Raw genomic sequence first — 47,128 nt, 5'->3', positions numbered from 1 at the left:
GCACCTGGTCCGCGCCGGCGTGCGAGAGCACCAGGTAACTGCCGGGCGCCAGCCGGTCGGTGTACTGCCGGATCAGCTTCAGCGGGTCGTCCCCGTCGGGGACGAAGTGCAGGACGGCGGCGAGCAGCAGAGCGGCGACCGGCCGGTCGAAGTCGATCAGTCCAGGGTCTCCGGGGCTGTCAGGATTCCGCTCGGCCTCGTAGAGGTCGCCCTGGAAGACGGCGGCCCGCGGCTCCTCGGCCAGGATGGCCCGGCCGTGGGCGACCGCGACGGGTCGATGTCCACGTAGACCACGGTGCTGTCCGGTGGGCGGCCAGGGCGACGTCGTGGACGTTGCCCTCGGCCGGGATGCCGCGATGTCCAGAAACTGACGGTACGCCCAGGTCGGACAGCTCCCGCACCGAGCGGCGCAGGAAGGCGCGGTTGGCCCGCAGGGTGCGGAACAGTCGGGGTTGCCGCCGAGACCCGCTCGCGAGTTCGCGGTCGACCGGAAGTTGTGGTGCCCCCGATCCAGTGTCGTAGACCCGGGCGATGCTCGGGGCGTCGATGTCCACCTCGGCGGTGCCCGTGTGGGACGTGCCATGGTAGTCTACTCCTGGTGCGTGAGTGCGGCCGTAGGGGTGCGGGCCGTCAGGCGAGATGGAGCGGGAGCTCCTCCAGGCCGCGCATCGAATTCAGCGCTCTTGCTGGTGGCGCAGCTCTCGCCGGTCCCCTTTTGGCCCAGTCCGCAGGCGCTGGTGGAGCGCTCGAGAGAGCGGCCTGATCACGATCTGCCCCTGCAGCCGGGCCAGCGGGGCGCCCCAGGCAGTGGTGGATGCCGTGGCCGAAGGCCAGGCCGGCGGTGTTCGGCCGGTCGAGGTCGAAGCGGTCCGGGTCCTGGTGACGGGCCGGGGTCGCGGCCGGCCGCGGCCAGTGAAATGGTGACGAACTCGCCTTCCGGGATGAGCACGTCACCGACCTTCACCGGCTCGGTGGTGAATCGCCAGGTGGCGTTGGAGACCGGCCCGTCGTGGCGCAGGAACTCCTCGACCGCGGCGGGCCAGAGCGAGGCGTCGGCGGCCAGCCGGGCCGCGGCGCGCGGGGTGGGTGGAGCAGGGTCAGGGTGCCGTTGCCGATCAGGTTGACGGTGGTCTCGTGCCCGGCGACGAGCAGCAGGAAGGCCATCGGGACCAGCTCCTCGGCCGCCAGCCGCTCGCCCTCCTCCTCGGCGTGCACCAGATCGCTCAGCAGGTCGTCGGCGGGCGCCGCGCGCTTGGCCGCGATCAGCGCCCGGAGGGTAGCCGATCATCGCCACGTTGGCGTCCCGGACCTCCTCGGTGCGCCGGGCGCCGGAGACCAGCAGGTTGGACCAGCGGCGGAACTCGGCCCGGTCGTCCGGCGCACCCCGAGCAGCCAGCAGATCACCGTTGAACGGCACCGGGAAGGCCAGCGCCTCCATCAACTCGACCCGGTCCTGCCCGGCGAGGCCGTCCAGCAGCTCGTCCACCAGGGCGGTGATCCGGGGCCGCAGCGACTCGACCCGGCGGGCGGTGAAGGCCCGGCCCACCAGGCGGCGCAGCCGGGTGTGGTCCGGCGGGTCGCTGTCCAGCATGTGCGCGCTCAACTCCTGCGGGAACTGGCTGCGTTCGCCCGCCTCCCGGAGGAACGCCTCCGCGCGGCCGGGTCCGCGAAGTTCTTCGGGACCAGCTGAAGCCGACCCGCATGTCCCTTGCTCAGCGCGCGGGTCGGCGAGCAGTGCGCGGGCGTCCTCGTAGCGGCGTGACCAGCCAGGTGCGCAGTCCGTTGGGGGTGAGCACCGGGACGGCCCCCGCCGCCTCAGCGCAGTTCGGCGAGGACGGCGTACGGGTCCTGGTGGGAAGGCGCGGGCGTGAGAGGTCGAGCGGCGCCGCCGGGGTGGCCGGGTGGGTCATGCGCTGGCTCCTGTCGGGTCCGGGCTCGCGGCTGGCCGCGCCGTACGCTGGGCGAGCTCTCGGTAGATCTCGAACGGGCCCGCTCGCGGGGCGGTGTCGCGGAAGGGGCGCAGCGGGGCGGTCTGGTCACGGTGCCGGGCTCCGCCCTCCCAGCGCTCGAAGGCCTCCCAGTCGGCCAGCGGCTGACCACCACGAAGCAGTCCGGGCGGCGGGGCGCGCCGAGCAGCCGGTTGCCGAGCAGGCCGGGGGTGCCGGCCATCCGGCGGCTGGACTCGTGGTACGCCGTCAGCACGGCCGCCGGGTCGTCGCTCAGGGTGGTACAGGCACCACCTCGACGGCTGCCGGCCGTCACGCGGCGCGCCGCCGGCCGCGCGCCGGCCAGCGCGGCGACCACGTGCATGGTGGTCATCGAGCCGGCGCTGCGGTACGGGTGCAGCTTCTGCCGGTGCGTCAGGTGCCGGTCGCTGGTCTCGAACTCGCGGAACCTGGGCTCGTCGGTCCAGTCGCTGACGATCCAGTAGACGCCGCTCTCCTCGGCGCTGCGGGACAGCCACTGGCCGAGGTTGGCCGGGTGGTCGGTGACCGAGTCGCCCACCTCGCGCCAGACCCGCTCGAAGTCGCCCTCCATGCCGGGGTTGATCTGCATCCGCAGCATCACCCGGAACACCTGCTCGCCATCAGATGCCCCCGTCCACGTTGAGGGTCTCGCCGGTGGACGTACCCGGACAGGTCGCTGAGCAGGAAGAGCACGGGGGCGGCCAGTTCGGCCACCGTGCCGAGCCGGGCCAGCGAGGGTCTTCTGCGCAGTAGGTGGCCGCAGCGTCCCTCGGCACGGTCGGCGGCATGGCCTCGAAGGCCTCGGTTCTCGATCACGCCGGGCGCCACCACGTTGACCCGGATGCCGCGCGGGCCGAGCTCCTTGGCGAGCGAGCGGGTCAGCCCGGTCATGGCCGCCTTGGCGGCGGTTGTAGGGGGCCCGCAGCGGGATGCCGGCGGCCGCGCCCCGGGAGCCGATGTTGACCACCGAGGAGCCGGCCCCGAGCAGCGGCAGGGTCTGCTGGATCACCCGGTAGGCGGCGGTCAGGTTGGTGTCGATGACCCGGGACCCACTCGTCGGCGGGCAGCTCGGCGAACGGGACGTGGCTGATCACGCCGGCGTTGTTGACCACCCCGTCGAGGCGGCCGTAGTGCTGCCTGGCGAGCGCGGCCAGCCGGTCCACCCTCCTCGATCCGGGCCAGGTCGGCGCGGATCACGTGGTGCTCGCCCGGGGTCTCCTTGAGCTCCCGGACCAGGCTGTCCACCGCCTCGCCCTCCTGGCGGTGGCAGGTGAGCACGTCGGCGCCGGCCCGGGCGGCGGCCAGCACGATGCCGCGGCCGATGCCGCGGGTGCCGCCGGTGACCAGGATCTTCTTGCCGTGCAGTGCGAATTCCATCGGGATCTCCTCCTGAGGCCTGCCGGACGGATCGGGTCCGGCGGGCCGGGGTCGGGTGGGGCGGGGGCGTTGGGTGGGGTCAGACGCAGCCGTCGGCGTGGATGTCCTGGCCGGTGATGTACGAGGCGTGCTCGCTGCCGAGGAAGAGCACCAGCCGGGCGATGTCCTCGACGGTGCCGAGCCGGCCGAGCGCGGTGAAGGAGGCGAACAGCCGGCGCTGCCGCTCGGCCTCCTCGGCGGGGAGCTCGTCCAGTGCCTCGGTGGCGATCCGGCCGGGGGAGACGGTGTTGACCCGGATGCCCTGCGGTCCGAGCTCGCGGGCCAGCGAGCGGGTCAGCCCGACCAGGCCGGCCTTGACGGCGGTGTAGTGGGCGCCGCCGGCCATCCCGATCCCGGTCACCGTGGAGCCGAGGTTGACGATCGAGGAGCCGGGACCGAGCAGCGGCAGCGCGCGCCGGGTGACCAGGTGAGTGGCCGTCAGGTTGCCCTGGACGGTGGCCGCCCACTCGGCGGGGTCGAGGTCCCGGTAGGGCACCGGCCGGAACGCGCCGGCGTTGTTGACCACCACGTCCAGCCCGCCGAGGCCGGCGTCGCACTCGTCCAGCAGCCGCTCGACGTCCCGCTCGTCGGAGGCGTCGGCGCGCAGCACCCGGTGCTTGCCCGGGGTGGCGGCCAGTTCCCTTTCGAGCGAGCCGACGGCCTCGTCCCGGCGCCGGTGGCAGGTCACCACGTCGGCGCCCGCCCGGGCGGCGGCCAGCACGATGCCGCGGCCGATGCCCCGGGTGCCGCCGGTGACCAGGAACCGGCGGCCGGACAGCTGCGAGCCGGCCCGGGCGGCGGCCTCCACCTTGGCCTTGATCAGCCGCAGTTGGACCAGGGTGTTGCGGTTCAGCCGGTCGGTCATCCCGGCGTCGTCCAGCGGGGCGCCGGGCTTCATCGCGAAGTCCTGCAGCCAGCGCATCCGGACGCCGTCGGCCTGCTGGACGTACTCCCAGCGGATGTCCATGTGCTGGAACGGGCCGGTCTCGATCCGGCGGGCCCGCACGGTGCGGGTGCGCGGGTCCGGGGTCCGCTCGGAGACCCAGCTCCAGACCGTGCCGTTCTCGTCCGGGTGGAGCGCGAGCCGGAACCGCACGGTGTCCCCGTCCAGCTCCAGGATCTCGGCGCTCGCGTACTCGCTGAACAGCCGCGGCCACCCGGCCACGTCGTTGGTCATCTCCCAGACCAGCTCCATCGGGGCGTCGATGGTGATCGCGTTGTCGGTGTGCCCGGCCATCAGCGCACCGCCCCGGCGAGCCGTGCGTTGACGTAGTCGACCACCTGACGGGGCGTCTCCTTCTGCTCCACCTCGCCGTCCGGGATGCGGAAGCCGTACTCCCGCTCCACCCGGCCGGCCAGCTCCAGCAGGGCCAGCGAGTCGTAGCCCAGCTCGCTGAACGGCACGTCCGTCAGGTCCCTCCCGTCCGCAGCGCTCCGCTCGTCCGTGCCGGCACCCTCGCGCAGGATCCGCAGCAGGTCCTCCACCGTGAACTGGGCCATCAGCGGCCGCCTTTCGTCGTCTCGGGTCATGTCGTGGGATGCGGGCCGTCACCGGCGCCGACCAGCAGCGCGGAGGTGAAGCCGCCGTGGCCGCGGGCCAGCACCAGGGCGGTGCGCGGTGCGGTCGGCCGGGGGCGGTCCAGCACCAGGTCGATCTCGTGGCCGGGGGCCGGGCGGAGCGGGCCCGCGGTGTGCGGGACCAGTCCGTGGCGCAGTGCCAGCAGGGCGGTGGCGGTGTCCAGCGCCGCGCCGCCGGCGTAGAGCCGGCCGGTCAGGGTCTTCGGCGCCGTCACCGGCACCCCGCCGGGGCCGAACACCTCGGTGATCGCCCGGGATTCGGCCAGGTCCTGCTCCGGCCGGCCGGAGGCGTCGGCGAACACCACGTCCACCGCCTCGGCGGCCAGCCCGGCGTCGGCCAGCGCGCGCCGGATCACGGCGGCCAGCACCGGCGGACGGGCGGAGCCCGGCGGCGGGTCGAACCCGGCCGCGTAGCCCAGCAGTTCGCCGTAGTGCGGGGCGCCGCGCCCGGCCGCCCCGGCGGCGCTCTCCACCACCAGGAAGGCGCCGCCCTCCCCGGGGACGAAGCCCGTCGCGGCCCGGTCGAAGGGCAGGTAGGCGCGGGCCGGGTCGTCCTCGGTGGAGAGCCCGCCGGCCGACAGCTGGGCCACCAGTCCGTACGGGCAGAGCGAGGCGTCCGTGCCGCCGCTGAGCACCAGCCGCGAGCCGGAGGAGAGCAGCCGCCGGGCCTGCCCGAGCGCGTCCAGGCCGCCGGCCTGCTCGCAGCAGAGCACCCCGCAGGGGCCGCGCATGCCGTGCCGGATGGAGACCTGGCCGGTGGTCGCCGCGTAGAACCAGGCGATCGACTGATAGGCCGTCACCCAGGACGGGCCGCGCTGGTACAGCCGCTCCATCTCGTGCTGTCCGAACTCGGTGCCGCCGGAGGAGCTCGCGCTCACCACCGCCATCTCGTACTCGGGCAGCGCGGCCGGATCGGCGCCGGCGTCCTCCAGCGCGGCCGCCGCGGCCGCCAGCGCGAAGTGGGTGAAGCGGTCGGTCTGCGGGACCAGCCGGCCAGGCACCTGCTCCGCGGTGGCGAAGCCGGGCACCTCGCCGGCCACGCCGACCGGGTAGCCGGTGGTGTCGAAGCGGGTGATCCGGCCGAGGCCGCTCTTGCCCGCGAGCACCGACTCCCAGTGCTGCCGGGCGCCGATCCCGGTCGGGGCCACCACGCCGATCCCGGTCACCACGGCCCGGCCGGGCCGCCCGGTGCCGAGCCCCGAGGCGCTCACCGGACCACCCCCGTGCCCGGCCGGCCGAGCACCATCGCGGTCTGGAAGCCGCCGAACCCGCTGCCCACGCTGAGCACCCGGTCCATCCGGTGCTCGCGCGCGGTCACCGGCACGTAGTCCAGGTCGCACTCGGGATCGGCCACCGTGAGGTTGGCGGTCGGCGGCACCACCTGGTGGCGCAGCGCCAGCGCGCAGGCGGCGATCTCCAGGGAGCCGATGGCGCCCAGGGAGTGACCGATCATCGACTTGATCGAGCTCACCGGGACCTCGTGGGCCCGGGGCCCGAGACTGCGCTTGAAGGCGGCGGTCTCGTGCCGGTCGTTCTGCTTGGTGCCGGAGCCGTGCGCGTTGACGTAGTCGACGGCGGACGGATCGGTCCCGGCCCGGTCCAGCGCGACCCGGATCGCCTCGGCCATCTCCCGGCCGTCCGGCTTCAGCCCGGTCATGTGGAAGGCGTTGCTGCGCCCGGCGAAGCCGAGCACCTCCGCGTACACCTCGGCGCCCCGGCGACGGGCCGCCGCCTCCTCCTCGATCACCAGCACCGCCGAGCCCTCGCCCAGCACGAACCCGTCGCGCCGGCCGTCGAAGGGCCGCGAGGCGTGCTCCGGGTCGGCGTTGCTCGGGGTGGTCGCCTTGATGGCGTCGAAGCAGGCGAGGGTGATCGGCGACAGCGGGGCGTCGGTCGCTCCGGCCAGCACCACGTCGGCGCTGCCCTCCTCGATCAGCTGCACGCCGTGGCCGATCGAGTCCAGGCCCGAGGTGCAGCCGGTGGAGACCAGCGCCACCGGCCCCTCGGCGCCGACCTGCCAGGCCACCTCGGCCGCCAGCGTGCTGGGCACCATGTAGCCGTACAGGTGCGGGACGCCGTAGCTGTGGTCCACCAGCCAGTCGCGGCCCTGGTCGGAGAGGACGGTGTACTCCTCCTCCAGGCCCATCGTGCAGCCGACCGCGCTGCCGACCGAGACGGCCAGCCGGGCCGGGTCCGCGCCGGACAGGTCGAGGCCGCTGTCGGCCACCGCCTCCCGGGCCGCCACCACGGCGAACTGGGCGGCCCGGTCCATCCGCCGGACCTCCCGGGCGGTGAGCCCGGCCGCGCGCGGGTCGAAGTCGCACTCGGCGGCCACCTGGGAGCGGAAGCCGGAGGGGTCGAACAGGCTGATCCTGCGGGTGGCCGTGCGTCCCGCCGCGAGCAGGTCCCAGTAGGCCTTGCGGCCGATGCCGCCCGGCGCGACCACCCCGACGCCGGTGATGACGGCCCGTCGGGTCACCGCACGCCTCCGGCCTGCGCGCCGCCCACGTCCGCGCCGCCCACGTCCGGATTGCCGGCGGCGGCGTTCAGCGGCTGCTCGGTGTCGATGTGACCGAGCTCGGGCCGGGGGGCCAGCGGCGAGAGGTGGAAGACCGCCTCGGCCGTCTCGTCGCCGGTGTTGACCAGCCGGTGCCGGACCCCGATCGGGACCAACAGCGAGTCGCCGACGGTGAGTTGCACCGGCTGGTCGTCCAGCGTCATCTCCAGCCGGCCCCGCACCACGTGCAGGAACTCCTCGGAGTACGGGTGCAGGTGCTCGGTGACGTACTCGCCCGGGGCCAGCGTGAGCCGCCCGCCGAAGCCCGAACGGCAGCCCACCGTACGGGGGCTGAGGGTGACCCGGATGTCGCCGCCGCGCTTGGTGTTCGCCTCGACGGTGTCGACCGCCACCTTGACCGCGGGGGCGCTCATGCGCCACCGCCCAGGTTGGCGCCGTTCGGCCGGGTGATCTCGGCACCGCCGTCCGGGGTCCAGGAGTAGAACGGCACGGCCATCGCATCCCTCGGCTCGCGCCAGTTCGGGTCGAACGGGGTGATGAACTCGCCGAGCCGGGTGTTGATCTCCTGGTACCGCGGGTGGCTCCGGGCCCGGTAGAGCCTGGGCGCGATGTCCTGCTCGGCCTCGACCAGGTGGAAGTACAGGTTGTGGAAGGCGAACAGGGTCCGCCTGGACACGCCCACCAGATGGGGGAGTTCGGTGCCGTCCGAGTCGGCGAAGACCTGCGCCACGCCCTCGGCGTCGGCGAGGTCCATCCTCGCCACGATCAGCGTTCGATGCACGGTGCCTCCTTGCTCGTCGCTACCCGACCCATGCTGGTGGGCGGTGATCGAGGCGCTCTCGAAGGCTCCTGGAAGGCCGCTGGGCGGGGCCGGAGCGGGCCGGGACGCACCGCGGCCCGTCGCGCCGGGGAGGCGTGACGGGCCGGGATCGGTCGGACGGGGGAGGGGCGGGCCGGGTGGGCGGGGGTCAGCCGGCGAGGCCGGGGTGGGTCAGCAGGGCGGTGCCGGCGGGCTCGTGCCGCGGTGCCGAGGGCGGGGCCTCCTCGCCCCGGAGCAGCAGCAGGGCGTGCCGGGTGAGCCGCGGCACCGCGTACGCCGGGGCGGCCCCGGACTCCCGGTCCTCGGCGCTGACCGGCAGTTCGTCCACCAGGTGCACGTCCACCAGGTCCTCCAGCAGGGTCTCGGCGTCCTCCGCTCGCCGAGACAGCAGCTTGGCCGCGTCGTCCGCCCGCCAACACCGGCGGTTGCGCTCGGCCAGCAGGTGCAGCAACTTCCGGTGCGGCTCCGGCAGGTGACGGTAGCTCGACTCCACGGTGCCGGCCAGCGACTGGGTGCCGGCCGGCAGGCCGAGCAGCACCGACTGGTTGCTGCGCAGCCGTTCGGCCAGCCGGGCCGCCGACCAGCCGGGCCGGGCCGCGAGCCGGGCCGCGACCGCGCGGAGCACCAGCGGAAGCCCCTCGCACATCCGCAGCAGCTCGTGCGCGGCGGCCGGTTCGTCCTGCCAGTGCCGCCCGCCGGCCACCCGGTTGTACAGCCGCAGCGAGTCGTCGGTGGAGAGCGCCGACAGCACCACCTTGCGGCCCATGCCGAGGCTGTGCGCCCGGTACCGGTTGGTGGCGATCACCGCGCACCCGGAGCCGCCGGGGATCAGGGCGCGCAGCTGGGAGGCGGCCAGCACGTCGTCGACCACCACCAGCACCCTGCGGTCGGCGGTCCAGCTGCGCAGCAGCCGGCTGAGGTCGTCCAGCCCGGTCGGCAACTCGTCGCGGCGCAGGCCCAGCGAGCCCAGGGCGGCGGCCAGCACCTCGGTGAGCTGGGCCGTGCCGTGGCCCACCGCCGTCAGGTCGACGTAGAGCTGGCCGTCGGGGAAGTACCGGCGCAGCCGGTGCGCGGCGCGGATCGCGAACGCGGTCTTGCCGACGCCGGGGGCGCCGTGCACCTCCACCACCCGGGTGCCCGACTCGGCCCGCCGGGTGGCGCCTAAGTATCCCTCGAGTTCGGCGAGTTCCTCCTGCCGCCCGACGAAGTCCCCGACGTCGGCCGGGAGTTGGGCCGGGCTGAGCAGGGCGGTCCGCTGCGGGACCGGCCGCCCGGTACCGCTTCTGGGCGGGGCGGCGGGTCGGCCGCGGTCGGCCAGCACCTCCTGGTGCAGCTGCTGCAGCGCCGCCGAGGGCTCCAGCCCGAGGTCGTCCACCAGGCGGGTGCGCAGGGTGCGGAAGACGTCGAGCGCCTCCGGGCGGCGGCCGCCCCGGTGCAGGGCCCGCATCAGCTGGTCGGCGAAGGCCTCGTGGGTCGGATGGGCCCGGAAGGCCGTCGACAGCTCGTCCAGCACCGCGTGGTGGCGGCCGAGCTCCAGCTCGATCGCGAAGCGCCGCTCCATCGCGTTGCGGCGGTGCTCCTCCAGCTGGGTGGACCAGGCGGCCAGCCGCCGGCTGCCGGTCACGTCGACCAGGGCCTGGCCCTGCCAGATCCCCAGCGCCTCGGCCAGGGTGTCGGCCGCCTGCCGGCCCAGGCCGGCCCGGTGCTCGCCGCGGCCGCGCTCCACCAACTGCTCGAAGCGGTAGGCGTCGACGGCCTGTTTGTCCTCCAGCTGGAGCTCGTAGCCGCCGACCCTGGTGAGCAGGGCAGGGCGGCCGCTCGGCGGGCAGGAGGCGAACGGTGCCCCGGTCTGTCCGGTGGCCAGCCGCAGCCGCCGGCGCAGCTGGTAGATGTAGGTCTGAAGGGTGGTCAGGGCGCTCAGCGGGGGGCGGTCCTCCCAGAGCTCCTCGCACAGCTGGTCGACGCTGACCAGGGTGTTGGCGTTGAGCACCAGCAGCGCGAGCACCTGGCGCAGCTTGGGGGCGGAGGGGGTGACGTCCCCGCCGTCACGGTGTACGCGGAGCGAGCCCAGAATTCCGATCTCCAGCATGGCGAATCCTCATTTCGGCCACATTCACACCTGGCAATCCCGGTGGGGCTGAGTACAGCGGCAAATGACCATTGCCCGTCTTTTGCCTTTTCTTTTCCTGGGCGGCAGTGGCCGCCTCGTCCCAGGCGCTGGGTGGCTACGGGACCGCTGGGGGGAGCGGCGGGCAATGGTGAAGAATTCACCTGCCCTGAACCCAATCTTTCCCAGTTCGCCCGCCACCATATTCGCCCGTGCACATATATGGCAAGGACGGTCCGAATCAAGTCAGTCGGGGAATGCGATCCGGACGAATGCGGCGGCCGAGGTGTGACGCCGCCACGTCAGAGCCGCAGGTCCACCCGGTACTCGGTCAGCCAGGTGTCGAGCTGGATCATCATCTCCATGCTGGCCCGCTCGACCCAGGCGAACGCCCCGCTGGGCGCGCCGCCCGGGGCCAGCGCGGCCCTGGTCGCGGCGGTGTCCAGCAGCGGCGCGACGGCCGCCCCGCGGTCGGCCGCCAGCTCGGCGAACCGGGCCCGCAGCCGCTCCCCGTACTCGGCGTCCTGGGTGGTCGGGTAGGCGCTCTTGCGCCGGTTCAGCACCGGCTCCGGCAGCAGGTCGGCGACCGCCGCCCGCAGCAGGCTCTTCTCCTGGCCGCCCACCCGCTTGAGCTCGGCGGGCACGTTGTAGACGTACTCCACCAGGGCCCGGTCGCAGAACGGCGGCCGCAGCTGCACGCCGTGCGCCGTGCTCATCCGGTCCGCCCGGTCCAGGTGGGTCGGCGCCCAGCGGGTCAGCGCCAGGTAGCTCACCTCGCGGGCCCGGCGCTCGGCAGCGCTCTCGCCGGCCACGTGCGGGACCTCGGTCAGCGCGTCCCGGTAGTGCTGGTCGGCGTACTCCAGGAAGTCCAGCTCCTTGCGCAGCCCGAGGTCCACCAGGGAGCAGCCGAGCCCGCCGGCCGCCGCGTCGTGGCCGCGCTCGAACGAGACCCAGGGGAAGGTGCGGGAGTTGCTGTGGTCCGGGTCGTACGCCCAGAAGTAGCCGTTGAACACCTCGTCCGCGGTCTCGCCGGAGAGCACCGCCGTCACCCCCGCGCGCCGCAGCGCCGCGAAGAACAGCAGCAGCGAGACGTCCATGTCGCCCAGCGGCGACGGCACGTCCTGGCTGCGCAGCGCGGCCGCGTGCACCTCGCGGTCGGCCAGCGCGGCGGTGTCCAACAGGATCTCGGTGTGCCCGGTGCCGATGTGACGGGCCGCCAGCTCGGCGAACGGGGCGTCGGGGGTGGCCCGCATGGTCGGGTGCGGCTGGAAGTTCTCGGTGTAGCCGGTGAAGTTGACCGAGAAGGTGCGCAGCGGCCCGCCCCCGGCCTCCCGCAGGGTCCGCTGGGCCAGTGCCGTCAGCGCGCTGGAGTCGATCCCGCCGGAGAGCATCGCACCGACCGGGACGTCCGCCCGCAGGTGCCGCGCCACCGAACCGGCCAGCAGCTCCCGCACCGTGGCGACGGTGGTCGCGGTGTCGTCGGTGTGCGGCCGGGCCGGCAGCGACCAGTAGCGCTGCTCGGTGACGCCCTCCCGACGGACCGTCAGCCGGTGCCCGGGGAGCACTTCGCGCATCCCCCGGAACACGCCGGTGCCCGGCTTGCGGCTGTGCGCGAACAGCTCGCGCAGCCCGTCCGCGTCCACCACCGGGCTGACCTCCGGGTGGGCCAGCAGCGCCTTCGGCTCGGAGCCGAACAGCGCCCCGGCGGCGGTGGTCACGTAGCACAGCGGCTTGACGCCCAGCCGGTCCCTGGCCAGCAGCAGCTCCTGCCGGCGGACGTCCCAGACCGCCAGCGCGAACAGGCCCTCCAGCCGCAGGAGGAACCCCTCGCCCCACTCCAGATAGGCGTGCAGCGCCGCCTCGGCGTCCGAACGGTCCGTCAGCCGGTGCCCCCGGGACGCCAGTTCGGCGGCCAGCTCGTCCCGGTTGGTGAGCGCCCCGTCCAGGGCCAGCACCGCCACCGGACGGCCGCCGTCGGCGAACACCGCGGGCTGCGCGCCCCGTTCGAGCTCCAGCAGCGCCAGCCGCCGGTGCGCCAGTGCGGCCGGCCCCTCGGCCCACTCGCCCGCGCCGTCCGGCCCGCGGTGCGCCAGCGCCGCGGACATCGCCCGCAGGGTGCCGGCCTGCCCGGCCGCGTCCCGCCCGAAGTCCACCCAGCCCGTGATCCCGCTCATCCTGCAGTCCTCTCGTCCGGTCCGATTCGCTTGCGGTTCACGGCAGTTCGCCGTCCGGCCCGCCCCAGGTGCCGGCCTGCGGCTCCACGTCCACCAGCGCCAGGCCCTCGGCCGCCACGGCGGCCCGGAACGCGGCCAGGTCCGGGGCCGCCGTCACCGCGATGCCCAGCCGCCGCCCGGCCGCCTCGCCGTAGCGGTGGTACAGCTCCAGATAGCCGCGGGCGGTCCGCTCGGCGTCCTCCGCCAGCCGGTAGCGGACCGGGCCGCGCAGGCCCCGCCAGGTCAGCTCGCCCGCCGCGCCGCCCGCGAAGTTGTGCCGCCAGCCGCTGCCGGTGGCCACCACCAGGCCGCCGCCCAGCCGGTGTACCCCGGCCGGCACGGTGTACGGGCGGCCGCTGCGCCGCCCGGTGAAGTGCAGCAGCGCGAGGTGCAGCGCCACCGGCCCCGGGTCGGCCCGGGAGAGCAGTTCGCGCATCCGCTCGTCCGCCCCCGCCCGGTCCGGGCCCTCGGGCAGCGCCCGCCGGACGGTGCCGCCGGTCACGACAGCACCACCGCGGCCGCCGTCAGCGTGCAGCCGGCCGCCGCGCAGCAGGTGCGCACCAGGTGCCAGTCGCGCCACTGCGGCCGCGGGTCCTGCCAGCCGGGGCCCAGGTCGGCCGGCCCGGTGGCCTTGACCCGCCGGTTGATCGGCACGTTCCTGGTCTGCGACACCGCCGCCACCCCCGCCATGCACACCACCGCCGCGCCGAACAGCAGCCGCGGCGGGCCCTCGGCCCGGACCGCCAGCACCAGGTCGGCCAGGGTGGACCCGGCCACCACGAACGGCATGATCCGGTCGTAGTGGCGGCCGAGCAGCTTGTGGGTGGCCACGTAGTGCTCCGGCGTCATCGCGATCAGCGCGGGCACCACGCTGATCGCCACCGCGAACAGCACCCCCGCCACCAGACCGGTGCCCACCAGCACCGCCACGCTCAAGGTCTCCACCACGCTCCCCGCCACCCCTCTCCGTCCGTCGGCCGGTACCTGACGAAGCATCGCCAGACCGGCTGGGACAGCGCTCGAATCCGCCTGGGACGTGGTACGGCACCGCGCTCCGCGGCTCGCCCGTCCCACCAGCCCGGCCCCAGCGGCCCGGTGTTCGCTTCGCCCGGCAGGGATCCGACACAGGCAACCGAAGGGAGCGGACATGGCCGTGGAGACGACCGACGTCCTGATCGTGGGCGGCAGCATGGTGGGTCTGGCCCAGGCCCTCTTCCTGGCCCGGCAGGGCATCCGACCGGTGCTGGTGGAGCGGCACACCGAGGTCTCGGCGCACCCCCGGGCGCAGGCGGCCAGCCCGCGCACCATGGAGCTGCTGCGGGCGCTCGGCCTGGAGCAGCGGGTGCGCGAGCGCGAGACGCCCGGCGCCCAGTACGGCGACATCCTCCAGGTCACCTCGCTGACCGGGACCGAACTCGGCCGCTTCGACGGCCCGTTCCGGCACGACCCGAACGAGGTCGGCACCACCGGATGGACGCTGATCGGGCAGGACCGCCTGGAGCCGGTGCTGCTGGAGCGGGCCCGCGAGCTGGGCGCCGACCTCCGCTTCGGCACCGAGCTGGTGAGCCACCGTCAGGACGCCGACGGCGTCACCTCCGTGCTGCGCGACCTGCGCGACGGCACCGAACGGACGGTGCGCAGCCGCTACCTGGTGGCCGCCGACGGCTTCCGCGCCGAGATCCGGGAGGGCCTCGGCATCGGCGCGCACGGCCGCGGCGTGCTCGGGCAGCAGATGAGCGTCATCTTCCACGCCGACCTCGACCCGTACGTCGCCGGGCGGAGCTTCTTCCTCTGCTTCGTCAGCAACGAGCGGGTCAAGGGCGTGCTGGGGCGGATCGGCGGGCCGGAGTCGGACCGCTGGGTGCTGGCGCCGAGCCTGCCGCCGGGGGCCAGCCACCGGGAGTACTCCGCCGAGGAGTGCGTCGAACTGGTGCGGGCCGCCGTCGGGGTGCCGGAGCTGGCGGTCGAGGTGGAGTCGGCGAGCAGCTGGGAGGTGGCGGCCCAGGTCGCCGACCGGTTCCGCGACCGGCGGGTGCTGCTGGCCGGGGACTGCGTGCACGTGATGCCGCCCACCGGCGGCTTCGGCGGCAACATGGGCGTCCAGGACGCGCACAACCTGGCCTGGAAGCTGGCCCTGGTGCTGCGCGGCCAGGCCGGCCCCGAGCTGCTGGACAGCTACGAGCAGGAGCGGGCGCCGGTCGCCGAGTTCACCGTGGAGCAGGGCGTCATCCGCTACCTCCAGCGCAGCGGACTGGACGCCGAGGCGGCCGCCCGGCACCGCCCGGAGACCACCGTGCTGTTCGGCCAGGTCTACCGCTCCGGCGCGGTGCTCACCGAGGACGGCCCGGACGACGGCGCCCCGGTCGAGGACCCGGTGGTGCCCTCCGGCCGCCCCGGCACCCGGGCCGCCCACCTCCCGCTGGTCGTCGACGGCCGCACCACCCCGCTGCACGACCTGCTGACCGGCGGCTTCCTGCTGCTGACCGGCCCGGCCGGGGCCGCCTGGGAGCCCGCCGCAGCGGCCGTCCGGGCCGCCACCGGGCTGGACCTGACGGCCCGTCGGGTCGGTGCGGGGGAGCCGCCGGAGACGGTCGAGCGCTTCCTCAAGGCCTACGGCGTGGGCCCGGACGGAGCCGCGCTGATCCGGCCGGACGGCTTCATCGCCTGGCGGACCGCCGCACTCCCGGCCGACCCGGCCGAGGCCCTGGGCAGCACACTGGCCCGGCTGCTGCGCCCCTGACGGCACGACAGCACGGCAGCCCCAGCCCGGCGGCCCGCTGGCCCGCTGGCCCGCCGGCCCGGCGGCCCGCTGGCCCGCTGGCCCGGCGGCCTGGCGGCCTGGCGGCGCCGAGGCTCAGTGATCAGACAGCAGGACAGCGCGGCGGCACGACGGAAGGGGCGCCCGGCTCGGCCGGGCGCCCCTTCCTGGTGTCGTCTGCTCAGTCGCGGTCCAGCAGCGTGCGCAGCGCCGCGGCCGCCGCCTCGCCGGGAGCGGTGTCCTCGCCCGTGGAGCGCCAGGCGACGAAGCCGTCCGGCCGGACCAGTGAGGCGCCGCCGAGCGGCAGCCCGTAGCGGGCCCGGAACACCCCCTCCGGATCGGTGAACTCCCCGTCCGGGCCGATCCGGTGGACCGCGAGCGGCAGGCCGAGCCGGCCGGCCTCGGCCACCGCCCGCTCCGTCCAGTCGCCCGCCGCGCCGTCGGCCAGCAGCACGAAGCCCGCGCCGAACAGGTCCAGGCAGGAGAGCGGGCCGTCCGGTCCGCCGACCACCAGGTGCGGTGCCCGGGCCCCGGGCCGGCCGGTCGGCCGCGCCGGGTCCTCGAAGGGTTCGTCGCCGCCGTCGGGCTCGGCGGCGAACGCCCCCGCCGGGTAGCGGTAGCCGAAGGTCACCGTGGTCTCGTCCAGCAGCTCCGGCGCCACCTCCTGGAACTGCTTGCCCTCCCGCACCGCGAACCGCAGCATCGCCTGACGCACCGTCTGCTCCGCGACCGGGCGGCGCTCGGCCCGGTAGCTCTCCAGCAGCCCCGGCCCGGCCGTGCCGGCCAGCACCAGGGCGAGCTTCCAGGCCAGGTTGTACGCGTCCTGGATGCCGGTGCTGGCCCCGAACGCACCGGTCGGCGGCATCACGTGGGCGGCGTCGCCGGCCACCAGCACCCGGCCGGCGGCGAACGCGTCCGCGACCCGGGCCGAGATGTCCCAGGAGGGCAGGTGGGTGGACTCCACCTTCAGCGCCAGCTCCGGCACCCCGACCGCGGCCCGGATCACCGCCGCGCAGCGCTCCTCGGTGAAGTCCACGGCCCGCTGCCCGCGGTCGGGGAAGTAGGAGACGTTCAGCACCCAGCGCCGGTCGTTGTCGATCGGGATGAGGGTGCCCCGCACCTCCGGGTTGTTGACGTAGGCGGCGATGATCCGGCGGCCGCGCAGCGCCTCGGTCAGGTCCGCCTCGAAGAAGACCGAGACCAGGTTGGTGATGGTGCCGGGGCCGGCCGCGCCGATCCCGAGCAGTTCGCGGACGGGGCTGCGGCTGCCGTCCGCCGCGATCAGGTACGCGGCCCGCAGCTCCTCCCGGCGGCCGGTGGCCAGGTCGGTGACGGTGGCCAGCACCCCGTCCTGATCCTGTGTCACCCCGTCCAGCCGGGTGTGGAAGCGGACGTCGGCGCCGACCTCGACGGCCCGCGCCCGCAGGATCGGCTCCAGCTGGTTCTGGTCGATCAGGGTCCACTGGGTCGGGCTGATCCGGCCGATGTCCTCGGGCGTCGCGTTGGGCATCCGCACCCGCTCCGCGCCGGCCAGCGTCTCCACGTGCACCAGGTCGGTGTTGCCGGAGATCGGCGAGCGCCCGGCCCGGACCAGTTCCTCGATGCCGACCGCGCGGTACAGCTCCATGGTGCGCGGGTTGATGGCCCGGGCCTTGGGGTGGGTGGAGGTGTCGGGGTGGCGCTCGACCAGGGTGGCTCGGACACCGTGGTGGGCCAGGAACACCGCCGCCGACAGGCCGGTCAGCCCGCCGCCGACGATCAGGACGGGGAGCTGCTCCGCGTTCACGCCGCCTCCTTGCGGGCCGTCACCAGGGTGTGGGTGCCGAGCAGCGGCTCGGCCGTGTCGTCCGTGAAGCCGGCCTCCCGCAGCCAGGACCGGCAGTCGCCGACCCGGTACTCGGAGCCGTCCGGGCTGACCAGCCGCATGTGCAGACTGCTCAACAGCCGCTCCGGGTCCCGCCGTTCGTCGTCGATCATCCGGTCGTAGACCAGCACCGCACCGCCCGGCCGGACGGCGGCGAAGACCCGGCGCAGCAGCTCCCGCCGCCGCTCGTCCGAGAATCCGTGCAGGATGTGGCCGAGCACCACCACGTCGGCGGGCGGCAGCGCGTCGGTGAAGAAGTCGCCGCCGACGAAGGAGACCCGGTCGGCCAGGCCGAGCCGGCCGATGTGCTCGGTGAACAGCGGCCTGGTCCGCTCCAGGTCGAAGCAGACCGCCGCCAGGTGCGGGTGGGCCCCGGCCAGGACGGCGGCCAGGTTGCCCCGGGCCCCGCCCAGGTCCACGAAGGAGCCGTACCGGGCCCAGTCGAGCCGGCCGGCCAGCTCGGTGCCCATCCGGTCGCTGTACGCGTCGAGCCCGGCCAGGAAGCGCTTCATCTTCGCCGGATCCTGGTGCCGGTCGCCGACGAAGCCGCCCTTGTCCGGGTCCAGGTGCTGCGGCTCGCCGGTGCGCAGCGCCTCGCTGAGCCGGCCCCAGGTCCCGTACAGGGTCTCGTTGGTGAGCTCCACGAAGCCGCCCAGGTAGGAGCCGGAGCCCGGCACCAGGTAGGCCTCGGCGAGCGGGCCGTTGCGGTACCGGTCGCCGGTGCGTTCCAGCAGGCCGAGGCCGGTCAGCGCGTCGAGGAAGTCGTCCGCCATCCGCGGGTGCAGGCCGGTGCGCCCGGCCACCTGGGCGGCCGCGGCGGGCCCGGCGGCCAGCGCGTCGAACACGCCGAGCGTGACGGCGCTGTGCAGCACCTTGGCCGCGCAGTCGGCGATGGTCAGCCGGATCAGCGGGCCCGGGTCCACCCGGCCGGCCGTTTTCGGGTCCTCGGTCGTCGTCACGCACGCCTCCTGGTCTCGGTGCCGTCAGGTCCTGCCCCGACCATCGCGGGCCGCCGTCGAGGCGGGCTCGAAGCCCGCTGTAACTCCGGTAGGTCGCGGGCGGGGTGCCGGAACGCCGCCGGGCCGCCCGCCGGAGGTGTCCGGCGGGCGGCCCGTGGTGCGGGTCGACGGTGCGTCAGGAGTGCTGCTCGGCGGGCTGGTCGTGGCCGTGACCGTGGCTGCCCTCACCCTCGCCGTGGCCGCCCTCGCCGCCGCCCCAGGTGCGCAGCGGCAGGTCCTTCATCAGCAGGGCGCAGACCAGGCCGACCGCCAGGACCGGGACGGTGGCCAGGAAGACCGGGCTGAGCGCCGCGGCGTAGGCCTGCTCGACCGCCTGGCGGGTGGTGTCCGCGAGCCGGTCCAGCACCTCGTGCGAGGCGAGCGAGTCGGCGCTCACCCCGTTGAGCCCGCCGGCCGGCACCCGGGCGGTGAGCTCCTCGGTGAGCCGGTTGTAGAAGATCGCGGCGAACACCGAGATGCCCAGCGTGCTGCCCAGTTGGCGGGAGAAGGCGACGGTGGCGTGCACGGCGCCGATGTCGTCGCGCGGCGCGGTGTTCTGCGCGGCCATGGTGAGCACCTGCATGTTGAGGCCGGCCGCGACGCCGAAGACCAGCATGTAGCCGACCACCACCGCCCGCGGCGTCCCGGTGTCCATGGTGGAGAACAGCAGCGCGCCGACGATGCCGGTGGCCATGCTGGCCACGGGGTACCACTTGTAGCGGCCGCTCTTGGTGATCAGCTTGGTGGAGACCACCGAGGCGGCGACCAGGCCGGCCATCATCGGCAGCAGCACCAGGCCGGACATGGTCGGGGTGGCACCGGTGGCGACCTGGACGTACAGCGCGAGGAAGACCACCGCGCCGAGGAAGACCACCCCGGCGGCGGCGCTGACCAGCACGCTGACCGAGAAGGTCGAGTCGCGGAACAGGTGCAGCGGGATCACCGGCTCGGCGGCCCGCCGCTCGGCGGCCACGAACAGCGCGCCGAGCACCACCGCGACGGCCCCGAGGCCGAGGATCTGCGGCGAGGCCCAGTCGTACTTGCCGCCGCCCCAGCTGGCCACCAGGGTGAGCGCGACGATGGCACCGCTGAGGGTGAGGAACCCGGCGTAGTCGATCTTCGCCTGCCGGGTCTTCGGCGGCAGGTGCAGGAAGGCGGCGAGCATGCCGAGCACCAGCAGGCCCAGCGGCAGGTTGACCAGGAACACCCAGTGCCAGCTGAGCAGGTCGGTGAGCACCCCGCCGACGGCGGGGCCGGCCACCGCGGCGCCCGCGAAGACCATGCCGAACATGCCGTAGTACTTGGCGCCCTCGCGCGGGCTGAACAGCTCGCCGATGATCGCCAGCACGGAGACGAACAGGCCGCCGGCGCCCAGGCCCTGGACCACCCGGAAGGCGATCAGCTGCTCCATCGACTGGGCCGCGCCGCTGAGCAGCGAGCCCAGGATGAAGACCGCGACGGCGACCAGGAAGACGGTCTTGCGGCCGAACAGGTCGCCGAGCTTGCCGTAGACCGGCGTGGTGACGCTGCTGGTGATGATGTAGGCGGTGGTGACCCAGGCGAAGAGCTCGAGGCCGCCCAGGTCGCCGACGATCCGGGGCAGGGCGGTGGCCACCACCTGGGAGTCGAGCATGGCCAGGAAGATCGCGAGCATGCAGGCGAAGATCACCGGCTTGATCCGGGTGCCGGGCGGCGGGCCGGCGGTGGGCGGCCCTTCCTCGGGACGGGTGGTCGGAGCTGACACGGGTCTACCTTTCGAGCGGTGTGATCAGGGTGGTGCGGCGGCCTGTGCCGCCGCGGACGGTGCTCGTCCCCGACCTGCCGGCCGCGGTGCGACCGGTGTCATTTCGGATGTGTCCGACCAGGGGAGTGGGGCTGGGGGTGGCCGGTCGCGTACGGGGGCGCCGCGACCGGCCACCGGCTGAGGGGGTGTCAGGGGACCAGGACGACCTTGCCGAGCTGGGCCCGGGCCTCCATCAACTCGTGGGACTTGACGGCGTCCTCGAGCGGCAGGCGCTCGTGGACCACCGGCTTGACCAGGCCCGTGCGGATCATCTCCAGCAGGTCGCGCTGACCCGCGGCGATGGCCTCCGGCCGGTTGTAGAGCATGGCGTAGAGCGCGAAGCCCGCCACGGTCTTCATCCGGCTCAGCATCAGCGGGTTGACCGGCTGGATGTCGCCGCTGGCCGAGCCGTAGAAGACCAGCCGGCCGAACTGGGCGGTCAGCGCGACGCTCTTGGTGAGGATGTCGCCGCCGACGGTCTCCAGCACCACGTCGGCGCCGCGGCCGTCGGTGGCGGCCCGGACCTGGTCGTCCCAGTCGGCGTCGGTGTAGTTGATCGCCACGTCGGCACCGAGCGAGCGGACGAAGTCCAGCTTCGCCGCGGTGCTGGCGGTGGCGATCACCTTGCCGGCGCCCATCGCCTTGGCGATCTGCACCGCGAGGTGGCCGACCCCGCCGGAGGCGGCGTCGATCAGCACCGTCTCGCCGGGCTTGAGCTGGCCGGCCTCCTTGAGCGCGTGGTACGCGGTCTGGGCGGGGCTGGGCAGCAGGGTGGCCTCGGCGGCGTCCATGTCCTGCGGGATGGTGATCAGCCAGGCGGCGTCGGCGGTGACGTAGTCGGCGTAGGCGCTGTGGTCCACGTCCACCACCACCCGGTCGCCGACCTTGACGTTGGTGACGCCCTCGCCGAGCGCCTCGACGGTGCCGGCGACGTCGCCGCCGGGGGCGCCGGGCAGACCGGCGTGGCCGCCGATCGGGATGCCCTGGCGGCGCTGGACCTCGGCGAAGGTGACGCCGATGGCCTCGGAACGGATCAGCACGTGGCCCGGCCCGGGCTGCGGCTTCTCCGCCTCCTCGACACGCAGCACCGACGGAGCTCCGTGCTCGTAGTGGCGGACGATTCGCATGTGGTTCTCCTTTGATGACGTATGCACTTGTATGTTGGCATGCATGCGTTTGCGAGTCTACATATTTCGGTGGGCCGCGCAAGGGCGGCCGGGGTCAGACGGTGCCGAACCAGCGCGTGAGCGCCTCGCGCAGTCCGCCGCGGAGCTCCTCGGCCGAGGCGTCCCGGTCGGCGGCCCAGGCCACGTAGCCGTCGGGGCGCACCAGCAGGCCGGCCAGGCCGGGCTCCTGGTCGCACTCGGCCACCACGTGCCGCACCCGGCCGCCCCAGGAGACGCCCGCGGCCCACTCCTCGTAGACCCCGGCCAGCTCGGGCCGGGCCGCCAGGTCGAGCAGCAGGCCGGTGCCGCGCTTGAGGTACTCGGGCAGGGTGCTCTTGCCGTCGGCGGTGCGCAGCTCCAGGTCGCGGGCGAAGTCGCCGAGCAACCGGTGCTCCGGGCCCGGGAGTTGGTACCGCACGGTGACGCCGCTGAGCATCTCGGCCAGGTGCCGGTTGACCTGGTCCTTGCGCATCAGGTCGGTGAACAGCTCGCGCAGCTCGGTCACGTACGGGTCCGGGTTCATCAGCGCGATCTGGGCCCGGGTGTTGGCCAGCACCCGGCGGGCCGGCTCCTGCCGCTCCCGGTCGTAGCTGTCGAGCAGGCCCTCGGAGGCCCAGCCGTGCACGGTGGCGGCCAGCTTCCAGCCGAGGTTGAGCGCGTCCTGCAGGCCGAGGTTGAGGCCCTGGCCGCCGACCGGGAAGTGGGTGTGGGCGGCGTCGCCGGCCAGCAGGATCCGGCCCTCCCGGTAGCGGTCGGCCTGGCAGGCCGAGTCGGTGAACCAGGACAGCCAGCGGGCGTCGCGGGCGCCGAGGTCGTCGCCCCAGATCTCCCGCAGGCTGGCGGTGAGTTCGCCCAGCGTGAGCACCGAGCCCGGCTCCTTGCCCTGCTCGAAGTCGAAGGTGGCGACCCGGTGGTAGGTGTCGTCCAGCGGGACGCAGAACAGCAGGCCGCGCGCGGTCCGCTCCATGCCCATCGGCGCGTTCTCCGGGTCGGCCAGCCGGACGTCGCCGAGCCGGGCGGTGACCCGGCCGCCGGTGCCGGGGAAGCCGATGCCGGCCGCCTTGCGGACCTGGCTGCGCGCGCCGTCGCAGCCGACCAGGTACTTGGCGCGCAGGGTGTACGGGCCGTCCGGGCCGGTGACGTCCAGCTCCACGCCGTCCGCGTCCTGCCGGGCGGCGGTCACCTCGTGCCCGCGCCGGATCTCGGCGCCGACCTCGATCGCGCGCTCCTCCAACAGCCGCTCGGTGCGGGCCTGTTCGGAGAGCAGCGCGTAGCCGTGGGCGCTGTCCAGGGTGGAGAAGTCCACCCAGACGTCCAGCCCGGCGAAGTGGCCGTTGTTCCAGGAGCGGGCCCCCTCCTTGAAGCGCTTGAGCAGACCGCGCCGGTCGAGCGACTCCAGCGAGCGGGCGTGCAGCCCGAAGGCCTTGGAGTGCGGCGAGCGCTCGGGCAGCCGCTCCAGTACGAGGGCCCGGACGCGGGCGATCCGCAGTTCCGCGGCGAGCAGCAGGCCGACCGGCCCGCCGCCCACCACGAGGACGTCGTAGTCCTGATCCGATGACATGACCCCTCCTTCAGTCGTCGGGAGAGCATCTAGATGCATGCTCTCAGATATATGCTTTCTGTCATGCAGTCATTTGCGAGCATACAGATGCTCGCTTGCTGTAATCAAGTCGCTTAGGATGTGACGCATGGAGACTTCGACCGAGAGCACACGGCGGACGGCCGTCCTCGACGCCGTGGGCCCGGCGTTCTCGCGCCTGCGCCGAACGGCGGCGCTGAACGTCGAGGAGGGGGTGTCCCGCAAGGACATGACCCGGACCCTGGTGCTCAACGTGGTCCAGGACGGCCCCGAGCACGACGGCCAGGAGATCACCGTCGGCGTGGTCGCCGAGCGGCTCGCGGTCGACCCGTCGGTGGCCAGCCGGATGGTCTCCGACTGCATCACGGCCGGTTACCTGGTGCGCGCCGCCTCGCAGGCGGACGGCCGCCGCACCATCCTGCGGCTCACCGACGAGGGCGACCGGATGCTGGACCGCTTCCGCGCCCACCAGCGCTCCGCGTTCGAGCGGATCACCCGGGACTGGCCGGACGGCGAGCGGGTCGAGTTCGCCCGGCTGCTGATCAAGTACGTCGACTCCATCAGCGAGCTGCAGAACGGCAGTTGACGGACCGGGTCCGCGCACCGACCCGGCCGCGGGTCGGTGCGCGGACCTCGTTCAGCGGGCCAGCACCCGCCGCAGCACCCGCTCCAGGGCGCCGTCCGGATCGCCGTCCGGCTCCGCCCCGACGGCCCGCCAGGCGACGAAGCCGTCCGGGCGGACCAGCACCGCCCCCGCAGGCCCGATCCCGTACGCCGGGCCGAACCCGCCCTCCGGGCCGGCCGGTTCGGCACCGATCAGCTGCGCCGTCAGGCCGACGCCGAGCCGTTCCGCCACCCCGGCCGCAGCGGCGGCCCAGGCGGCCCCCCGCTCGCCCGCCAGCAGCACGAAGCCCCGCCCGAACAGGCCGAGCGTGCCCGCCGGCCCGTCCGCACCCGCCGGCACCAGGTACGGCGCCCGGGTGCCGGGCCGCCCGCCGAGAGCCCGTGGGTCGGAGGTCACCGGCAGCGGCTCCGCCCCGTCCTCGGCGACCACCGCCGCCGAGCGGTAGGACTGACCCATCGTCACCGTGAGCGCGTCCTCGACCTGCGCCCGCTGCTCCTCGGAGGCGCTGCCGGAGCGCACCGCGAGCTGCAGGGACCCCTGGGTGGCGGTGTGTTCGCCGACCGGGCGGCGCTCCGCGTCGTAGCTGTCCAGCAGCTCGGGGCCGGCCTCGCCGCGCACCACCAGGGCCAGCTTCCAGGCCAGGTCGCGCGCGTCGGCGATCCCGGTGTTGGCGCCGTAGCCGCCGGTCGGCGGGATCACGTGGGCGGCGTCCCCTGCGAGCAGCACCCGGCCGTGCCGGAAGCCCTCGGCGACCTGCTCGGCCATGTCCCAGGGGAAGCGCGAGCGGATGGTCACCTCGACCCCCGGGTCGCCGATCGCCGCGCCCACCAGCTCGCGGCAGCGCTCCTCGGTGAAGTCCGCCAGGTCCTCGCCGTCCTGCGGCGACCAGCCGACGATCAGGGTGCCCTCGGTGAGCGTGTCGTCGTGCACCAGGATGCCGGTGACCTGAGGGTTCTTCACGTGCACCACGCTGTACCGGCGTTCGCCGAGGACGGGCGCCAGATCGGCCCGGAACGCGATGCTGACGTGCCGGGAGAGCAAGCCGCGCCCGCGCCGGGGCACCTTGAGCGCCTCCCGCACGGTCGAGCGGGGCCCGTCGCAGGCCACCAGCCAGCGGCTGCGCAGGGTGGAGGTGGAGCCGTCCGAACCGAGCACGGCGGTGACCCCGTCCGGGGTCTCGTCGAAGGAGAGCAGCTCGGTGCCGAACCGCAGGTCCGCCCCGAGCTCCTCGGCCCGGGCCCGCAGCAGCGGCTCCAGCCGGTCCTGCGGGAGCAGCAGCAGGCGGTGCGGGGTCAGCCCCGCGAGCTCGTCCGCCCCCTCCAACTCCTCGCGGGCGAACAGCACTTCGCCGGCCAGCGAGACCACGCCGGCCCTGGTCCGGTGCCGCTGGAAGCCGGCCGCCGCCCGCTCGGCGGCCTCCGCCACCCCGGCCTGCGCCAGCAGCTCGACGGTCCGCGGGTAGTAGCCGACGGCGCGGGGGTGCACCGAGGTGGAGGGGTGGCGCTCCACCAGGGTGGCCCGTACGCCGTGGTGGGCCAGGAACAGCGCGGTCGACAGGCCCACCAGGCTGCCGCCGACGATCAGTACGGGTGCGTCCGTCGAACTCATCGAAGTCCCTCTCGTGGTGCGGGTGGTGTTCAGGGGGTGGGGAGGCCGGCCTCCTGGAGGGCCAGGTAGTCGACCACCTCCCAGTGCTCGGCGACCTTGCCGCGCTCGATCCGGAACTGGTCGCAGGTGCGCATCTCCAGCCGGGCGTCGGACGGTCCGCCGCCGCTCCAGGCGCCGGTGAGGGTGCCCCGCCAGGTGACGAAGACCATCACCCGGTCGCCGGAGGCCACCACGTGGTCGACGTCGGTCAGCAGGTCGGGGAAGGCGGCGATGTTGTCGGCGAAGAAGGCCTTGAACGCCTCCAGGCCGTCCGGCACCGCGTCGGTCCGCACGTTGTGGTGCTTGTAGTCCGGGTGGTAGTACCGCTCGGCCAGCTCCAGCCGGTGCTCGCTGAACACCTCCCGGTAGGCGTCAAGGACCAGCTGGGCGTTGGCCCGCTCGGCCTCGGTGTGCGGGCCGTGCAGGCCGGGCGAGGCCGGCTGGCCGGGCTCCGCCGGGCCGGTGCCCTGGGCGGCCAGCGCGGCCCGGTCCACCACGTTCCAGTGCTCGGCGACCCGGCCGTCCGCCAGCCGGTACAGCTCGGCGGTGTGCAGCAGGAAGCCGCCCGGGCTGCGCCAGGTGGCGAACAGCATCACCCGGTCCGGGCCGGCCACCAGGTGGTCGACGGTGGCGGCCAGGCCCGGGTGACGGGTGGTCAGGTCCTTCCAGTGACGGCGGAAGTTCTCGGTGCCGCCGCCGAGCAGCGCGTCGTGGTCGGTGTAGCCGGGGTGGAAGAACTCCTCGGTCCGGTCGAGCTGGTGCTCGCCGTGCAGCACCCGGTACAGCTCGCGGACGGTGCGCTCGTTCCCGGCGGGGGCGTCGGTGCGTCTCTCGGTGGTCATCGGTCCTCCGGTGGGTTCGGGTGGTCAGGCCTTGAGCGTGTACGTGGCCCAGGTGGAGTCGGTGCTGAAGCCGAGCCGGCGGTTGAGCGCCACCACCGCCTCGTTGCGGACGTCGTTGAAGACCTGGACCAGGGCCAGCCGCGGTTCGCGCGCGGCCGCGTCGAGCAGCAGGCCGGCCTTCAGCCAGGAGGCCAGTCCCCGGCGCCGGTGGCCGGGCAGGACGAGGGTCTCGCCCGCGTCGGCCATCGGGCTGTCGCGGACGAACAGCGTGCTGTAGCCCACCAGTTCGCCGCCCTGCTCGGTGACCGCGGCCACCGCGTGCAGGCGGTGGCCGGCCCGCTCGGCCTCGGCCTCCCGGGCCCGGACGTCGGCCACGCCGGGGGCGGACATCCGGGCCTGCCCGTTGACCGGGGCGTCCAGTGCGGCCCAGGCCCGGGCGTAGCCGGTCACCAGCGGATCGGGGCAGCGGCCGGTCCAGCGGACCAGCCGGTAGCCGGGCACCGGCCGTCCGGCGGCCTCCTCCAGCGCGGGCCGGGCCGGGCCGGCCGGCAGCAGCCGGCTGCGCAGCGTGGTGGCGGTGCACTCCGCGCCCAGCGCCTCGGCGAAGGCCCGCGAGGCCTCCCCGGCAGGGGCGTCCACCCGGAGCAACGAGCGCCCGCAGGAGCGGAGTTCGGCCCGGGCCGCCTCGGCCAGGGCCCGTCCGGCGCCGCGGCGCCGGAAGCCCGGGAACACCCAGAGCGAGCCGTGGCCCGGCCCGGTCGGATCGGCCAGGTCGAGGCCGAGCTTGACGCATCCGGCCGGCTCGCCGTCCGCGTAGGCGGCCAGCAGCAGGCGGTCGGCGCCGTGGCGGCGCTGGAACAGCCGGGCCAGCAACTGCTCGGACACCGGGGGGTCGTGGGGCAGTTCGAGGCCCATGGTGGCCCGGAAGCCGGGCAGCAGGGCGGTGATGGTGGCCGGATCGTCTCCGTCCAGACGGCGAATCTCCATGGCCGCCACCCTGGCGGTCGGCCCTCGAAGCGCCGTCCAGGAGTGCTGGACGGCGCCCCGCGGACCTCGGTTCAGCGCAGTTCGATGGCCTGCACCGGGCAGGCCTGGGCGGCCTCCTCGACCTCCGGCTCCTCCTCGCGGACCGCGCCGCCGGGCAGCAGCGCGACCACCCCGCCCTCGTCCTGGGTGAACACGGCGGGCGCGTGCAGCACGCACATCGCCGCCCCGATGCACCGGTCGGTGTCCAGCTCGATGGCCACCGCGGGCTACCAGGCGACCGGCAGGGCGGCCACGCCCTGGAGCACGTACGGGGCGTTCAGCGGCACCTGGTCGCCGGGCACGGCCATCCGCAGGGTCGGGATCCGCCGGAACAGCGTGGCCAGCGCGATCTCCATCTCGGCCCGGGCCAGGTTCTGCCCGATGCACTGGTGGATGCCGTAGCCGAAGGCGACGTGCCGGCCCGCCCTGCGGGTGACGTCCAGCTCGTCCGGCCGCTCCCAGGCCCGCGGGTCACGGTTCATCAGCATGGTGGACATCATCACGCCCTCGCCGGCCCGGATGGTGGTCCCGGCGATCTCGATGTCCTCGGCCGCCACCCGGGGCAGCACGTCGCCGATCGAGGTGAAGCGCATCAACTCGTCGACGGCGCCCGGCCACAGGGACTCGTCGGCCCGCAGCCGGGAGAGCTGCTCGGGGTGGTCGAGCAGGGTCAGGGTGGAGAGCGCGATCATGTTCGAGGTGGTCTCGTGCCCGGAGACCAGCAGCAGCGAGCAGATCATCGCCAGCTCGTCGCGGTCGAGCGCGCCCTCGGCCAGCTGATGGGCGATCAGCTGGTCGATCAGGCCCTCGCCCGGCTCCCGCTCCTTGCGGGCGATCAGCCCGTACAGGTAGTGCAGGATCTCGGTGAACGACTTCCGGGCCAGCTCCGCCTCGTCCTCGCCCGTGGAGGAGAGCACGTGCCGCGAGCGTTCGTCGAAGAAGGAGCGGTCCTCGTAGGGCACCCCGAGCAGGGCGCAGATCACCGCCGAGGGCAGCGTCAGCGCGTAGGAGGCCAGCAGTTCGGCCTCGGAGCCGGCGGCCAGCATGGCGTCGATCAGCTCGTCGGCGATCCGCTGGATCTCGGGCCGCAGTTCGGCGACCCGGCGGATGCCGAAGCCGGGGATCACCATCCGGCGCTGCCGGCCGTGGTCCGGGTCGTCCACCCCGACCAGCGGCGGCGCGGCGTGCTGCTGGGTCTGCGCCGCGATCCGGGGGGCCAGGAACGGGAAGGCCGGGTCCAGCACGTACGAGGAGAGCCGGTGGTCCGGGAAGAGCGCCCGGCCCTCGGCGTTCCCGGACACCAGCCAGACCTGGCGGCCGTCGTAGAGCGTCACCCGGGACAGCGGTCCGCTCTCCCGCAACTCCTCGTAGCCGACGGGCATCCGGTACGGGCAGGTGCGCTCCATCGGGTAGGCGGGGGCCTCGGTGGGCCGGGCGGGGGTCTGGGGCACGGTCTTCCTCCTGGGTGAACGGTCCGCCGGTGGGACGGGCGAACGCCATTGAGCCCCGCGGCCCTCAAGGAGTCCTGGAAGGACCCTCGAGGGCCGCGGGGCCCGGTGCGGACGGGAGCCGACGGGGCGTCAGGCGCCGCCGGTGACCCGCAGGGTCTCGCCGTTGACGTTGCCGTTGGCCGCCGAGCCGAGGAAGACCACCGCCCGGGCCACGTCCTCCGGCACCGACATCCGGCCGGAGGGCAGGGTGCGGCCCTTCTCCTCCAGGACGGCGGCCGGGACGTGCGCGCGGACCGTCTCGGTCAGGGTCTGCCCCGGCACCACCATGTTCACCAGGATCCCCTCCGGGCCCAACTCCCAGGCCAGGCTGCGCATCAGGCCGTACAGGCCGGACTTGCCCGCCCCGTAGGCGCCCGCCCCGGGCTTGCCGGTGTCGGCCAGCCCGGCGCCGATCAGCACCACCCGGCCCCACTCCCGCCCGCGCATCGCGGGCAGGGCGGCCTGCAGGGTGTGGAAGGTCGCGTCCAGCGAGTTGTGCAGCACCTCCTGCCACTGCTTGGCCGGCACGTCCTCGAACCGGGGCACCGGCTGGCCGGGCCTGGGGATGGCCTCGCTCCACACCACCGCACTGGCCACCAGGACGTCGATGCCGCCCCACTCCTCGGCGACCCGCCCGACCGCCCGCCGGATCGACTCCTCGTCCGTCAGGTCGTAGCGGACCACCAGCGCGGTGCCTCCCGCCCCGGCCACCTGGGCCGCCGTCAGCTCGGCGCCCTCCCGGTCGGTGTGATAGGTGACCGCCACCCGGGCGCCCTCCGCGCCGTAGGCCACCGCCGTCGCCCGGCCGATGCCCGAGGAGGCGCCGGTGACCAGGACGACCTTGTCCCGCAGAGCTGTGATCACGGTGCTGCCTCCGTCATGAGCCGGGCCGGACGCTCTGTCCGTGCCGGAAGAAGTCCTCGGGGTCGTAGGCCCGCTTCACCGCGCGCAGCCGGGCCGCGTTCGCGCCGAAGTGGGCCTCCTCCCAGCCAGGGACGACCCGGGAGCTGGGGAAGTTGACGTACGAGCCGCAGGCGAGCGGGGCCAGCGCCAGCTCGGCCCGGTCGGCCCAGGCGGTGAGCTCGGCGGCGGTGTCCGGGCCGGGCTCCCGGCTGGCGATCTGGTAGCCCGTCAGGAACCGTGCGGTGCGGTGCGGGTAGGCGGTCTCGCCGACCGGGATCCGGTTGGCCGCGCCGCCGAGCGCGATGCACAGGAGGTAGCGCTCCCGGTCGATGGACGGGTCCCAGGCGGCCAGCAGCGCGGCCGCCTCGGCCCGGGTGGCGGGCCGGTCGGTGAGCCGGTAGCTCTGCCGGGTGTACGGGTGCCGGTGCCCCTCCGCCTCCGGGTTGTGGCCGGTGCGGTGGCACTGCTGCACCGTCTTGGAGTCGCACAGCGCCTCGTGCATCACCCGGGAGTACCCGGCCCGCTCGCCGACCGTGCGGACCATCGGCTTGCGCCCGGCCCGCTCGGCCAACTCGTCGAGCAGCAGCTCCAGTTCGGCCGTGGAGCCGAGGTGGACGCCCCAGATCTTCAGCACCGGCTCACCGGCCGGGCCGAACATCCCGGGCAGCACCACCAGCGAGCAGCCCAGCCCGTCCGGGGCGTCGGTGCACCACTCCTGCCAGGCCGACAGCAGTCCGGCCGCGTCCCCGTACTCCCAGAGCGTCTCGAACCCGGTCAGTTCCGGCGCGTCCACCGGCCGCACCTCGAACTCGGTGACCACCCCGAAGGTGCCGCCCCCGCCGCCGCGCAGCGCCCAGAACAGGTCCGGCTCCTCGCGCGCCGAGCAGCGGACGGTCCGGCCGTCGGCCAGCACCACGGTGGCGGCCGTCATCCGGTCGCTGCCGACGCCGAACGCGCGGGTCTGCCAGCCGAGGCCGCCGCCGGTCAGGAAGCCGGCCGCGCCGACGGTCGGGAAGGTGCCGGTGACGATCTGCCGGCCGAGCCGCCCCAGCGCGTCCAGCGCCTCCAGGGACTGGGTCCCGGCCCCCAGCCGGACGGTTCCGGGGCCGAGCGAGACCCGGTTCATCCGGGAGACGTCCACCACCAGCCCCGGGCCGGTCGACCAGCCGTTGAAGCTGTGCCCGCCGCTGCGCAGGTGGACCGCGAGGCCCTGGTCCCGGGCGTGCCGCAGGCAGTGGCGGACGTCGTCGGCGCTCTCGCTGTACGCGATCCCGTACGGGGTGACGGTGTCGTACTCGGTGTTCTGCAGTTGGCGGGCGTACGGGTAGCCCGGGTCGGACGGCAGGACGAGTTCGCCCTGGAGCCGGTCGCGCAGCATGGTCCCTCCAGTGGAGCCGAGCTACTTGTCGAGGCCGAACTTGCGGGCGGTCACCCTGGCGCCGTCGTGGCCGCGCAGCAGCTCTCCCCGCGGGTCGTAGAAGTTGGCACCGCCGGTGCCCTCCCAGCTGCCGTCCCCGGTGAGCTTCCCCTCGACGTGCACGCGGGCCTCGCCGACGTGCACGCCCTCCTCGTTCACGGCCAGGATGTGGAAGTTGTAGCTGAAGGTCCCGTCGCCGGTGCTCTCCCAGTTGCCCAGCCCGATGTTCTTGGTGTTCACCTGGGTCGAGGTGACCCGCCCGTCAGCGGTGAAGGCGACCAGCCCGGGCACGGACTTCCCGCCGTCGTCCAACGCGGTGGTCCAGGTCCCCACCAGCCGTGCGTCGGTCATGAGAGCTCTCCTTCTGGTCGTCGGATCGGTTGTCGGACAGGTTGCTCCGCGGTTCTCAAGCGGGGCTCGAAGGGCCCTGAAGCCCTGGGTCAGCCGCGGCCGACGGTCCGCCAGGACCGGGCGGCGGGGTGGCCGCCGGGCCGGCGCACCGCCCAGCCGGGCACCCCGGCCCGGCCGCGGCCCGGCGCGCGGGCGGCCTGTCGCGCCAGCGCGGCCAGCACCGCCACCAGCACCGCCAGCTCCCGGGGTTCGGGCCGCCCCCTGACGATCCGCCAGCCGTCGTCCCGCTCGGCCCTGTCGTCCCGCTCGGCCGTGGCCATCAGAGCGGCGGGTTGCCGTGCTTGCGGCTGGGCAGCTCCGCGTGCTTGGCCCGCAGCATGGCCAGCGCCCGGATCAGCACCGACCGGGTCTCGGCCGGGTCGATCACGTCGTCCACCAGCCCGCGTTCGGCGGCGTAGTAGGGGTGCATCAGCTCGGTCCGGTACTCCTTGATCCGCTGCGCCCGGACCGCCTCCGGGTCCGCCGCCTCCGCGATCTCCCGGCGGAAGACCACGTTGGCCGCGCCCTCGGCGCCCATCACGGCGATCTCGTTGGTCGGCCAGGCCAGCGAGAGGTCGGCGCCGATCGAGTGGGAGTCCATCACGATGTAGGCGCCGCCGTAGGCCTTGCGCAGGATCAGCTGGATCCGCGGCACGGTGGCGTTGCAGTACGCGTACAGCAGCTTGGCGCCGTGCCGGATGATCCCGCCGTGCTCCTGGGCGACCCCGGGCAGGAAGCCGGGCACGTCCACCAGGGTCACCAGCGGGATGTTGAAGGCGTCGCAGAACTGGACGAAGCGGGCCGCCTTCTCGCTCGCCCCGATGTCCAGCACCCCGGCCAGCGCGGTCGGTTGATTGGCCACCAGACCGGTCACCTTGCCGTCCAGCCGGGCCAGCGCGCAGATGATGTTGGGCGCCCACCCGGGCTGGAGCTCCAGCACCTCCCCGTGGTCGACGAGCTCCTCGATCACCTCGCGCATGTCGTACGCCTGGTGGGGACCGGCCGGGACGAGGTCGAGCAGCGCCTCCGTCCGGCGGTCGGCCGGGTCGGTGCAGGGCTCGTCCGGCGGCAGCTCGCGGTTGTTGGAGGGCAGCAGCGAGAGCAGGTACCGGACCTCGGCCAGGCAGCTCGCCTCGTCGTCGTGGGCGAAGGTGGCCACCCCCGAGACGTCGGCGTGCACGTCGGCGCCGCCCAGCCCGTTCTGGCTGATCTTCTCGCCGGTGACGGCCTGGACCACGTCCGGGCCGGTGATGAACATCTGCGAGGTCTCGCGGACCATGAAGACGAAGTCGGTCAGCGCGGGGGAGTACGCCGCCCCGCCGGCGCACGGGCCGAGCATCACCGAGATCTGCGGGATCACCCCGGAGGCCCGGGTGTTGCGCCGGAAGATGCCGCCGTAGCCCGCCAGCGCGGACACCCCCTCCTGGATCCGGGCGCCCGCCCCGTCGTTGAGCGAGACCAGCGGGGCACCGGCCGACTCGGCCAGGTCCATCACCTTGTGGATCTTCTCGGCGTGGGCCTCGCCGAGCGCACCGCCGAAGATCCGGAAGTCGTGGGCGTAGACGAACACCGTCCGGCCGTGCACGGTGCCCCAGCCGGTCACCACCCCGTCGGTGTACGGCCGCCGGTCCTCCAGGCCGAAGCCGGTGGCCCGGTGCCGGCGCAGCGCCTCGACCTCCTGGAAGGAGCCCTCGTCCAGCAGGAGGGCGATCCGCTCGTGCGCCGTCAGCTTGCCCCGGGCGTGCTGCCGCCGGGTGGCGCGCTCGTCCGGGCCGGCGACGGCCGACTCCTTGATCCCGGCCAGCTCGACCAGCCGCTCCCGCAGGTGCGGCACCGCCTCGGTGGCGTCCGTCCGCGGCGTCACCCCCGCTCCTCGGACAGCTGCCGCTGGAGCCGCGCCTCCACGTCGGTGAGCGGGACGCCCGGGCACATCCGCTCCGGGTGCAGCGGCGGCGGCCCGGCCGGGTACTGGTCGGTGGGCGGCCAGGGCGGTGGCAGCGGAGCGAAGAACCAGACGCTGCCCAAGGCGGCCAGGGCTCTCATCGCCCAGCGCAGGAGGTCTCCGGTCGTCACATGGTGGGGCATGGGCGCTCCTCTGCCGTTCGGGCCCTCTAGGGGCTGTCTCCTTGATGGGGCCGGGTCCGCGCCGCCGGGGCACGCACCTCGCCGGCTTCTCGTCAGTCGCCGATGCTCCGCATGGACTCCCTCCTCGGCGCCGCCGAGGCACGCACCCCGACGACGCGGCCTGATCCGACCCCATCAAGGAGACAGCCCCTAATCCGGCCCTACGGTCGCCCCGGACTCTCGACCGGCGGTCGAGACCTACTCGAACCCCCCTGCCGTCCCGTCCCCGCTCCCCGTCCCCGTTTCCCGGACACGCGAAGGGCCCCCGCCGCGGAAGGTCCGTGACGGGGGCCCGGGTGTTCGGGGTGACGCGGCGTCAGCCGGCCTCGGCCGCGCGCTGCCCGCGCTTGTCGAGCGAGGCCAGGTAGGCGTTGTACGCCGCCAGCTCGGCGTCGCCGTCGCGGTCCGCCTTGCGGTCGCGGCGGCGGGCCTGGCGCTCCTCGGACTTGGCCCACTGGAGGGTGAGCGCGATCAGCACGATCGCGGTCGGGATCTCGCCGAACGCCCAGGTGATGCCGCCGGCGATCTTCTGGTCGTTCAGCAGGTCGGTGCCGGGCGGCGCCATCGCGCCGTCGAAGGTCTTCACCAGCGGGTGGGTGGCCATCATCACCGCCACGCCGAAGAAGGCGTGGAACGGCATCCCCATGAACAGCTCGATGATCCGCATCACGTACCCCGGCCGGTTCGGACCCGGGTCCACGCCCATGATCGGCCAGAAGAACAGCATGCCGACCGCGAGGAAGTGCACCATCATCCCGATGTGCCCGATCCGGTACTGCATCAGGAAGTCGAACAGCGGGGTGAAGTAGAGCGCGTACAGGCTGGCCACGAAGAGCGGGATGGTGGCCGCCGGGTGCGAGACGATCCGCACGTACCGGCTGTGCAGCACCGCGACCAGCAGCTCGCGCGGGCCGCGGCCGCTGCCCTTGGGGGCCGGGCGCAGCGAGCGCAGCGCCAGGGTGATCGGGGCGCCGAGCAGCAGCAGGATCGGCGAGAGCATGGAGAGCACCATGTGCTGGATCATGTGGGCGCTGAACAGGGCCATGCCGTAGTCGTTCAGCCCGGTGTTGGTCACCAGCAGCACGGTGCCGACGCCCAGCACCCAGGCCAGCGTGCGGCCGACCGGCCAGCGGTCGCCGCGCCGCGCCAGGCGGACCACGCCCGCGCCGTACAGGGCGAGCGCCAGCAGGCAGCCGATCAGGAACGGCCAGTCGGTGGACCAGACCAGCGCCGAGCCGGGGGTGAAGGGGCCGAGCGGCTCCATCCCGCCGTGGTGCATCCCGGAGTGGTCCATCCCGGTCATACCGTCGCCCATCGGCGGGTCCTGCTTTCCCTCGTCACTGCCGGACGGCCCGTCAGGTCCGGTTCGTCCGATTTTGCTTCGAGGGTCAGCCTAGGCGCCGCTTATCCGCCCGCCGCACCCGGGGGCGTCACGGCCTGTCGAGGTGGTCGCCCGGGACGGCCAGGTCCTCCACGGCTCCGGCGGCTACCACCGCGCCGGTGGAGCGGCGGCCCCGGCGCAGCCGGCGCTCCAGCCAGGCGGCGAAGGTGGTGAGGGCGAAGTTGAGGATCACGAAGAGGACGGCGACGACGGTGAAGCTGGCGATGGTGTTGGCCCCGTAGTTGGCGCTCATCGGGCGGACGGAGGCGAGCAGCTCGGAGAAGCCGAGCAGGGCGCCGCCGAGCGCGGTGTCCTTCACGATCACCACCAGCTGGCTGACGATGGCCGGCAGCATCGCCGTCACCGACTGCGGCAGCAGCACCGAGCGCATGACCTGGCCCTTGCGCAGCCCGATCGCCATCGCCGCCTCGCTCTGGCCCTTGGGCAGGGCGAGGATGCCGGCCCGGACGATCTCGGCCAGCACCGAGGCGTTGTAGAGGACCAGGCCGGTGACCACCGCGTACAGCGGGCGGCTGTCCGGGCTCACGTCGGTGAACTCGGAGTAGGCGGCGTTGGCGAAGAGCATCAGGATCAGCACCGGCACCGCGCGGAAGAACTCCACCACCACCCCGGCGGGCAGCCGCACCCACCGGTGGTCGGAGAGCCGGGCGATGCCGAACAGCGCGCCCAGCGGGAGGGCGATCGCCATCGCCAGCGCGGCGGCGATCAGGGTGTTCTCCAGCCCGGGCAGCAGGTAGGTCTCCCAGGCCCGGCCGTCGGCGAAGAACGGCCGCCACTTCTCCCACTCCAGCTGGTTCTTGGCGGCCAGGGAGCTGACGACCCACCAGAGGAGCCCGCCGAGCGCCAGCAGGAACGCCACCGCCAGCAGCCGGTTGTGCCGCCGGGCCCGGGGGCCCGGCACGTCGTAGAGGGGCGAGGGGGACTCGGAGGGGGACTTCACCGCTTCACCGAGACCTTTCGGCCCACCCAGCCCAGGAACAGCCCGGCGGGCAGGGTGAGGCAGACGAAGCCGAAGGCGAAGACCGCGGAGATCAGGATCAGCTGGGCCTCGTTCTCGATCATCTCCCGCATCAGCGCGGCCGCCTCGGCGACCCCGATCGCGGCGGCCACCGTGGTGTTCTTGGTGAGCGCGATCAGCACGTTGGCCAGCGGGCCGACCACCGAGCGGAAGGCCTGCGGCAGCACCACCAGCCGCAGCACCTGGGGGAAGGTCAGGCCGAGCGCGCGGGCCGCCTCGACCTGGCCGGCCGGCACCGTGTTGATCCCGGCCCGTACCGCCTCGCAGACGAAGGCCGAGGTGTAGGCGGTCAGGCCGAGCACCGCCAGCCGGAAGTTGACGGAGGTGAAGTCGTCGGCGCCGAGCGAGACGCCCAGGGTCTGGAACAGGCCCAGCGAGGTGAAGACGATGATCACGGTGAGCGGGATGTTGCGGACCACGTTCACGTACGCCGTGCCGAAGCCGCGCATCAGGGGCAGCGGGCTGACCCGCAGCGCGGCCAGCACCGTGCCCCAGACCAGGGAGCCGAGGGCGGCGTACAGCGTCAGCTGCACCGTCACCCAGAAGGCGCCGAGCAGGTCGTAGCCGTCGAGGAAGTCGAACACCGGAGCCGCCTCAGCGGACGACCACGCCGATCTGCGGCGCGGGCTCGTTCTTGTAGTTCGCCGGGCCGAAGTTCTTCTGCACGGCCTTGTCCCAGGAGCCGTCGGAGACCATCTTCTGCAGCGCGGTGTCGATCTGGCCCTTGAGCGCGCTGCCCTTCTGGACGCCGATGCCGTAGTTCTCGTTGCTCATCTTGAAGCCGCCGAGCTTGAACTTGCCCTTGAACTGGGCCTGCGAGGCGTAGCCGGCCAGGATCGAGTCGTCGGTGGTCAGCGCGTCCACCACCTTGTTCTCCAGCCCGGTCAGGCACTCCGAGTACCCGCCGTACTCCTGGAGCTGGGCCTGCGGGGCGAGCTTGGTCTTGACGTTCTGCGCCGAGGTGGAGCCGGTGACGGAGCAGAGCTTCTTGCTGTTCAGGTCGGCGGGCTGGGTGATGGAGGTGTCGTCCGCGCGCAGCAGCACGTCCTGATGGGCCAGCAGGTAGGGGCCGGCGAAGTCCACCTTCTCGGAGCGGGCCGGGGTGATGGAGTAGGAGGCGGCGATGAAGTCCACGTCCCCGCGCTGGAGCAGGCTCTCGCGGTCGGCGCTCTTGGCCTCCTTCCAGACGATGTCCTTCGGGTCGTGGCCCAGCTGCTTGGCGACGTAGGTGGCGACGTCCACGTCGAAGCCGGTGTAGGTGCCGTCCGGGGTCTTCAGGCCGATGCCGGGCTGGTCGAACTTGATGCCGACGGTGATCTTGTGACTGCCGCCGCCGGCGTCGTCCTTGGTGTCGTCCCCGCAGCCGGCCAGCGCGAGGGGGAGGAGGAGCGCGGCCGCCGCCGCGAGGGCTGTCTTGCGGTGCGTCATGGTGATCATCCCTGCCGGTCGGGGTCCGTCAGTGGTGCAGGATCTTGGAGAGGAAGTCCTTGGCCCGCTCGCTGCGCGGGTCGGTGAAGAACTGCTCGGGCTCGGCGCGCTCGACGATGCTGCCGTCGGCCATGAAGACCACGCGGTTGGCCGCGGTCCGCGCGAAGCCCATCTCGTGGGTGACCACGACCATCGTCATGCCGTCCCGGGCGAGTTGGCGCATCACCTCCAGCACCTCGTTGATCATCTCCGGGTCGAGGGCGGAGGTCGGCTCGTCGAAGAGCATCACCTTGGGGTCCATCGCCAGCGCCCGGGCGATCGCCACCCGCTGCTGCTGGCCACCGGAGAGCTGGGCCGGGTACTTCTCCGCCTGGGCCGCCACGCCCACCCGCTCCAACAGCTCCCGCGCCCGGGCCTCCGCGCTCCGCCGGTCCTTCTTGCGGACCTTCACCTGACCGAGCGTCACGTTGCCCAGCACGGTCTTGTGGGCGAAGAGGTTGAAGGACTGGAAGACCATCCCGACGTCGGCCCGCAGGGCGGCCAGCGCCCGGCCCTCGGCCGGCAGCGGCTTCCCGTCGATGGTGATGGTGCCGGAGTCGATGGTCTCCAGGCGGTTGACCGTGCGGCAGAGCGTGGACTTCCCGCCGCCGGAGGGGCCGATCACGACCACGACCTCCCCCCGGGCGATCGTCAGGTCGATGTCCCGCAGGACGTGGAGCTCGCCGAAGTGCTTGTCGACTCCGCTCAGCACGACCAGGTCGTCCGCGGCCGCAGGGGGGTGCTTCGTTCGTCATGGCCACCGCGCTCCTCGGCTTTCATGGTCCGTCCGCGCGAAGGCGCCCGCACCCGGGACGGGGTGCGGGCGCCCGACGGGCGGAGGCGGATCAGGCCAGCAGGACGGGGCGACTCAGCCGGTCGGTGGTGATGAAGGAGGGCTGGGTGGGGCCCGACTCCCCGCCCGGGGCCGCGCGCAGCCCGGGGAAGCGGGCGAACAGCGCGGGCAGCGCGACCTTGGCCTCCAGGCGGGCCAGCGGGGCGCCCAGGCAGTAGTGGACGCCGTGACCGAAGGCCAGGTGCTGCTTGTCGGCCCGGTCGATGTCGAACTCGCCCGGGCGCTCGTGCACCTCGGGGTCCCGGCCGTGCGCGCCGAACGCCAGGATCAGCAGGTCCCCGGCCCGGACGGTCTCGCCCTCCAGGTCGATGTCGGCGGTGGCGTAGCGCAGCGGCAGGTGCATCACGGGGGAGTGCAGGCGCAGGGTCTCCTCGATCACGTCGTCCCAGCGGGTCGGGTCGGCCAGCACGGCGGCCAGCTGCGCCGGGTGCGCGAGCAGGGCCTGCGCGGCGTGGCCGATCAGCGAGACGGTGGTCTCCGAGCCGGCCCCGATCAGCAGGATCAGGGTGGAGACCAACTCCTGTTCGCCGAGCCGGTCGCCGTCCTCGCCGTGCACCGCCAGCAGCACGCTGGTCAGGTCGTCGCCGGGCCCGCTCGCGCTTGGCCGTGATCAGCCGGTCCATGGCGGCGAAGAGCTCGTACCCGATCCGCTCGGCCTCCTCGGGCGTGACGGTGGTGTCCCAGCACCCGGTCGATCACCCGGAGCATGGCGGGGCGCTGCTCCTGCGGCACGCCGAACAGGTCGCAGATCACCCTGGTCGGCAGCGGGTAGGCGAACAGGGCCCGCAGGTCCGCCTCCTGACCCTGCGGCAGACCGGCCATGGCGTCCAGCAGTTCGGAGGTGATCCGCTCGACGGCGGGGCGCAGCGCGTTGATCCGGCGCGGGGTGAAGGCCTGGCCGACCAGCGAGCGCAGGCGGTGGTGGTCGGGGCCGTCGCTGGTGAACATCGAGACCAGGTCCACCCAGACCGTCAGCCACGGGACGGCGCCCGGCCGGTAGCCGGGCCAGCTCTTGCGGGCGTCCTTGGAGACGTCCGGGTGCACCAGCAGCCGGCGCACCAGCTCGCCCCGGCTGACCGACCAGGCGGTCAGGCCGCCGGGCAGCGAGACCCGGACCGCAGGGCCGGCGGCCCGCAACTCCTCGGCCTGCTCGAAGAGTCGGGCTCCGGTGGTGTCCAGTACGGTCGGTCTCACGTGATCCCCCCGGGTCAGGTCCGTCGCACGGGGCGGTGGCTGCCCCGTGAACGGAGGGTCGCCGAGCGGGCCCGGCCGGTCCAGGTGGGCGGGACGGCTCACGGAAGCGCTGGGGGCTCAGCGGACGGCGCTCGCTCCCCACCCCGGCCGCTCCGCTCGCCGACCCGGGAGGCCCGCTCCGCCCCCGCGCTCGCAGGGCCGGCGGCCGGCCGCACCCACCACCCCAAGGGTGGTGGGTGTGCGGAGGATGTGACGAAAACGTGCTGGTGGGTACTGCGGATGCCCCCGTAGACTCCCGTGCTCGTGACCGAGATCAACACCGACCAGACCTTCCCCGCCGAACCCGGAGCCGTACCGACGGCCGCCGACGCCGAACTGATCGCGGCCGCCGTCCGCGCTGCGGGCCGGGGGCTGCTCGGCCGTGAGTCGGTGGCCGAGGTCGTCGTGCTCTGCGCCGTCGCGGGGGAGCACCTGCTGGTGGTCGGTGCGCCGGGCACCGCGAAGTCCGAGGCCGTCCGCCGGATGGCCGGTCAGCTCGGCGGCCGCTACTTCGAGTACCTGCTCGGCCGGTTCACCGAACCGAACGAGCTGTTCGGGCCGGTCGACCTGCGCGGGCTGCGCGAGGGCCGGGTCGAGTACGAGACCGAGGGGATGCTCCCCGAGGCCGAGATCGCCTTCCTGGACGAGGTCTTCCTCGGATCCACCGCGGTGCTGAACACCCTGCTCGGCCTGCTCAACGAGCGGGTGTTCCGCCGTGGCCGGACGGTGCTCGCCAGCCCGCTGCGGATCTGCGTGGGCGCGGCCAACCACCTGCCGCAGGACCCGGCGCTGGCCGCCTTCGCGGACCGCTTCCTGGCCCGGGTGTTCGTCGAGCCGGTGGCCGACTCCCGGCTGGAGGAGCTGCTGGAGGCCGGACGCCGCCCCGCCGTGCCGGCTCCGCGGGACGGCGGACCGGGCCTGCTCGCCGCCGTCGACCGGCTGGCCGCCGCGGCCCGGGCCTGTGACCTCGACGAGGCCACCCCGCTGGTCGCGACGGCGCTGCGGCGGCTCCGCGCCGCCGGGGTGCCGATCAGCGACCGGCGGGCGGTGCGCTCGCAGAAGCTGGTCGCGGCCGCCGCGGTGCTGGACGGCCGGACGGTGGCCTCCGCGCGCGACCTCTGGGTGCTCCCGTTGGTCGCCCCGACCGCCGACGCCCAGGCGCTGGCCCGGGACGTCCTCGCGGACCTGGTGGAGAAGTCGGCCAACGGCAGTCTGGTGCACGCCGCCGAGGAGCTCTCCCGCAGCACGGCCGCCCGCGCGGAGCGGCTGGCCCACGCCGGTGCCGCCCTGCTCGCCGAGCACCGCGACCTGCCCGAGGGGGCGGGACTCACGGCTGCGGCTGGAGGCCGCCCTGCGGGAGATCGACGCGGGCTTCGACCCGGCTGCCCTGCCCGCCGCGCTGGCCGGGATACGCGCCGAGCTGGTCGCGGCGGTCTCGCCCTCGTGACTCCCGAGCAGTCGTCAGTACCCGCCCCGCGGACGGCGCCCGCCTCGCCCCCGCCGCCCGCCGGGCCGCCCGGGCCGTCGTCCCGTCAGGCCTTCGCGCTGCGCTGGGAGCGCCGTGAGCCGCCGCTGCCGTCCGTCGCCGTCCTCGCGCTCGGGGCCGCCGTGCCCGGCCTGGCGCTCGCGGCCCGGGAGCGGATCCGGGCCGGGGCGCGGCTCGCCGTGCTCGCCGACGACGGCCCCGGCCTGCCGGCCGCCGAGCGCTCGCTGCTGGTGCTCGGCGCCGAGGCGGACCTGCCGTGGGCGGACGGCGTGCGCTACCTCGCCCAGGACGAGGGCCTGCTGACCCCCACCACCGCCCGCCCCGCCCCGGCCGCCGCACTCTGGCGACGGGCCCTCGGTGCGGCGGAGGGGCAGCTGTGCGTCCTGGTCCCCGGCCGTGCGCTGATCGCCGACCCGCCGGTGCCGCTCGGCTCCGCCGAGGTGCTCGACCCGTACACCGTGTCGACGGGCACCGGGCCCGACGGCGGAGCGGATGGCACCCCGTGACCCGCCGCGGATGTGCCCAGCGGCACGTCGAGCCCGCCCGGAGGGCCGCCCGGTGACCGACTCCCGACTGCCCGCCGCCCTCGCCCCGTGGGCCGGCGCCCCTCTCCGCGCTCTCGCCCGAACTCGCCCTCGCCCTGGGCCCGTTGCTGCGCCGCCTGGACTCCCTGATCGCCGACCACGCGCCGGTGGCCGACCAGCACGGAGACCCCGACGGTCTCGGCGGGCTGGCCCGCGCGGGACATCCCGAGCGGCTGCTGCCGTCCGAATGGCTGCTCGCCGAGGAGTGTCACGGAGGAGTTCCTGCGCCGCCTGGTGGACGGTGAACTCCTCTACACCGCACCGGAGTTCACCACCCCTGCGGTGCGTGGCCGGATGGTCGCGCTGGTCGACGCCGGGCCCGCTCAGGCGGGTGCCGGGCGCTTGGTGCAGCTCGCCGCGCTGCTCGTCCTGCACCGCCGGGCGGCCGCGCACGGTGCCGAACTGGTCGTCCGGGTGCTCGGCGATCCTTCCGGCCGCCGGCTGACGGGCGAGCCCGCCGACCTGCTGCCCGCCTGGCTGGCCGCGCGCGCCGCTCCGAGGACCCGACGCCCGAGGACGTGGCCGAGGCGCTGGAGGCCCTGGACGCGGCCGACCGCGCGTGGCTGCTGACCTCGCCCCGGCTGGCCGAGCGGATCCCGCCGCGCCCCGGCGTGCTCACCAGCGAGCCCGCCGCCTGGACCGCCGACGGTGCGGGCCGCGTGCTGATCGGGATCGACGGCACGACGGCCGAACTTCCGCTGCCCGCAGGCCCGATCGCGGTCCGAGCGCTGCGCGGGGCCGAGTTCCGCCGGGGCCCGGCTCCGGCCGCCCCGGTGGACGTCGCCCGTCCGGCCGGGCACGCGACCCAGCCCGTCTTCACCACCGACGCCCGGACCCTGCTCGCCAGGGGAGCCCGGCCCGGCACCCTGCTCGCCGTCAACCTGCCGAACCACGGCGGAGGAACCGCGACACCGCTGCGGATGCGTCGCCACGACTTCCCCGGCCCGGTGCTCGCCGCCGGGCGGACCGGCCGCCGCCTCTTCGCCCTGTGCGTCGAGGGCGAGCGGCTCACCACCCACGTGATCGGCCGTCAGCTCGCCGACGCCGGCGGCTACTCCACCGAGCTCGCCACCTTCGGCCTCGATCCCGCCCGGCTGGACGAGCTGCTCGCCGGGCCGGTGCTGCCGGTGCTGTTCCGGAGCGGGGGACCTGGAGTTCCCGCTCGGCGGCCGGTGGTGGCGGCTCGGCCCGGACGGCGGGGCCACTGACCACGGCCCGATCGGCCATGGCAACCGCGACCGCACGCCCTTCCTCCTGTGCCGCGACCCGCGGCTCTTCGAGGGCCAGGTGCACGAGGAGGCGCGCGGCCGGTTCCACTTCCTGCACAGCGCCGGAACCCAGGCCTGGTCGCGGGACAGCCGGACCTGGACGGTGCGCGCCGCCGACGGCGCCGTCGACCACCTCGCCTTCCGCGAGCGGGCCGAGGTGATCGGGCTGGTCCCCGGGTCACGGCCCGCGTTGGTCACCGTCAGCCGCAGCGGTCACCTCGTGCGGAGCGTGCGGTCGGACGGCGTGCGGACGCTGACCCGCTTCTCCGGCGGCACCGGGGAGCCCACCGTCCACCCGACCCGGCCGCTGATCGCCGCCGAGGTCCGCCCCGGCCGGATCGTGGTCGGTGACGTGACCACCGGGCGCGTCCAGTTCCTGATCGGAGGCGTCGAATGACCGCCACCCCCGAGGCGGCGTTCCGCGCCGTCGTCACGGCCACCGGTTACGTCCTCGACGTGCCCGTGATCGGTGAGGGACGAGGCCACCGCGCGCGTGCTCGAACTCTGGACCGTCGGGGCCGACCTGCGTCGACTGCCGGACGGCCGCTGGCTGTTCACCCTGGCGGCCCCGGTGGAGGTCCGGGCCGACCGAGCTCCCGGGCTGCCCGTCCTGCGCACCGCCGCCGGCGGCTCCGTCACCCTCGGGGCGGACGCCCCTGACCTGACCGCCGGACAACTCGCCCTCGCCGCAGGCGGGTCGACGACCACCCTCGCGGTCGCGGCACTCGCCCCGCTGGACCCGGCGGAGCGCCTGGACCTCACCGGGCTCACGGTGCACCGCCCGCGGCCGCTCGGCCCCGCCGTACCCGAGGCCGCTCCGGTGGCGGAGGCCCTCCCCGAACGGCCGCACCCCGACCTGCGCGCGGCGGCCCGCATCGCACCCCCGAGCGAGCGGGCCCGGCGGCTGACGGCGGAGCGCCCGGAGCGACCGGACCGCCGGCCGCGGTCGGCACGGCAACCGCGGCAGCCACGGCGGGGCGGTCACCGGCGGGCCCGGGTGGTGGCAGCCATCCCCGTCATCATCCTGCTGCTGCCGCTCCTCTGGGTGGTCCTCACCTCGGCGGCCTCCGCCCAGCGCCTTCCCAGCTGGGGGCTGGGCCTGCTGGTCGCTTTCGCCGTGGTGTGCGTGCGCTCCTGGCGCGCCGCTCGGGCCGCGGAGGTGGCCGGGACGGTTCCGGCGGCGGCTGACGGAGCGTCGGCTCCGGTCGGCGCACGGCCCGGCCGACCGCTCTTCGCCTCCCTCCGGGCGTGGCTGCGTTCCGGGTGGGTCCTGCCGGCAGCCGGTTCCGCCCAGGCCGCGTCCGGCGCGACGGCGGCTGACGGAGCGTCGGCCGCAGCCCGGGCGAAGCCGCGCCGGCCGCTGTTCGCGCCGCTGCTGGCGCGCCTGACGATGCGCACGGCGGGCGGACTGGTCCGCGGCCGCCAGGCCCGTTACCTGCGTGAGCTGACCAGGGCGTTCGAGCAGCACCAGTTCGAGGACGCGCTGCGCGACGCGATCCGGCTCTCCGGCGGGAGGGCGGCGGGCGAGGAGTCCTGGCTCACCCTCGGTCTGCCCCGGCGCCATGCCGGCGAGCTGCGTGCCACGCCCCGGGCCCACGGGCCGGGCGGTACCTCCGTGCTCTCCGGTCCTGACGTGCACCAGCACCTCGCCGCGCTCTACCGCGGCGCCGCCGAGCAGTTGGAGCGGTCGGGCCGGATCGACGAAGCGGCCTACGTCCTGGCCGACCTGCTGGACGCCCCCGCTGAGGCGGTCGGGCTGCTGGCCCGGCACGGGCGGCTGACGGCGGCCGCCGAACTGGCCGAGGGCCGCGGGCTCGCCGCCGATCTGGTGGTCCGCCTCTGGTGGCGAGCGGGCGAACGCACCCGCGCCGTCCGGACGGCCCACCGGACCGGCGTCTTCGCCCGCGCCGTGGAGCTGCTCTCGGCCGAAGACCCGGACGCCGCAAGGGAGTTGCGCTCTGCCTGGGCGGAGGACCGTCGCGCGTCCGGCGACCGGCTGGGAGCGGCCGAGGCACTCTGGCCGGACCCGGCCCTGCGCCCCTCGGCCGCCGCCGACCTCAGCGCGGCGGTCGCCCTCGGCGGCCCGACCCGCAGCCGCGCCCTGCCCTACCTGCTGGCGCTGGGCGCGGGCGACGCCACCCGGGCACTCGCGCTGGCCGTGCTCGACAGTACCGGGGACCCGGCCCACACCGGCCGCTCGGTGCTGGCCGCCGGACTGGCCCAACTGCCCGCCGCCGAACCGGCGGTGGACCGCGAGCTGGCCACGGCGGCGGCCCGCGCGGTGGTCCGCGACGGCGGCCTCGGCGGCACCCTCCCCGAGCGGGAGGAGCGGGCCCGTCACCAACGGCTGCTCGGTCGGGCCGACCCGCTGGTGGCGGCCGACCTCGCCAAGCCACGCCGCCGACCGGCCACGCGCGGCGCCTCGGGGGCCGTCGGGCACACCGCCGCCGACCGCCCCGGCACGCTGCCGGTGCTGGACGCCGCCCTGCTGGTCTCCGGCTCCGTCCTGGTCGCCTGCGGCCAGGCGGGCGTGCGGCTGCTCACCCCGGACGGTCGTACCAAGGCCCACTGGGACGTGCCCGCCGACCAGTTGGTGCTCGCCGACCACGGCGGGTCCGCCCTGCTGGTGGCCTCCTACGGGCAGACCCGCGAGGTCTCGCGGCTGGACCTCGCCACCCGCACCGTCCGGCCCTGGACGACCCTGCGCGCCTCCCGGATGGCCCGCTCCTACGACGGCCGCCACCTGATCACCGCTGACGGCGACGGCATCGTGGTGCTGGACGCCCTCGCCTCCGGACCGACCGCGGTCTGGCGCGAACTCGGGCGTGAGGAGAGGCTGGTGAGCGACGTGGCCCGCTCGGCCGACGGCTGCGCGGCGGTCGTGGCGTCGGCGCTGCCCGACGGCTCACCCCTGCTCGAACTCTGGCACTGGGAGCTGCCGGGCTGGCAACTGCGCTCCCGGCAGCGGCTGGAGGGCTACCAGCCGCTGCAGTCCGTCCCCTTGGCGGCCGGGGGGTTGCTCGCCGCCGAGCTGCCCGAGGCCGACGGACCGTCGGACGACGACAGCACCGTCCTGCGGCTGGTGACCGGCACCGGCCCCGGCCACCGGCTCGCGGCCGCCGAGCCGTCCGGCCCGATCGGTGACGGCGACCACTGGGCCCTCCCGGCCCTCGACGCCGCGGGCACCGGCATCCTGCTCCACGCGGGCAGCGGTCCGAGCGCCGTCCCGGCGGCGACCGTCCACTTCCCCGGGGCCGACCTCCGTCATGCCCCGGGGCTGCGGCAGCACGCGGACGCGGTCACCTACTGGCACCGCTCCGGCCGCATCCTGGCCACCAGCACGGACGGCACCACCCTCCGGGCCTCCCTCCGCGTCACGGGCACCCGCTGACCGCCCCTAGGCTGGTCGCCGTCGCCCGACGGGCGTCGAGCGAGAGGGCGAGTGACATCAGCGTGGCCGTAGTCGAGTTGAGGGTTCGGTTCGGAGTCGACGACCGGGAGCTGTCCGAGCTGCACGCGCGGGCGTTCGGCGCGGACGCCGGGCCCGGCGTCACGCCGTGGGCGAGTCGGCTGGAGCGGCACAGCCTCACCTGGGTCGGTGCCTTCGAGGCCGACCGTCTGGTCGGCTTCGTCCACGCGGTCTGGGACGGCGGCAGGCACGCCTTCGTGCTGGACACCGCCGTCCACCCCGACCACCAACGCCTCGGCATCGGAAAGCGGTTGGTCGACGCGGTGGCCGAGGAGGCCTTCCGCGCCGGTTGCGACTGGGTGCACGTGGACTACGAGCCGGAGAACGCCGGCTTCTACGAGGGGGCCTGCGGCTTCCGCCCCACCCCGGCCGGTCTGCGTTCCCGGCACCGGACGGCCTGAACCGGCGCGTCCGGTCTGTGAGCTGCGCTACAGCACCGCTCACTGACTTGTACGCGTCGGAACGGCTGCTAGCCTGCTCCGAGTCGCCCGCTCCGCGCGGGCCCCTCCGGTGGGCCGCCGAATCCCGTCCACCCGCCGGTGGTCTTTCGAGCACGGACACGGACGGGAGCGGGGGAACCAGGTCAGCCGCCTGCTGCCCCCCGCCAGCGCCCGTGCGTTCGCGGTGGCCGCCGCAGGCTCGGGGTGAAGCCGCTCCCACAGCCGCGGCCGGGCCGTACCTCCGGTCCGAACCCGACAGCTCACCTCGCAGGCGTCGCAGAGGAACCTGTCCATGCGCTTTTCTGCCACCCCTGTACGGGTCGGCGCGGTGGCCGCAGCCGGCCTGCTCGCCCTTCCCCTCCTGGTCAGCACCCAGGCGTCCGCCAGCGGTCCGACCGTCGTCGAGGACCGGATCACCCCGGCCCCGGCGGTCACCGGACCCTCGGTCACGGCCTCGCTCGCCGTGCACTCCTCGCGCTGCTTCACCGCGGACAGCGTCGGGGTCGCCGTCCGCGACGCGGCCGGCCGCCGGACCGACTTCCCCGGCGCGGCCCGGAACGTCCGGATCTGCCCGAGCGGAACCACCGTCACCACCGGCGCACTCGACCTGCCGGCCGGCACCTACACGGAGTTCGGCCGCTGGCGGGGCCTCGACGGCCGCTGGCACAACCTGCCCA

At 74.5% G+C, this 47,128-nt stretch carries 48 protein-coding genes, 3 pseudogenes and 1 riboswitch; of the genes and pseudogenes, 10 read left to right on the top strand and 41 right to left on the bottom strand.

The annotated features are described in order from the left end of the window. The 18 genes and pseudogenes from ABD946_RS42455 to ABD946_RS06265 form a co-directional block, all read right to left on the bottom strand. Positions 1 to 244: SAM-dependent methyltransferase (locus ABD946_RS42455; RefSeq protein ID WP_425558532.1), on the bottom strand; the 244-nt coding region annotated here is incomplete at its 3' end. Beyond that, positions 180 to 554, bottom strand: coding sequence for an SAM-dependent methyltransferase (locus ABD946_RS42450; RefSeq protein WP_425558531.1), 375 nt, complete (start codon positions 552 to 554; stop codon positions 180 to 182). The genes ABD946_RS42455 and ABD946_RS42450, both read right to left, overlap by 65 nt. 209 nt (positions 555 to 763) lie before the next feature. Continuing rightward, on the bottom strand, positions 764 to 1,591 hold the full coding sequence (locus ABD946_RS06340) for a cytochrome P450 family protein (protein WP_345280916.1): 828 nt from the start codon (positions 1,589 to 1,591) through the stop codon (positions 764 to 766). A gap of 224 nt (positions 1,592 to 1,815) precedes the next feature. Beyond that, positions 1,816 to 2,565 carry an antibiotic biosynthesis monooxygenase gene (locus ABD946_RS06335; RefSeq protein WP_345280914.1) on the bottom strand — a complete coding sequence of 250 codons (750 nt, stop codon included), beginning with the start codon at positions 2,563 to 2,565 and terminating at the stop codon, positions 1,816 to 1,818. Beyond that, entirely contained in the window at positions 2,565 to 2,858 is a 294-nt protein-coding gene (locus ABD946_RS06330) for an SDR family oxidoreductase (RefSeq protein WP_345280912.1), read from the bottom strand. The genes ABD946_RS06335 and ABD946_RS06330 overlap by 1 nt, the downstream gene beginning before the upstream one ends. Beyond that, on the bottom strand, positions 2,855 to 3,079 hold the full coding sequence (locus ABD946_RS06325) for a hypothetical protein (RefSeq protein WP_345280910.1): 225 nt from the start codon (positions 3,077 to 3,079) through the stop codon (positions 2,855 to 2,857). The genes ABD946_RS06330 and ABD946_RS06325 overlap by 4 nt, the downstream gene beginning before the upstream one ends. Then, positions 2,991 to 3,344, bottom strand: coding sequence for an SDR family NAD(P)-dependent oxidoreductase (locus tag ABD946_RS06320; RefSeq protein ID WP_345280908.1), 354 nt, complete (start codon positions 3,342 to 3,344; stop codon positions 2,991 to 2,993). Before ABD946_RS06320 ends, ABD946_RS06325 begins: the two co-directional genes overlap by 89 nt. Positions 3,345 to 3,423: 79 nt before the next feature. Next, positions 3,424 to 4,146 (bottom strand): annotated as a pseudogene (locus ABD946_RS06315) (SDR family NAD(P)-dependent oxidoreductase); the annotation flags it as partial. Between the two features lie 21 nt (positions 4,147 to 4,167). Continuing rightward, a pseudogene (locus tag ABD946_RS06310) lies at positions 4,168 to 4,620 on the bottom strand (SRPBCC family protein); the annotation flags it as partial. After that, complete coding sequence (locus ABD946_RS06305; RefSeq protein WP_345280906.1) at positions 4,620 to 4,883, bottom strand: acyl carrier protein; 264 nt, start codon at positions 4,881 to 4,883, stop codon at positions 4,620 to 4,622. The pseudogene ABD946_RS06310 and the gene ABD946_RS06305, both read right to left, overlap by 1 nt. 26 nt (positions 4,884 to 4,909) lie before the next feature. Further along, on the bottom strand, positions 4,910 to 6,172 hold the full coding sequence (locus tag ABD946_RS06300; RefSeq protein ID WP_345280904.1) for a ketosynthase chain-length factor: 1,263 nt from the start codon (positions 6,170 to 6,172) through the stop codon (positions 4,910 to 4,912). Next, a complete protein-coding gene (locus ABD946_RS06295) occupies positions 6,169 to 7,440 on the bottom strand; it encodes a beta-ketoacyl-[acyl-carrier-protein] synthase family protein (protein ID WP_345280902.1) in 1,272 nt (423 codons plus the stop codon). Before ABD946_RS06295 ends, ABD946_RS06300 begins: the two co-directional genes overlap by 4 nt. Continuing rightward, a complete protein-coding gene (locus tag ABD946_RS06290) occupies positions 7,437 to 7,892 on the bottom strand; it encodes a cupin domain-containing protein (protein ID WP_345280900.1) in 456 nt (151 codons plus the stop codon). Before ABD946_RS06290 ends, ABD946_RS06295 begins: the two co-directional genes overlap by 4 nt. Then, a complete protein-coding gene (locus tag ABD946_RS06285) occupies positions 7,889 to 8,260 on the bottom strand; it encodes a TcmI family type II polyketide cyclase (RefSeq protein ID WP_345280898.1) in 372 nt (123 codons plus the stop codon). The genes ABD946_RS06290 and ABD946_RS06285 overlap by 4 nt, the downstream gene beginning before the upstream one ends. Before the next feature lie 187 nt (positions 8,261 to 8,447). Then, on the bottom strand, positions 8,448 to 10,388 hold the full coding sequence (locus tag ABD946_RS06280) for an AfsR/SARP family transcriptional regulator (protein ID WP_345280896.1): 1,941 nt from the start codon (positions 10,386 to 10,388) through the stop codon (positions 8,448 to 8,450). A gap of 320 nt (positions 10,389 to 10,708) precedes the next feature. Further along, positions 10,709 to 12,580, bottom strand: coding sequence for an asparagine synthase (glutamine-hydrolyzing) (asnB, locus tag ABD946_RS06275; RefSeq protein WP_345280894.1), 1,872 nt, complete (start codon positions 12,578 to 12,580; stop codon positions 10,709 to 10,711). 37 nt (positions 12,581 to 12,617) lie between these two features. After that, entirely contained in the window at positions 12,618 to 13,121 is a 504-nt protein-coding gene (locus tag ABD946_RS06270) for a PNPOx family protein (protein ID WP_345280892.1), read from the bottom strand. Next, the gene (locus tag ABD946_RS06265; RefSeq protein ID WP_345280890.1) at positions 13,118 to 13,567 is read right to left on the bottom strand and encodes an anthrone oxygenase family protein; all 450 of its coding nucleotides are present in this window, start codon (positions 13,565 to 13,567) and stop codon (positions 13,118 to 13,120) included. The genes ABD946_RS06270 and ABD946_RS06265 overlap by 4 nt, the downstream gene beginning before the upstream one ends. Before the next feature lie 199 nt (positions 13,568 to 13,766). Between ABD946_RS06265 and ABD946_RS06260 the strand changes: the two genes are divergently transcribed. Continuing rightward, positions 13,767 to 15,359, top strand: a complete 1,593-nt coding sequence (locus ABD946_RS06260; protein WP_345280888.1) for an FAD-dependent monooxygenase — start codon at positions 13,767 to 13,769, stop codon at positions 15,357 to 15,359. A 199-nt stretch (positions 15,360 to 15,558) separates the two neighbouring features. Here ABD946_RS06260 and ABD946_RS06255 read toward each other — a convergent pair whose 3' ends face one another. From ABD946_RS06255 to ABD946_RS06235, 5 genes are all read right to left on the bottom strand, one after another. Continuing rightward, the gene (locus tag ABD946_RS06255) at positions 15,559 to 17,163 is read right to left on the bottom strand and encodes an FAD-dependent oxidoreductase (protein WP_345280886.1); all 1,605 of its coding nucleotides are present in this window, start codon (positions 17,161 to 17,163) and stop codon (positions 15,559 to 15,561) included. Continuing rightward, positions 17,160 to 18,200 (bottom strand): methyltransferase, encoded by a 1,041-nt coding sequence (locus ABD946_RS06250; RefSeq protein WP_345280885.1) that lies wholly within the window; start codon positions 18,198 to 18,200, stop codon positions 17,160 to 17,162. Before ABD946_RS06250 ends, ABD946_RS06255 begins: the two co-directional genes overlap by 4 nt. 175 nt (positions 18,201 to 18,375) lie before the next feature. After that, the gene (locus ABD946_RS06245; protein ID WP_345280883.1) at positions 18,376 to 19,983 is read right to left on the bottom strand and encodes an MDR family MFS transporter; all 1,608 of its coding nucleotides are present in this window, start codon (positions 19,981 to 19,983) and stop codon (positions 18,376 to 18,378) included. Positions 19,984 to 20,171: 188 nt separating this feature from the next. Next, positions 20,172 to 21,149, bottom strand: coding sequence for a quinone oxidoreductase family protein (locus tag ABD946_RS06240; protein ID WP_345280881.1), 978 nt, complete (start codon positions 21,147 to 21,149; stop codon positions 20,172 to 20,174). A gap of 94 nt (positions 21,150 to 21,243) precedes the next feature. Continuing rightward, a complete protein-coding gene (locus ABD946_RS06235) occupies positions 21,244 to 22,749 on the bottom strand; it encodes an FAD-dependent monooxygenase (protein ID WP_345280879.1) in 1,506 nt (501 codons plus the stop codon). Positions 22,750 to 22,876: 127 nt separating this feature from the next. Between ABD946_RS06235 and ABD946_RS06230 the strand changes: the two genes are divergently transcribed. Next, complete coding sequence (locus ABD946_RS06230) at positions 22,877 to 23,353, top strand: MarR family winged helix-turn-helix transcriptional regulator (protein WP_345280877.1); 477 nt, start codon at positions 22,877 to 22,879, stop codon at positions 23,351 to 23,353. Positions 23,354 to 23,404: 51 nt separating this feature from the next. Here ABD946_RS06230 and ABD946_RS06225 read toward each other — a convergent pair whose 3' ends face one another. From ABD946_RS06225 to ABD946_RS06140, 18 genes are all read right to left on the bottom strand, one after another. Further along, positions 23,405 to 25,000, bottom strand: a complete 1,596-nt coding sequence (locus tag ABD946_RS06225; RefSeq protein ID WP_345280875.1) for an FAD-dependent oxidoreductase — start codon at positions 24,998 to 25,000, stop codon at positions 23,405 to 23,407. Positions 25,001 to 25,029: 29 nt separating this feature from the next. Beyond that, positions 25,030 to 25,881 (bottom strand): ester cyclase, encoded by an 852-nt coding sequence (locus ABD946_RS06220; RefSeq protein ID WP_345280873.1) that lies wholly within the window; start codon positions 25,879 to 25,881, stop codon positions 25,030 to 25,032. A 24-nt stretch (positions 25,882 to 25,905) separates the two neighbouring features. After that, entirely contained in the window at positions 25,906 to 26,868 is a 963-nt protein-coding gene (locus tag ABD946_RS06215) for a GNAT family N-acetyltransferase (protein ID WP_345280871.1), read from the bottom strand. 71 nt (positions 26,869 to 26,939) lie between these two features. Beyond that, positions 26,940 to 27,128 (bottom strand): ferredoxin, encoded by a 189-nt coding sequence (locus ABD946_RS06210; RefSeq protein WP_345280869.1) that lies wholly within the window; start codon positions 27,126 to 27,128, stop codon positions 26,940 to 26,942. Positions 27,129 to 27,134: 6 nt separating this feature from the next. Continuing rightward, complete coding sequence (locus ABD946_RS06205; RefSeq protein WP_345280923.1) at positions 27,135 to 28,313, bottom strand: cytochrome P450; 1,179 nt, start codon at positions 28,311 to 28,313, stop codon at positions 27,135 to 27,137. Positions 28,314 to 28,487: 174 nt separating this feature from the next. Next, positions 28,488 to 29,261: an SDR family NAD(P)-dependent oxidoreductase gene (locus ABD946_RS06200; protein WP_345280867.1), complete on the bottom strand. Its 774-nt coding sequence runs from the start codon at positions 29,259 to 29,261 to the stop codon at positions 28,488 to 28,490. A gap of 13 nt (positions 29,262 to 29,274) precedes the next feature. Beyond that, on the bottom strand, positions 29,275 to 30,678 hold the full coding sequence (locus ABD946_RS06195; protein ID WP_345280865.1) for an FAD-binding oxidoreductase: 1,404 nt from the start codon (positions 30,676 to 30,678) through the stop codon (positions 29,275 to 29,277). Between the two features lie 21 nt (positions 30,679 to 30,699). Beyond that, positions 30,700 to 31,068 carry a hypothetical protein gene (locus ABD946_RS06190; RefSeq protein WP_345280863.1) on the bottom strand — a complete coding sequence of 123 codons (369 nt, stop codon included), beginning with the start codon at positions 31,066 to 31,068 and terminating at the stop codon, positions 30,700 to 30,702. An 89-nt stretch (positions 31,069 to 31,157) separates the two neighbouring features. Then, on the bottom strand, positions 31,158 to 31,388 hold the full coding sequence (locus ABD946_RS06185; RefSeq protein ID WP_345280861.1) for an acyl-CoA carboxylase epsilon subunit: 231 nt from the start codon (positions 31,386 to 31,388) through the stop codon (positions 31,158 to 31,160). Then, complete coding sequence (locus tag ABD946_RS06180; RefSeq protein WP_345280860.1) at positions 31,388 to 32,971, bottom strand: acyl-CoA carboxylase subunit beta; 1,584 nt, start codon at positions 32,969 to 32,971, stop codon at positions 31,388 to 31,390. Before ABD946_RS06180 ends, ABD946_RS06185 begins: the two co-directional genes overlap by 1 nt. Next, entirely contained in the window at positions 32,968 to 33,192 is a 225-nt protein-coding gene (locus ABD946_RS06175; RefSeq protein WP_345280858.1) for a DUF6059 family protein, read from the bottom strand. Before ABD946_RS06175 ends, ABD946_RS06180 begins: the two co-directional genes overlap by 4 nt. Positions 33,193 to 33,547: 355 nt before the next feature. After that, positions 33,548 to 34,525 carry a cytochrome c oxidase assembly protein gene (locus ABD946_RS06170; protein WP_345280922.1) on the bottom strand — a complete coding sequence of 326 codons (978 nt, stop codon included), beginning with the start codon at positions 34,523 to 34,525 and terminating at the stop codon, positions 33,548 to 33,550. Between the two features lie 136 nt (positions 34,526 to 34,661). Continuing rightward, positions 34,662 to 35,573, bottom strand: a complete 912-nt coding sequence (locus tag ABD946_RS06165) for an amino acid ABC transporter permease (RefSeq protein WP_345280856.1) — start codon at positions 35,571 to 35,573, stop codon at positions 34,662 to 34,664. Further along, positions 35,570 to 36,235 carry an amino acid ABC transporter permease gene (locus tag ABD946_RS06160; RefSeq protein WP_345280854.1) on the bottom strand — a complete coding sequence of 222 codons (666 nt, stop codon included), beginning with the start codon at positions 36,233 to 36,235 and terminating at the stop codon, positions 35,570 to 35,572. The genes ABD946_RS06165 and ABD946_RS06160 overlap by 4 nt, the downstream gene beginning before the upstream one ends. Positions 36,236 to 36,245: 10 nt before the next feature. Beyond that, positions 36,246 to 37,079, bottom strand: coding sequence for a glutamate ABC transporter substrate-binding protein (locus ABD946_RS06155; protein ID WP_345280851.1), 834 nt, complete (start codon positions 37,077 to 37,079; stop codon positions 36,246 to 36,248). Positions 37,080 to 37,107: 28 nt separating this feature from the next. Further along, positions 37,108 to 37,836, bottom strand: coding sequence for an amino acid ABC transporter ATP-binding protein (locus ABD946_RS06150; RefSeq protein ID WP_345280920.1), 729 nt, complete (start codon positions 37,834 to 37,836; stop codon positions 37,108 to 37,110). Positions 37,837 to 37,963: 127 nt separating this feature from the next. After that, a complete protein-coding gene (locus tag ABD946_RS06145; RefSeq protein WP_345280849.1) occupies positions 37,964 to 38,539 on the bottom strand; it encodes a cytochrome P450 in 576 nt (191 codons plus the stop codon). A 5-nt stretch (positions 38,540 to 38,544) separates the two neighbouring features. Continuing rightward, on the bottom strand, positions 38,545 to 39,165 hold the full coding sequence (locus ABD946_RS06140; protein ID WP_345280848.1) for a cytochrome P450 family protein: 621 nt from the start codon (positions 39,163 to 39,165) through the stop codon (positions 38,545 to 38,547). 303 nt (positions 39,166 to 39,468) lie between these two features. On the opposite strand from ABD946_RS06140, the gene ABD946_RS06135 reads away from it, so the two are divergent. The 8 genes and pseudogenes from ABD946_RS06135 to ABD946_RS06100 all read left to right on the top strand — a co-directional run. After that, positions 39,469 to 41,196: an AAA family ATPase gene (locus tag ABD946_RS06135; RefSeq protein WP_345280847.1), complete on the top strand. Its 1,728-nt coding sequence runs from the start codon at positions 39,469 to 39,471 to the stop codon at positions 41,194 to 41,196. 143 nt (positions 41,197 to 41,339) lie between these two features. Then, positions 41,340 to 41,519 (top strand): hypothetical protein, encoded by a 180-nt coding sequence (locus ABD946_RS06130; protein WP_345280846.1) that lies wholly within the window; start codon positions 41,340 to 41,342, stop codon positions 41,517 to 41,519. Then, a complete protein-coding gene (locus tag ABD946_RS06125; RefSeq protein WP_345280845.1) occupies positions 41,509 to 41,844 on the top strand; it encodes a hypothetical protein in 336 nt (111 codons plus the stop codon). Before ABD946_RS06130 ends, ABD946_RS06125 begins: the two co-directional genes overlap by 11 nt. Beyond that, positions 41,793 to 42,482 (top strand): hypothetical protein, encoded by a 690-nt coding sequence (locus ABD946_RS06120; RefSeq protein ID WP_345280844.1) that lies wholly within the window; start codon positions 41,793 to 41,795, stop codon positions 42,480 to 42,482. Before ABD946_RS06125 ends, ABD946_RS06120 begins: the two co-directional genes overlap by 52 nt. Before the next feature lie 79 nt (positions 42,483 to 42,561). Then, a complete protein-coding gene (locus tag ABD946_RS06115) occupies positions 42,562 to 42,939 on the top strand; it encodes a hypothetical protein (protein ID WP_345280843.1) in 378 nt (125 codons plus the stop codon). 72 nt (positions 42,940 to 43,011) lie between these two features. Further along, a complete protein-coding gene (locus ABD946_RS06110; RefSeq protein ID WP_345280841.1) occupies positions 43,012 to 45,933 on the top strand; it encodes a bpX6 domain-containing protein in 2,922 nt (973 codons plus the stop codon). A 62-nt stretch (positions 45,934 to 45,995) separates the two neighbouring features. Then, on the top strand, positions 45,996 to 46,412 hold the full coding sequence (locus tag ABD946_RS06105; protein WP_345280840.1) for a GNAT family N-acetyltransferase: 417 nt from the start codon (positions 45,996 to 45,998) through the stop codon (positions 46,410 to 46,412). A 191-nt stretch (positions 46,413 to 46,603) separates the two neighbouring features. Then, a riboswitch (cyclic di-AMP (ydaO/yuaA leader) is annotated at positions 46,604 to 46,740 on the top strand. Positions 46,741 to 46,743: 3 nt separating this feature from the next. Beyond that, a pseudogene (locus ABD946_RS06100) lies at positions 46,744 to 47,128 on the top strand (glycoside hydrolase family 16 protein); the annotation flags it as partial.

The sequence above is a fragment of the Kitasatospora albolonga genome (genome assembly GCF_039535905.1).
Classification (GTDB): domain Bacteria; phylum Actinomycetota; class Actinomycetes; order Streptomycetales; family Streptomycetaceae; genus Kitasatospora; species Kitasatospora albolonga.
The sequence above is the reverse complement of the archived record's forward strand: the minus strand, read 5'-3'. Positions and strand labels throughout refer to the sequence as shown.

Coding starts and splice junctions, on each gene's coding strand:
- ABD946_RS06305 (WP_345280906.1), bottom strand. CDS start 4,883: ATGGCCCAGTTCACGGTGGAGGACCTGCTGCGGATCCTGCGCGAGGGT.
- ABD946_RS06260 (WP_345280888.1), top strand. CDS start 13,767: ATGGCCGTGGAGACGACCGACGTCCTGATCGTGGGCGGCAGCATGGTG.
- ABD946_RS06220 (WP_345280873.1), bottom strand. CDS start 25,881: ATGACCACCGAGAGACGCACCGACGCCCCCGCCGGGAACGAGCGCACC.
- ABD946_RS06215 (WP_345280871.1), bottom strand. CDS start 26,868: ATGGAGATTCGCCGTCTGGACGGAGACGATCCGGCCACCATCACCGCC.
- ABD946_RS06330 (WP_345280912.1), bottom strand. CDS start 2,858: ATGACCGGGCTGACCCGCTCGCTCGCCAAGGAGCTCGGCCCGCGCGGC.
- ABD946_RS06185 (WP_345280861.1), bottom strand. CDS start 31,388: ATGGCCACGGCCGAGCGGGACGACAGGGCCGAGCGGGACGACGGCTGG.
- asnB (WP_345280894.1), bottom strand. CDS start 12,580: ATGAGCGGGATCACGGGCTGGGTGGACTTCGGGCGGGACGCGGCCGGG.
- ABD946_RS06235 (WP_345280879.1), bottom strand. CDS start 22,749: ATGTCATCGGATCAGGACTACGACGTCCTCGTGGTGGGCGGCGGGCCG.
- ABD946_RS06340 (WP_345280916.1), bottom strand. CDS start 1,591: ATGCTGGACAGCGACCCGCCGGACCACACCCGGCTGCGCCGCCTGGTG.
- ABD946_RS06290 (WP_345280900.1), bottom strand. CDS start 7,892: ATGAGCGCCCCCGCGGTCAAGGTGGCGGTCGACACCGTCGAGGCGAAC.
- ABD946_RS06280 (WP_345280896.1), bottom strand. CDS start 10,388: ATGCTGGAGATCGGAATTCTGGGCTCGCTCCGCGTACACCGTGACGGC.
- ABD946_RS06320 (WP_345280908.1), bottom strand. CDS start 3,344: ATGGAATTCGCACTGCACGGCAAGAAGATCCTGGTCACCGGCGGCACC.
- ABD946_RS06230 (WP_345280877.1), top strand. CDS start 22,877: ATGGAGACTTCGACCGAGAGCACACGGCGGACGGCCGTCCTCGACGCC.
- ABD946_RS06225 (WP_345280875.1), bottom strand. CDS start 25,000: ATGAGTTCGACGGACGCACCCGTACTGATCGTCGGCGGCAGCCTGGTG.
- ABD946_RS06175 (WP_345280858.1), bottom strand. CDS start 33,192: ATGCCCCACCATGTGACGACCGGAGACCTCCTGCGCTGGGCGATGAGA.
- ABD946_RS06190 (WP_345280863.1), bottom strand. CDS start 31,068: ATGACCGACGCACGGCTGGTGGGGACCTGGACCACCGCGTTGGACGAC.
- ABD946_RS06335 (WP_345280914.1), bottom strand. CDS start 2,565: ATGCTGCGGATGCAGATCAACCCCGGCATGGAGGGCGACTTCGAGCGG.
- ABD946_RS06155 (WP_345280851.1), bottom strand. CDS start 37,079: ATGACGCACCGCAAGACAGCCCTCGCGGCGGCGGCCGCGCTCCTCCTC.
- ABD946_RS06195 (WP_345280865.1), bottom strand. CDS start 30,678: ATGCTGCGCGACCGGCTCCAGGGCGAACTCGTCCTGCCGTCCGACCCG.
- ABD946_RS06170 (WP_345280922.1), bottom strand. CDS start 34,525: ATGGACCACTCCGGGATGCACCACGGCGGGATGGAGCCGCTCGGCCCC.
- ABD946_RS06240 (WP_345280881.1), bottom strand. CDS start 21,149: ATGCGAATCGTCCGCCACTACGAGCACGGAGCTCCGTCGGTGCTGCGT.
- ABD946_RS06205 (WP_345280923.1), bottom strand. CDS start 28,313: ATGGAGCGCACCTGCCCGTACCGGATGCCCGTCGGCTACGAGGAGTTG.